Consider the following 55,917-nt stretch of genomic DNA (forward strand, 5'->3'; position numbering starts at 1 on the left):
AGACCGCCACATCAGGCGCGATTAGCTCAGCGGGAGAGCACTACCTTGACACGGTAGGGGTCACTGGTTCAATCCCAGTATCGCGCACAGTAACGGCCGGGGCCGCGATCCGTGAGGGTCGCGGCCCCGGCCTCTTTCGTGCCCGGTGACGGCGGGAGAAGAGAAGAGCCGCGTACGGTCGCCCTCACCGACGTCCGTACGCGGCATCTCCGCCTGCCGAGGTGCTCTGCGGACCGCTCCTCGCCCGTCCGCGTGTCATCGCGGCCGCGGCCTCCCCGGCGGCACTGCTCCCCGTCCCCAGGGGACCAGTGCCCGTTCTGGTGTGCTTTCCTCAGCGGCCGATCAGGTTGGCCACGGCTTCGGCCTGGTTGGCCATTTGGTCCCACCCGCCGAACAGCAGCACCAGGACCACGGCACACGGCAGGGCCATGGCCAGCGCCACGGCGGGGTGCCGGGTGGGCTGCTCGGCGGACTGGGGCTGGATGAAGGCCGACCGACGGCGGCGGGGGGTTCCCGTCTGCTGCGATGCCATGGGCCCTGCTCCTGATCCGGTCGAGTTGGCGCGGTGGACGGCTTACCTCGGGGGACGAGCTGCCCGTCCACCGCTGAGCACAACGCTATTGGCCAGGGGGCCTTTCGGGCGTCATGCCGTCGTACTGTTCCTCGGGCATCCCGGAGGATGACGCTCAGACTCAAGGCGTACTACCGGAGGGGGAGACAGGGCTTTCGCCGCCCCCGGGGGAACCCTGAGGGGCAACCCCGAGAGACGATTCGGCACCCCTGTGACCTGCAGCTCAGTGCAAGATCCGACAATCGCACGGTGGCTTGAGGTGTTGCGTATCAGCACACCGCAGCGGGCAGTCCGTAAGCTGTGCCAGACAGGAACTGACGATGCCCCAACCGACGGGGCCTCACCCACAGGCTGATGGGGAACGAGACATGGCGATGATGCGGCTGAGGCGTGAGGACCCCCGCATCGTCGGGCCGTACCGCCTGCACCGGCGACTGGGGGCCGGCGGCATGGGCGTGGTCTACCTCGGCTCCGACCGCCGGGGGCAGCGCGTCGCCCTCAAACTGATCCGCGCCGAGCTCGCCGAGGACCAGGAGTTCCGTACCCGCTTCGCACGCGAGATCGCCGCCGCCTCCCGGATCCGGGGCGGCTGCACCGCCCGGGTCGTCGGCTCCGACATCGAGGCCGACCGGCCCTGGCTCGCCACCGCGTACGTGCCCGGGCCCTCGCTCTACAAGCAGGTCGGCGACGAAGGGCCGCTGAGCTGGCCCGAGGCCGCCCGGATCGGGGCGGCGCTCGCCGACGGCCTGGTCAAGGTGCACGAGGCCGGTGTCGTCCACCGCGACCTCAAGCCGTCCAACATCCTGCTCTCCCCGCGCGGCCCGCGGATCATCGACTTCGGCATCGCCTGGTCGCGCGGCGCCAGCACCCTCACCCACGTCGGCACCGCGGTCGGCTCCCCCGGCTTCCTCGCGCCCGAACAGGTGCGCGGCGCGGCCGTCACCCCGGCCACCGACGTCTTCGCCTTCGGAGCGACACTCGCGTACGCGCTCACCGGGGACACGCCGTTCGGGTCGGGCGCCTCCTCCGAGGTGATGCTGTACCGGGTCGTCCACGAGGAGCCCGACCTGTCGGCCGTCCCCCCGCAGCTCGCCCCGCTGATCCGGGCCTGCCTGGCCAAGGAGCCCGCCGAACGGCCCGGGGCGGCCGCGCTGCACGATCGGCTCAGCGAACTGGCGGCGCGCGGTGCGGCCGCGGCTGCCGCCGGTAGCGGCGGGCGCGGGGCCCGGCGAGGGACCCCGGCCGCTCCGCCCGCCGCCGCGCAGGATCCTGCACACGAGGGTGCCCGGCAGGGTGTCCCGGCGCCCGGGCGCTCGTGCGAACCGGCCGCTCCGGCGCGGGCCAGAGCCGCGGCCGCCGATCGTCCTGGCGGGCAGGCGGCCGGAGCCTCGGCGCGACGCCCGGCAGCACCTCCCCAGCGGCCCGAGGCGACACCGGTGACCCGGCCGCTGCGGGCCCGACCGCAGACCCCGCCGCCGGCCCGGCCCCGACCCCGGGACCGGCAGCACACCCCGGCTCCCGGCGGGCGGCCCGGCGCCGCGCGGCAGCGGCTGCTGCGGCAGCGGCTGGTGGTCTTCGTCACCGTGACGATCGGTGTCGCGCTGGCCATCGCGGTGGCGCAGGGCTGCGAGAACCGCGGCAACCAGGGGATGCGGCCGCCGGTCGGGCAGACGGCGACGGCGAACACCGGAGGCCACGGGGGCGAGCAGGCGGTGCCCGGGACCTCAATGGACGTCGCCCCGCAGACCACGGCGACACCGCCCCCGGCGACGCCGCTTCCGGCAACACCGCTTCCGGCGGCGGCGCGGGGTGGTGCGGGGGACGGCGCGCTGGCGCCCGCGCAGGGGCCCGGGCCGGTGGTGGACTGGCCGAACCGCAGCTACCCCGACGGGGCGGGCAGGGCCTCCGTCGCGCTGAAGGACGGGCACTCGGCCGGGGCGGGGCCGCAGATCGCGCTGAGCACGGTGCTGCCGGCCCGGTACAAGGGCCAGCCGGCCGCGGTCGTCGTGCTGCGGCGGGCAGAGGGGTCGGCGCCGGTCGACCTCGTCCAGCTCTACACCTTCACCGGGGACAACCCGGTCGCCGCCACCTCCCGCACCTCGACGGCCGACCCGCAGGCCACGGCCACCTGGCGCCTGGACGGCAGCGCCGTCGTCCGCGAGGAACGCGTGACCGCCACCGGCGCGGTCACCTCCACCCGCTACACCGTCCGCGCCGACGGCACCCTCGACGAATCCTGGCCCGGCGCCGGCGCCTCCGGCGGCACCGGCCTCACCACCCCACCCCCGCCCCCGGCCGCTGCCCCGGCCCCGCCGACTGCCCCGACGGGCTGAGATAACGGGCGGGGGCGCGAAAAGTCGGTCCCGCCGACTTTCGGTGCCGACCGGCCGGGAGCGCTCGGGGTTGGCGCGGCCCGTTTCCCGCGCGGCCCGTTTCCCGCGCGGCTCCGGGGCACGGAAAGTCGGCTGAACGACTTCGCCAGCAGAGTCGGTGGGCCGAATTTCTGTGCGGCGGGGTAGGGGGTCAGGGCGTGGTGACGGCGTAGAAGGCCACGGCCGCGGCTGCGCCTACGTTGAGGGAGTCGATGCCGTGGGCCATGGGGATGCGGACGGGGTGGTGGGCGGCGGCGATGGCGTCAGGGGTGAGGCCGTCGCCTTCGGCGCCGAGCATGAGGGCGGTTTTGGGGAGGGTGTGGGGGGCGAGGGTGGCGAGATCGACGGCGGTGTCGGCGGGGGTGAGGGCGAGGAGGGTGAAGCCGGCCTCGCGGACGGTGGTGAGGGCGGCCGGCCAGGGGTCGAGGCGGGCGTAGGGGACGGCGAAGACGGCGCCCATGGAGACCTTGACGGCGCGGCGGTAGAGCGGGTCGGCGCAGTCGGGTGAGAGAAGGACGGCGTCCATGCCGAGGGCGGCGGCGCTGCGGAAGATGGCGCCGACCATCATGCGCTCTTCCGGTGCGCCGCTGGCTCCGACGGACGCTCTGCGACAGGCCTCACGTCTGGGACAACTGGACACGCGAAACCCCTGACCGTAGAGCCTGATCTTGGCAGACCGACTTCTGCCAGGGGTTTCGATTAGTTCGTGACGCGGCGTCAGATGCTTGGCCGGACAGCCGGATTCGGAGCATCGATCACAGCATGTAGCTGCTACTGCCCGGAAAGACACACTGAGCCCGTTGCAGCTTTGTGACCGCACAGCGGCGACGGGACGGGCACTGGCGCCCGGCAGCCCCGGATGCCCCGTGTGCCGACCGGAGTCTGGCCTGGCAGCGACGGGCTGCGATTGTGCACGTCAGGGGATCTGAGCCTCGATGTGGGCGAGTTGGGCGGCGAGGATCTCTTCGAACGCGGCGCGCCGGTCTGCGCCGAGGGGGCGGACGTCGCGGGCGAAGTGGGACAGTGCGGGGAAGCGTTCGGGGTCGGCGCCGAGCACGGCGACGCGGAACTGCTCCATGCCTTGTTCGTATTCCTCAGGGGTGATGGTGCTGATGCCGGCCTCGGAGGAGATCAGCGCGGCGAGGAGGATCACGATGCGGTGGTAGCGCGCCGGTATCTGTTGGTCGGGCAGGCCGGAGGTGCGCAGGGCCTGCAGCACCTCCTCCATGACCAACCGGGATCCGGTGCCACCAGAGCCATAGCGTCCCCAGACTGCGGCGAGTTGGGGCTGCTCGCCGAAGGCCTCGCGCAGGCGCAGGGCCAGGGCGGTGATGCGCTGCTTCCAGTCGCCCTCGGGGCGGTGGCTGTCCACGGCGGCCAGCAGGACCCGGTCGGCGACCGCGCGCAGCAGTTCGGTCTTGTTGCGGAAGTGCCGGTAGAGGCTGGAGGAGTCGGTCCCGAGCGCGGCGGCGAGTTTGCGCACGCTGAACGACTCGGCGTCGCTCGTGCGCAGCAGCGTTACTGCCGTGTCCAGGATCTCCTCGGTCGACCATCGCCTGCGGCCAGTCATCTCGCCCCTCTCGTCCGAACTCAGCCTAACCTATGCACTTGCCAATGCACGCACCGCGCGCATAATGAGTGCAGCCCGCTGATCGACCGCAACGACACACCCGGCAGCCGGCCGGGAGGGGAGAAGGACACATGAGCGAGAGCACCATCGCGAGACGGCCGCCGGAGCCGGACTTCGAGGCGATCACGACCGAGGAACTGATCGCCTACTGCGACGCGGAGAACCGCTTTCGGGCCTCCAGCGCGGCCCGGGCGATCCTTGGAGAGCCGGACGCCGGCGCCGCGATCGTCTGGCGGGAGATCGCGCTGCCCGGTCGCGACCTACCGATCCGCGTCTACCGGCCGGCCCTGACGAGAGACGACGCCGCAGCCCGAACCGACCTGCCACTCGTGGTCCATGTCCACGGAGGAGGCTTCGTGGGCACGGCGGTGCAGTGCGACTGGACCAACAGCCACCTCGCCGCCCACCTGCCCGCGCTCGTCGTCTCGGTCGAGCACCGCCTCCTCGCCCCCGGCAGCCCGCTCACGAACGCCGCCGACGACGGCTGGGACGTGCTCCAGCACATGGTGCGGCACGCCGCGCAGTGGGGCATCGACCCGGCGCGCACGGCCGTCTTCGGCGAGAGCTGCGGCGCGCTGATCAGCGCCCTGACGGCCATCCGGGCCAGGAAGGCCGGCCTGGACCTCAAGGCGCAGGTGCTGGTCAACCCCGCGGCCGACGTGACCGAGACGATGTTCGACTACCCCTCGATCGCCGAGTACGCATACAGCCCGACCCGGGCCCTGCCGCAGCTGCGGCTCATCCAGCGGCTCGCCGTCCCGCAGGGAGCCGACGCCGGCAAATTCTCGCCGCTGTACGTGCACGACCTGAGCGCACTGGCCCCGGCACTCGTGGTAGTGCCCACCCAGGACGCCGTCGCTGATCACGGCCGCCGCTACGCCGAGCGGCTGCGCGCAGCCGGGACGCCCGTGCGGCTTTCCGAATACCCGGGCGCGAAGCACGCGTTCCTCACCTTGCCCGGTGTCGAACCACAGGCCGAGGTCGCCCAGGCGGAGATCCTCGCATTCCTCCGCGCGGCCCTGGCAGAGTGACGGAGAAACGATGCACATCACCCTTGGATCCGACGGCCCAGCGGTCTCCCGACTCGGCCTCGGCTGCATGAGCATGACTGGCACCTACGGCACCGCCTACCCGCACGAGGCCGCGGCCACCCTGCTCGAAGCCCTCGACTCCGGCGTCACCATGTTCGACACCGGCGACTTCTACGGCGACGGAGCAAACGAAGAACTCCTCGGCCAGACCCTCGCGCCGCACCGCGACCGCGCCGTGCTGGCCACCAAGACCGGAGTCCGCCGCACCCCCGAAGGCCTGACCCCCACCGGATCCCCCAACGACCTGCGGCGTGCCTGCGAAGCCTCGCTGCGCCGGCTGCGCACCGACCACATCGACCTGTACTACCTCGCCCGCATCGACCCCGCCGTCCCCGTCGAGGAGTCCGTCGGCGCCCTGGCCGACCTGGTCGCCCAAGGCAAGGTGTGCCACATCGGCCTGTCCGAAGTCTCGGCCGCCACCCTCCGCCGCGCCCACGCCATCCACCCGATCAGCGCCGTCCAAACCGAGTACTCGCTGTGGGAACGCCACGTAGAGGACGACATCCTGCCCACGATCCGTGGTCTCGGCGCCACCCTGATCGCCTACAGCCCTCTCGGCCGCGGCCTGCTCACCGGGGCCGTCCGCGCCACCACGCGCTACGAACCCGGCGACTTCCGCGCCACCGCGCCCCGCTACAAGGGCGACGACCTCAAGGCCAACCTGGCCATCGTCGACGCCATCACCCACCTCGCCACCGCCAAGCACGCCACCCCCGCCCAGATCGCCCTCGCCTGGCTCCTCACCCGCGGCAACGACGTCATCCCCATCCCTGGCAGCTCCCGCCGCCCCCACCTGCGCGACAACCTGGCCGCCCTCGACCTGCGCCTGGCCCCCACCGACCTCGACGCCATCGACGCCGCCGTCCCCGACGCCGGGGCCCAAGGGGCCCGATACAGCGATCACGGCACCGCCCTGATCGACCAATGACGAAAGGCGCCCTGATGACGAAACCACCCCATGCACGGGGGCCGCTCGGAACAAGGACACGACCATGATCGACGTGAGCTCCAAGCCCTACGAAATATCCATCGGCGTGCCGAGCGTGCAGGACTACCGAATGCTGCGCACAAGCGCCGGGCTACTCGACAAGGAGCCCGAGGCCGCCGCGATCGGTCTGGACAACACCTGGCACGGAGTGGTCGTCACCCACGCCGGGCAGCCCGTGGGCATGGGCCGGATCGTCGGCGACGGCGGCTGCCACCTGCAGTTCGTCGACAAATGCGTCCTACCCGAACACCAGGGCCGCGGGTTGGGCCACCTCATCATGCGGGCACTTTCCGACGAACTGGACCGCCGGGCGCCTGCCAGCGCCTGGGTTTCGCTCATCGCCGACGGTGACGCCCACCACCTGTACCGCAAGTTCGGGTTCGCCGACACCGCCCCTGACGGCATCGGCATGTACCGTACGCCGCGCCCTGCGATCGACTGACGGGCAGGGCCGCTCCGTCGACTGTGAAGACCGCCGACGGCATCGACTACGCGCGAATCGGACCGTGCACGGCGTGTGCAAGCGTGCCAATACCCCTGCAAGGAGACCTTCGCCGCGCTCCGAGAGTCAGCCTGAGCCCGACGCGCATCGGCGCGATCGCGAAAGCGGCCCTCGTCCTGCTCCATCTCGAACACGATCGACCGCTGCCCGGCGGATACACGAAACAACCGTCACCTTGCCCGGAAAGGCTCAGTCTCGCCAACGCCTCCGAGTTGCCTGATCAGACGGCTCGGGCCCGGTCGACGTTCCAGCAGTTCCCGAAGGCGGGCAGCTGCCTGCTCGCCTTCGTGGCCGAAGAGGAAGCGCCGGGCCCTGCGCCACGGCACTGCAGTACTGGTGATCCGCCGGGCTGGAGAAGGACGAGGAGGCCCAGGAGTTGCCCTGAGTGATCTACCGGACCAGCTCACGTCGCGGGCGGGTCGCGTAGAAGGCCACCGCCGAGGCCGCTGCGACGTTGAGCGAGTCGACACCGGCATCCATCGGGATGCGGACATGCTCGTCGACCGAAGCGAGTGTCGTGGCGGCGAGGCCGGTGCCCTCCGTGCCGAAAACCAGGGCGAGCTTCTCGTCGTTCCGCGAAGCGAGTTCATCGAGGGTGATCGCCTGGTCGCTCAGGCACAGTGCCGTGACCGTGAAGCCTGCGGAACGCAGGATCTCGATGTCCTTCGGCCAAGCCTCCAGACGAGTCCATGGCACCTGGAAGACGGCGCCCATCGACACCTTCACGGACCGGCGGTAGAGGGGATCGGCACAGCGCGGGGTGAGCAGTACGGCGTCGACGCCGAGGGCCGCGGCGTTCCTGAAGGCGGCCCCCATGTTGGCGTGGTCGACGATGTCCTCGAAGACCGCGACGCGCTGAACCGCGCGTTCTTGTAGACCCAAGGGCAACACCGCGCCGAGGTTGGTGTGGTCGACCAGGCCTTCCAGCACGGCGACCCGGCGGGCCCCGGCGAGCAGGTCGGCGGCGTCCGGGAGGGGCTTGCGCTCCATCGAGGCGAGTGCGCCGCGGTGGACGTGATAGCCGGTGACGGCTTCGGCGAGCGCGGGCTCGACCACGTGGACGGGGGCGTCGGCCTCGGCGATGACGTCGGCCATCACGTCCAACCACTTGGCGGTGAGCAGCATCGACCGCATCCGGTAGCCGGCCGCGAGGGCGCGGCGGATGACCTTCTCCCCCTCGGCGATGAACAGGCCCTCGGCGGGTTCGCGGCGGCGGCGCAGTTCGACGTCGGTGAGGCCGGTGTAGTCGGCGAGGCGGGGGTCGGCGGGGTCGGTGATGGTGCTGGGTTCGGACACCCTGCGATCTTGCCAAGCCGGGGCGGGGAAGGCCAAACGGCCGAAGGGACGGGGTGGTCCCGGGCTACACGGGGTGTAAATATGACCGTATGGCCCGAAATCCGGGCCGATCCTGGGCTCCGTCGGCCTCTGGTGCCACTGGCGACGCCGGCTCCTTCGGTGGGCGCCCACACGGTCGGCAGCAGCTGCCCCGCGCGAAGCGGTCGAAACCGGTACGACACCGGTCTGTGGCCGGGCAGGTGTTCGCACTGCAGGTCCTGATCGTGCTGCTGCTGGTGGCAGGGGCCGTGGTGGCGCTGGTGGTGCAGTCCCAGACCGACGCCGACCACGAGGCCCGCGACCGGTCGGTGGCGGTCGCGCAGGCCTTCGCCCACTCGCCGGACATCGTGGACGCGCTGCGCTCCCCCGACCCGACCGCGATCCTGCAGCCGAAGGCGCAGGCCGCGCGGATCTCCTCGGGCGTGGACTTCATCGTGGTGATGAACGACCAGGGCATCCGCTACACCCACCCCGACCCGGCCCGGATCGGCCAGAAGTTCGTCGGCACCTACGAGCCCGCGTTGCACGGCCAGGTGGTGACCGAGCATCTGACCGGCACGCTCGGCCCACTGGTCCAGTCGGTGGTCCCGGTGTACGCGCCGGGCGGCTCGGTGGTCGGGCTGGTCTCGGCGGGCGTCACGTTGAGCAACGTCTCCACCGCGATCGAGCGCCAGCTGCCGGTGGTGCTGGGCTCGGCGGCCGGCGCGATCGGGCTGGCCACCCTGGGCACGGCGCTGATCAGCCGACGGCTGCGGCGGCAGACGCACGGGCTGGGCCCGGCCGAGATGACCCGGATGTACGAGCACCACGCGGCGGTGCTGCACGCGGTGCGCGAGGGCGTGATGATCGTCGGCGGGGACGGGCAGCTGCTGCTCTGCAACGACGAGGCGCGTCGGCTGCTGGACCTGCCGCCGGACGCCGAGGGCCGCCCGGTGACCGGTCTGGGCCTGGAACCCGCCCCGCTGGAGCTGCTGATCGCCAACCGCCCGGTGACCGACGAGGTGGTGATGGCCGGGGAGCGGCTGCTCGCGGTGAACGTACGGCTGACCGACCAGGCCGGCGGCCCGGCCGGCTGCGTCGCCACGCTGCGCGACTCCACCGAGCTGCTGGCACTGACCGGTCGGGCCGAGGGCGCGCAGCGGCGGCTGCGGCTGCTGTTCGACGCCGGGATGACGGTCGGCAGTTCGCTGGACGTGACCCGGACCGCGGAGGAGCTGGCGCAGGTCGCGGTGCCCCGGTTCGCGGACTTCGTCACGGTGGACCTCGCCGAGCAGGTGCCGGCCGGCGAGGAGCCGCCGCCGGGCGCCTCGCTGGGCCGGATGCGGCGCACCGCCGTCGCCGGAATCAGCAGCGAAGCGCCGTTCTACCCGGTGGGCACCCTGCTGGACGTGGTGCCCACCACCCCGCTGGCCGGGGCGCTGCACAGCGGGGAGCCCAGCCTGGAACCGCGGCTGGCCGAGGCGCACGGCTGGCGGGAGCAGGACCCGGAGCGCTCGGAGCAGGCGTTGGCGTACGGGGTGCACTCGCTGGTGCGGGTGCCGCTGCGGGCGCGCGGGGTGCTGCTGGGGGTGGCCCGGTTCTGGCGGTCGGAGCGGCCGGAGCCGTTCGAGCCGGAGGACCTGGCGCTGGCCGAGGAGCTGGTGTCGAACGCGGCGGTGTGCATCGACAACGCCCGGCGCTACACCCGTGAGCACGCGATGGCGGTGACCCTGCAGCACAGCCTGCTGCCCCGCAATCTGCCGGTGCAGAACGCGCTGGAGGTGGCGCACCGCTACCTGCCGGCCCAGGCCGGGGTGGGCGGGGACTGGTTCGACGTGATCCCACTGCCGGGCATGCGGGTGGCGCTGGTGGTCGGCGACGTGGTCGGCCACGGACTGCACGCGGCGGCGACGATGGGGCGGCTGCGCACCGCGATCCACAACTTCTCGACCCTGGACCTGCCGCCGGACGAGCTGCTCGGGCACCTGGACGAGCTGGTGACCCGGATCGACCAGGACGAGGCGGCGTTCAGCGAGGGCTCGGGGCTGGCCGGGGCGACCTGCCTGTACGCGATCTACGACCCGGTGTCCCGGCGCTGCGCGCTGGCCAGCGCCGGGCATCCACCGCCGGCCGTGGTGGACCCGCAGGGCGGCGTGGTGTTCCCGGAGCTGCCGACCGGGCCGCCGCTGGGACTGGCGGTGCTGCCGTTCGAGACCGTCGAGCTGGACCTCGCCGACGGCAGCCGACTGGTGCTCTACACCGACGGTCTGGTGGAGGACCGCGAGCGGGACATCGACGAGGGGCTGGCGCTGCTGCGGACCGCGCTCAGCGGGCCGCCGCGCACGCCTGAGCAGACCTGCTCGGACGTGCTGGGGGCGATGCTGCCGGCGCACCCGCAGGACGACATCGCGCTGCTGGTGGCGCGGACCAGGGTGCTGACCCCGGACCAGGTGGCGCAGTGGGACGTGCCCGCCGACCCGGCGGCGGTGCGGACGGTCCGGGCGCAGGTGGCGGCTCGGCTGTCGGACTGGGGGCTGGACGAGGCCGCGTTCGTCACCGAGCTGATCCTCAGCGAGCTGGTGACCAACGCGATCCGGTACGGCTCCGGGCCGATCAGGGTGCGGCTGCTGCGCGGCCGGGCGCTGATCTGCGAGGTGTCGGACGGCAGCAGCACCTCGCCGCACCTGCGGTACGCGGCGACCGAGGACGAGGGCGGGCGCGGACTGTTCCTGGTCGCGCAGTTCGCGGACCGCTGGGGGACGCGCTACACCACGACCGGGAAGGTCATCTGGACGGAACAGTCGCTGGAGTAGGAAGTCGGACCGGCGACTCTTCGCCAGCAGGGTCGACCGGCCGACTTCCCACTCCGCGCACCGCCCGCAAGCGTCCCTAGCGCTGGAAGGCGGCGGCCAGGACGTTCACCACGTCGCCGATGACGATCACCGCCGGGGGCTTGACCCCCTCGGCCTCGACAACCGCGGCGACGGTGCTCAGGGTGGCGTCCACCCGGCGCTGGGCGGCGGTGGTGCCCTCCTGGACGATCGCGACCGGGGTGTCGGCCTGGCGGCCGTGCTCGACCAGCTTGGCGGCGATCGCGCCGATCTTGTCCACCGCCATCAGCAGCACCAGGGTGCCGCTCATCCCCGCGACGGCCTCCCAGTTGGTGACCGAGCGCGGGTCGTCCGGGCCGACGTGGCCGGAGATCACGGTGAACTCCTGGGTCAGCCCGCGGTGGGTGACTGGGATGCCGGCCGTCTCCGGCACGCTGATCGAGCTGGAGATCCCGGGCACCACGGTGACCGGGATGCCCGCCTCGGCGCAGGCCAGCAGTTCCTCGCCGCCGCGGCCGAAGACGTACGGGTCACCGCCCTTGAGCCGGACCACGAACTTCCCGGCCCTGGCGTGCTCGATCAGCGCCCGGTTGATCGCATCCTGGGCCATCTGGCGGCCGTACGGGATCTTCGAGGCGTCGATCACCTCGACGTCCTCGGGCAGTTCGGCGAGCAGCTCGCGCGGGGCGAGGCGGTCGGCGACCACCACGTCGGCGTCGGCGAGCAGTCGGCGGCCGCGCACGGTGATCAGGTCCGGGTCGCCCGGGCCGCCGCCGACCAGGGCGACGCCCGCGCCGTGCGAGCGGTACTGGCGGGAGGCCAGCGAGCCGTCCCGCAGGCCGCCGACGATGGCGTCGCGCAGGGCGGCGGAGTGCCGCGGGTCGCCGGTGAGGACCGCGACGGTGGCGCCCGCGTCGCGGCCGCTGGCCGGGGTCCAGGCGGTGGCGGCGGAGGCGTCGTCGCTGCGGGAGCAGAACACCCGCTCCCGCTCGGCCTCGGCGCTGACCACCGCGTTGACTGCCGGGTCGTCGGTGGCGACCAGGGCATACCAGGCCCCGGCCAGGTCGCCGTCCTGGTACGGGCGGGCGTGCCAGGTCAGCTCGCCCGCGTCGGCCATGGCCTGGACGGCCGGGGTGGTGGCCGGGGATATCAGGTGCAGTTCCGCGCCGGAGGCGATCAGGGCCGGCAGCCGCCGCTGCGCGACCTGGCCGCCGCCGACCACGACGACGCGGCGGCCGGCCAGCAGCAGGCCGACCGGGTACGGGGTGCGGCCCTCGGTGCTGGGGTGCGGGGTGGGCGCGGTCATCGGCGGTGCTCCTGATCGGGGGTGAGGGTGTCGTGAACGGTACGGCGGTACGCCGCTCCGCGGGCCGGCGCGCCCTCGGGCCGGTCCGCGGAGTGGTGACGGGGTGCGTCAGGCCTTCTCGGTGACCCCGGCGGAGTCGAAGGTGGCTACATCGTGCATCGCGCGGGCCGCACTCTGCACCAGCGGCAGGGCCAGCAGGGCACCGGTGCCCTCGCCGAGCCGCAGGTCGAGGTCGATCAGCGGACGCAGGCCCAGCTTCGCCAGCGCGGCCTGGTGGCCGGGCTCGGCGGAGCGGTGGCCGGCGATGCAGGCGGCCAGTACCTCGGGGGCGATCGCCTTGGCGACCAGTGCCGCCGAACCGGCGATGACGCCGTCCAGCACCACCGGGGTGCGCAGCGAGGCGGCACCCAGCAGGAAGCCGGCGATGGCCGCGTGCTCCAGGCCGCCGACGGCGGCGAGGACGCCGATCGGGTCGTTCGGGTCGGGCTGGTGCAGGGCCAGCGCGGCGCGGATGACCTCGATCTTGTGCGCGTGGGTGTCGTCGTCGATGCCGGTGCCGCGGCCGGTGACCTCGGCCGGGTCCAGGCCGGTGAACACCGAGATCAGGGCGGCCGAGGCGGTGGTGTTGGCGATGCCCATGTCGCCGGTGACCAGCGCCTTGTTGCCCGCCGCGACCAGGTCGCGGGCGGTCTCGATGCCGACCTCGATCGCCTTCAGGGCCTCCTCGCGGGTCATCGCCGGGCCCTGGGTCATGTCGCCGGTGCCGGGACGGACCTTGCGCGGCAGCAGGCCGGTGGCGCGGCCCTGCTGGACGGCGTCCGGCAGCTCGGCGGCCACGCCGACGTCCACCACGCAGACCTCGGTGCCGATCTGCTTGGCGAAGGAGTTGATCACCGCTCCCCCGGCCAGGAAGTTGCCGACCATCTGGGCGGTCACCTCCTGCGGCCAGGGGCTGACGCCCTGGGCGTGCACTCCGTGGTCGCCCGCGAAGATCGCCACGCAGGCGGGCTCCGGGATCGGCGGCGGGCACTTGCGGGACAGGCCGCACAGCTGGGCAGAGATGATCTCCAGCATGCCGAGCGAGCCGGCCGGCTTGGTCATCCGCTTCTGCAGGTCCCAGGCCTCGCCGAGCGCCTTGGCGTCCAGCGGGCGGATGCCGCGCAGGGTGTCGGCCAGCAGGCTCTGCGGCTCCTCGCCGGGCAGCGCGCGGTTGCCGTACTGCTCCTCGTGGACCACCCAGGACAGCGGGCGCTTCTTGGCCCAGCCCTGCTGCTCCAGTTCGGGCTCGTCCGGGAACGAGTCGACGAAGCCGACGCACAGGTAGGCGACGACCTCCAGGTGCTCGGGCAGGCCGAGCTCGCGGACCAGCTCCTCGTCGTCGAAGAAGCTCACCCAGCCGACGCCCAGGCCCTCGGCGCGGGCGGCCAGCCAGAGGTTCTCGACGGCCAGGGCGGCCGAGTACGGGGCCATCTGCGGCTGGGTGTGCCGGCCCAGGGTGTGCCGGCCGCCGCGGGTGCGGTCGGCGGTGACCACGATGTTGACCGGGGTGTCGAGGATGGCCTCGATCTTGATCTCGCGGAACTGCTTGGCGCGGCCCTTGGGCAGCGAGTCCGCGTACGCCTCGCGCTGGCGCTCGGCCAGGGCGTGCATCCGCCGGCGGGTCTTGGCCGAGCGGATCACCACGAAGTCCCAGGGCTGCGAGTAGCCGACGCTGGGAGCGGTGTGGGCGGCCTCCAGGACGCGGATCAGCACCTCGTGCGGGATCGGGTCCGGGCGGAAGCCGTTGCGGATGTCGCGGCGCTCGCGGATCACCTGGTGCACGGCGTCGCGGCCGGCCTCGTCGTAACCGGGGGCGGCCGGGCCGCGCGGCTCGGCGGGCTCGGCGGCCGGGGCCACCTCCTGGGCGGCTTCGGGCGTGACGGCTCCGACGGGCTGCTCGGGCTGCTCCGCCGTCGGCTCGGCCTGCGGCTGCTCGGCGGCCGGGGCGTCGGCGGCGGGCTGCTCCTCGGCGGCGGGGGCCTCGGCGGGCTGCTCCGCGGTCGGCCCGGCGGCCGGGGCCACCTCCTGGGCGGCCTCGGGCGTGACGGCTCCGACAGGCTGCTCGGGCTGCTCGGCAGTCGGCCCGGCCTGCGGCTGCTCGGCGGCCGGGGCCTCGGCGGGCTGCGCGTCCGCCTGCTCGGCGACCGGCTGCTCGGCGGACTCCGCGGCCTCGGCGGCAGGCTGCTGCTCGGCGGACTCCGGCGCGACGGGTTCGGCGGCCGGCGGGGCCTGCGCCTCGACGGGCTGCTCGACGGCCTGCTCAGCGGCGGCCTGCTCGACAGCGGGCTCAGCGGCGGCCTCGACGGCCTGCTCCGCCTGCTCGGCGACCGGCCCGGCCGGGGCCTCGGCGGGCTGCCCGGCCTGGGCGGCCTCCGGCTGCGGCTGCTCGCCCTCGGCGGCGGGCTGCTCGGCCGGCTGCCCGGTGGTCTGCTCGACGGGCTGGCCGGAGGGCATCTCACCGGTGCCGACGGCGGTCTCGGCGACCGGCTCGGCGACGGCCTGCGGCGCGGCCTCGGCGCCCTGCTCGGCCTCCTGGGCCGCCTGGGCTTCCTGCACCACCTCGACGGCCTGCGGTGCGTCGGCGGCCGCTATGGGAGCGGGCTGCTGCTGCGCCGCCTCCCCGGCCACCGGGGCCTGCTGGACGGCCTCGACCTTGGGCAGGCCGTGCGGGGTCGGCGCGGCGAGGAAGGCGGAGATCCGGCGCGGCTGACCCGCCGGGGCGGCGGCCTCCGCCTGCTCGGCGGTCGCGACGGCCTCGACGCCACCCTCGGCGGCAACGCCCTCAACGGCAACGGTCCCAACGACAACAGCCTCGACGGCGGCGCTCTCGACGGCGATCGCCTCAGCGGCGGCGGCCTCGACGAGGACGGTCTCGACGGCGGCGGACTCGACGGCGGCGGACTCGACTGCGACGGCCTCGGCCACCGGCTGGGCGACGCCCTCCGCCGGAACCGGCTCGACCACGACGGCCTGGGCCTGTGCGGCCTCCGGGGTCGCCACCACCTGGGCGGCCTCGGGCGCCGGTACGGCCTGGGCGGCCTCGGGAGACCCGACGACCTCGACCACCTCGATCGCCCCGACCGTCTCGACGGTCATCAGGCCCTCGATCGGCTGCCCGGCCAGCGGCACCTGCTGGAAGCCCTGGCCCTGCGGCGCCTGCTGAAACTCCGGCACGCCCTCGACCGTGGAAGCCGTCGGAGGCATCGGCGCGGCGGGCGCCAGCGGCACGGCCTGCGGCACGCCCTGCGGCGGGACACCCGGAACCGGCGCGACGGCCTCGCCCATCGGCGGGCGGCCGACGACCGGGATGCCGTGCGCGGGCGTGCCGCCCTGCGACGGGCCGCGGTCGGCCAGCGAACGGACCGGCACCTGGCCGGTCATCAGCGACGGGTCCGGAATCGGCGGGCCGGCGTGCAGCGGGCGGCGCGGCGGCTGAGCCTGCGTCACGGACTGCTGGGCCTGCGGCTGCGCCGGGCCGGCCTGGACGGGCTGCTGCTGGGCGTGCTCGGCGCCGAGCACCGGCGGGTCCACCGGCGGCCAGGACGGCTCGACCGGGGTGCCGTCCGGCTGCGGCGCGAACGGCGCCTGCTCAGCGCCCCAGGAGCCCTGCGGACCGGGCATCAGCAGCACGTCGTCCTCGTCGTCCAGCCCGTCCGGCTGGTCGACGAAGTGGAAGGCCGGGCGCGCGGCGCCCTGGTCGACGGTCCAGCCCTCGCCCGGGACGGCCGGGGACGGCATGCCGGGCACGGTGTAGTCGGGCTGGGCCTGCGGCGGGATGACGGCCGCGCCGAAAGGCACCGCGCCGGGCGGGCCGCCGACCGGGGCCGCCGGGTCGGGGATCACTCCGCCGTCCGTCGCGACGCCCTGCAGGGGTGCAACGCCCGCGACGCCCTCCGGTCCGCCGAGCGGGTCGGGCCCGGCGTGCAGGTGCTCCGGCAGTCCCTCACCCGGGACGTGGCCGCCATCGGTCATTGTCAAAGCTCCTTCCAGGCCGCTGCCGCGCCCCTTGGCGACGCGATCACCGACCGCAGCGCCCATCCGCACGGGCCGGGCCTGCACCGACCCGCCCCTCAACCACACGCGGCCGCCGCGCCGAAGCGCTGCGGCCAAAGTCCTTCCGGCGCGCTGCGGCACCCCGGCCCGGGCCCCGCCCGTGAGGACGGCGCACCATCTGAAACAACGACAACCCGGAGCAACCGGCACGACCGCACCGGACCCTACGGCATTCTCCAGGTCCGGCACACGGCCCGTCGAATTGCCCACACTCCGAGCGGAACCGGGTTGCACCACGTCAAGAAGGTGACAAACCGACCGAATCAGGCGGGTCGCCGACGGCTGCAGCCGCCTGGGACGCCACACTACCGGCCCGGCGCGGTGACCTCTCGAATCACTGTCCGGATGCGACCTGGATCACCGCCGAGCCCGCGCGGCGGTCCCGGCACTCACCCGAGGCCTTCACACGATCTGCTCACCCCAGAGCAGCAGCGTGCCGCCCGCGCCCGCCCCGAGCTCCAGGCCGCCGCCCTCCCCCGCGGGCCGCAGCGGGGTGGACTGCAGCAGCGCCCCGTCCGCCCGGTAGCCCGCCTCGGCGATGGCCCGGCGGACCTCCTCCGCCTCGGCGAAGGTGCGGGCCAGCGCGACGAAGCGCTCGGGCCTGCGAGCCAGCACGGCGCGCACCACGTCGAGGCCGCCGGACTCCACCACCGCGGCGTCCGGCTCCGGCAGCCCGCCCAGCACCTCGGGGCCCCGGCCGTGCACCGTCTCCACTTCCACGCCGTACCGGCGGGCGTTGACGGTGAGCCGGGCGCAGGCCGAGCGGGAGGCCTCCACCGCGACCACGGCGGCGCCGAACCGGGCCGCCTCCACCGCGAGGGCACCGCTGCCGGCGCCGACCGACCAGACCAGGTCTCCGGGACGTGCACCCAGACGGGCCAGCACCAGCGCGCGGACGTGCGCGGGGAGCGCTCCCGACGCGCCCGTTTCGTCCTCCGTGCGCCCGGCGCCCGCGTAGGCGTCGGCGGGGAGCGCCCAGCCGCGTTCCGCGCCGGGGTAGCCGACCGGGCGCCCCGCCAGCCAGCCGGCCGCCTCGTCCACCGCCCCGGGCCGAGCGGTGCCGCCGATCACCAGCACCACATTGGGGTCGCGCCAGACGTGGTCGGCGATCCGGTCGGAGGTCAGGACGGCGACGTCCTCCTCCGGGGTACCGAGGGCCTCGCAGACCACGAAGGTCCGGTGCACCCCGCGCAGCATCAGGGCGAGTTCGCTCGGGCCCGCGCCCGGCGCGGTGAGCACCGCGACCTTGGGGTGGGCCCGGCAGATGTTGGCCGCGCGGCGCAGCCGGCCGCCGTGGGCGCTGACCACCTGGGCGTCCTCCCAGGGCATCCCGGCCCGGGCGAAGGCGGCGGCGACGGAGGAGACGGCGGGCAGGACTTCGAGTTCGAGGCCGTACTCGGGGCGGCGCAGGGTGCGCACCACGCCGAAGAAGCCCGGGTCTCCCTCGGCGACCACGACGGCGGCGCCGCGGTGCTCGGCGATCCGTTTGGCGGCCTGCTGGATGTTGCCGAGGGTGATCCGCTCGGCGGCGTCCGGCACCGGGAGGGCGCCCAGTTGGTAGGGGGCGCCGGCTACCAGGGTCGCTGCGGCGAGGGCCGCACCGGCGGCCTCGGTCAGCGGCGTTCCGTCCCACCCGATGACCGTGATCCGGTCAGCCATCTGCGGCCGTTCTCCCTCGACTCGATGCGCGGCTCGTCGCGCCGACTGTGCGGCGCCGGTGCAGAGGCTACCGGGTGTGATCCCTTGGGGGCCGACATCTCGTACACATGTCCGTGCCGATCGGGTGGCCGGGTGCTGTCACGGCGGCGACGGGTGGCGGATCAGTCGCGCAGCACGTAGCGGTGGTCGCCGTGCCAGCCGTCCCGGCGCAGTTCGGGCGACTCCAGGTCCTCCGGGAGCAGGCTCCACAGGATCAGGTCACTGCGGCTCTCTCCCCCGGCCCGGCGGCTGGGAGGTGCCCCCACCACTCCCTCGTCGGACTCGCCGCGCACTATCCAGGCGCTGCGCAGCACGCCCTCGCTGATGCCGCCGATCTTCTGGGCGACCTGCTGGGCGGCGGTGTTCCCGGCGGCGGTGCGCATCTCCAGGCGCAGGAAGCCGCGGTCCTCGAACAGCCACTGGGCGACGCCGAGGACGGCCTCCGGGGCGTAGCCCTCGCCGCGCGCCCAGACGGCGGTGACGTAGGAGATCTCGGTGCTGCGCAGCCGCCAGTCGGTGTTGCGCAGCTCGACCAGGCCGACCAGGCGCTGGGTCAGGTGCTCGGTGACGGCGAAGACGATGCCGCGGCCGTCCGCCCGGTGGACGGGGGCGAGGGTGCGGGCGAGCTCGGCCGCGTACTGCTCGGTGAAGGGGTGCGGGAGATCCGTCCAGGCCAGGACGAGGTCGTCGGCCATCATGGTGGCCAGGCCGGGGGCGTCGTCCTCCGCAAGGGGACGCAGCAGCAGCCGTTCGGTGCTGATGGCGGTCTCGGGGAAGCTCGCTGCCATGCCGTCTCTCCTCGCCGGGTCGTGAACACAACACCGTACGCCTCCGTCGCGCCCCGGGTACCACGCGGTGCGCCGCCGCACGACGGTACGTCAGAACCCGGTCTCCCGTGGTGTCCCTGGTGCATACTGCCCGACCGGACCCCCGCCGAGGTGCGGCGGGGGCCCGGTCGGGCGTGACGGGGTATGACCGTACGACGATCAGAAGGCCGGGATGACCGAGCCCTGGAAGGTGTCGTTGATGTACTTCTTGACCTCGTCGGAGTGCAGCAGCTCGGCGAGCTTCTTGACCCGCGGGTCGTTCTCCTTGCCCTTCTTGACGGCGAGGATGTTGGCGTACGGGTTGCCCTCGGCCTTCTCCAGCACCAGCGCGTCGGTGGCCGGCTTCAGGCCGGAGTCGATCGCGTAGTTGCCGTTGATGACGGCGGCGTCGAGGTCGGAGACCGAGCGGGGCAGCTGGGCGGCCTCCAGCTCCTTCCACTTGAAGTTCTTCGGGTTGCCGGTCACGTCGGCCGGGGTGGCGGTGGTGCCGGCGCCGTCCTTGAGGGTGATCAGCTTGTTGTCGGCGAGCAGCTTGAGCGCGCGGCCCTCGTTGGTGGCGTCGTTGGGCAGGCCGATGGTGGCGCCGTCCGGCAGGTCGGTGATCGCCTTGACCTTCTTGGAGTAGAGGCCCAGCGGCTCCAGGTGCACGGTCTCGACCGAGACGATGTCGGTGCCGTGCTTCTTGTTGAAGTCCTCCAGGTACGGGACGTGCTGGAAGTAGTTGGCGTCGGCCGAACCGTCCTGCACCGCCGTGTTGGGGGTCACGTAGTCGGTGACCTCCTTGATGTCGAGCTTGAGGCCCGCCTTCTCCGCGAGGTTGTCCTTGACGTACTTGAGGATCTGCCCGTGCGGGGTGGGGCTGGCGACGACCTTCAGCGGCGCGTTCGGGTCCGAGGAGGAGGACCCGGAGCTGCCGCAGGCGGCCAGCGAGAGGGCGAGGCCGGCGGTGGCGAGGACACTGGTGAACTTCAGGGCGTTGCGCACGAAAAGTGCCTTTCTGCGTGTTCCGGGGAGCCGCGTCCGGGGTCGGACGAGGGAGGTCTAGGAGGCGACGAGGTCCTTGTCGGGAGTCGTCGGGGTGCGGCCGAGCAGCCGGGTCCGGCCGCCGGTGCGGCCGCGGTGGGCGAGGCGCTGGACGGCGAAGTCGCCGATCAGCTGGACGGCGGTGACGAGGATCACCAGCTCGGCCACGATGACCCACATGAAGGCCGTCTCGAAGCGCTGGTAGCCGTAGTTGACGGCGAGGGTGCCGAGGCCGCCGCCGCCGACCGTGCCGGCCATCGCGGAGTAGCTGATCAGGGTGATGACCGTGGTGGTGACCGAGGCCACGATGCCGGGCAGCGCCTCGGGCAGTAGCGTCTTGCGCACGATCGTCCAGGTGCTGCCGCCCATCGACTGGACCGCCTCGATCAGGCCGCGGTCGACCTCACGGACGGAGGTCTCGACCAGACGGGCGAAGAACGGGATGGCGCCGATGGTGAGCGGCACGGTCGCGGCCTGCCAGCCGATGGAGGTGCCGACCAGCCAGCGGGTGAAGGAGATCAGCGCGATCATCAGGATGATGAACGGCACCGAGCGGGCGATGTTCACCACGAAGCCGATGGCCTTGTTGACGGCCCGGTTGGCGAGCAGGCCGCCCTTGTCGGTGAGCACCAGCAGCACGCCCAGCGGCAGGCCGAGCAGCACGGTGACCGCCGCGGACACCCCGACCATCTGGAAGGTCTCCTGTGTGGCGGGCCCCATCAGGGCCCACATCTGGTCCCAGGTCATGCCACCGCTCCGTTCCCCGTACCGATCACGTCCACCTGCAGGCCCTGCTCGCGCAGGTAACCGATCGGCACCACGTTGTCCTGGTGGCCGCCGGACAGCTCGACCCGCATCCGGCCGACCATCCGGCCGGCGATGGTCTCGACGGCGGCACCGAGGATGTTGATGTCGATCTGGTAGGTGCGGGCGAGCTGAGAGACGAACGGTTGGGCCGAGGTGTCGCCCTGGAAGGTGATCTCCAGCACGGTGGAGCCGGGCTGCCCGGTGCCGAACTCGCTGAGCGGGAACAGCTCGCGGGCCAGCTCCGAGCCGGGCTCGGCCAGCAGGTCGGTGAGCTCACCGGACTCGATCACCCGGCCGCCGCGCATCAGGGCGGCGGAGTCGCAGACGCTCTTGATGACGTCCATCTCGTGGGTGATCAGCAGGACCGTCAGGCCCAGCTGCTGGTTGAGGTCGCGCAGCAGCTTGAGGATCGAGCGGGTGGTCTCCGGGTCGAGCGCCGAGGTGGCCTCGTCGGAGAGCAGCACCTTGGGGTCGCCGGCCAGGGCGCGGGCGATGCCGACGCGCTGCTTCTGGCCGCCGGACAGCTGGTTGGGGTAGCTGCGGGCCAAGGCGGCGAGGCCGACCAGGTCGAGCAGTTCGGCGGCCTTGCGGCGACGCTGGGTGCGGTCCAGGCCGATGATCTCCAGCGGGAGTTCGACGTTCTGCTGGACCGTCCGCGAGGACAGCAGGTTGAAGTGCTGGAAGACCATGCCGATCCGGCGGCGCGCCTCGCGCAGCTCCCGGCCGGCCCGGTTCTCGCCGCCGGACAGCGCGGTCAGCTCGACCCCGTCCACGGTGACGGTGCCGGAGGTCGGGCGCTCCAGCATGTTCACGCAGCGGATGAGGGTGGACTTGCCGGCACCGCTGGTGCCGACGACTCCGTAGACCTCGCCCGGGCGGACGTGCAGGTCGACGCCGGCGAGGGCGGTCACCTCGCGGCCTCGGGAGCGGTAGACCTTCGTGAGGTCCGTGGTGGTGATCACAGCTGCTTCCGTGGGTCGGGGCGGGCGGCGGTGTCGACCGCCCGACCGGGCTTGCGGTCGGGCGGTGTCCTACGACGCCTCGCCAGGGGGATCCGGACCTGACACCCCTTGATCGTGGCCGCTGGACGGCCGGGCCGCGCGACGGCGTGGCCCTTACGAGTCAGCGGCGGCCGCGGGTGGGCGGGCACGCCGGAGGGAGGGGTTCCGGGAGGAAGGCGCGCTCGCACGGACGGGAGCGGCGCCGGAGTCTCGCTTCGGGGCGCGAGGGGGAGGCACCCTCAGCGGGGTGCCCGGGGGCGGTGGCCCTCAGCAGTGACACATTCGACGGCACATGGCACGCTCACCTGCCGGCAGCGTGCCGGTGGGGGTCCAGTTCGTCGTCGCAGTCATGTGAGCCAGTAAAACAGATCAGCCGAATTGCGCCCAATTATTTCGCACAGCTGTCCGCATTACGGACACTTGCGGCCGTGACCAGCGGAGATGCGACTCGGCGCCGCCACCTTCCTGTCCGGATGGTGGCGGCGCCGAGGGCGGCCCGTACGGGCGGGGGCTCAGGCGGTCGCGGCGAGCGGGGTCGCGACGGGCTTCTCCAGGTGCACGAAGCTCAGCCGGCTGCTGACCTGCTCGACGGCGGTCTGCCGATAGCCCTGGCGGGCGTACAGGCGCAGGTTGCCGAGGCTGCGGTGACCGGTGAACAGACGGTAGGCGGTCACCGGACGGCCGTCGTCGGCGAGGCTGCGCTCCAGGGCGTCCAGAAGCCGCCCGCCCAGGCCGTGCCGTTGCATCCGGGGGTGGACCACCAGGCGCCCTATCCGGCCGATGCCCTCGGCGTCGACGTGGCCGCGGACGGCGCCCACCACCTCGTCGCCCAACCGGGCGACCAGGACGTGCTGCTCGGCCAGCTCGGCGCGCAGGCTCTCCAGGGTCTGCGTCAGGGGCTCGATCGCCCAGTCGCCGTACAGCTCCGCCTCGGGCTGGTAGCCCAGGTACTGGAGCTTGAGGATCTGCTCGGCATCCTCGGCCGCCGCGGCCGAGATGATCACGCTCATGCCCATGTGGAGGGGCCTCCCCAAGTCGTCGTGCCCGGCGCGCAGAGGGTGGCGCGCTCACGCTCAGTATCCGAGGGATCGCGCCACCGTCAAGATTGACGTTCGCCAGCGCTCTACCCGGGTGTCAGCTTCCCTCAATCTTCGGAGGGCCAGACAGTGGCGAGCGTCACGCCGGGGGTGGGGCAGGGGCGGGCGGGTGCGCGGACAGCGGCGTTGCGGGATGGCGGTGCGGGGAGCCACCGCGATCACTCAGAGGTAGCGCTCCGCATGGAGCAGCAGCCGCAGGCAGGCCAGGCAGCGGGAGCGGGTGGGCCCGATGGAGCCGCGGGGCATGCCGAGGCGTTCGGAGAGTTCGCGGTAGGTCGGCGGTGGGTCCTCGGCGAGGGCGGCGACCAGCTGGGGGCAGCGGCCGGGCAGGGCGGCGACGGTCTCGCGGACCACGCGGCGGCGGCGTTCGGCGAGGAAGACGTCCTCAGCGGAGGGGACGGACGGAAGGGCTGTGCACACACCGTGCATGACGTGCCCGGGCGGGCGCGGTTACGCCCGGACCGGGGCACGCACGCGGGAGGGGCGCGCCGGTCGGACCGCCGCGCCCCTCCCCCGCTGACCGACGGTCAGCCCTTCACCCACTCCTGCTGCCGCGCCAGGTCCGCCTTCACCTCGGCGAGCTGGACCGCGACGGCCGAGGGGGCGGTGCCGCCGCGCCCGTTGCGGGCGGCGATGGCGCCGTGGACGCTGAGCACCGAGCGGACCTCGGGGGTCAGGTGCTCGGAGATCGAGGCGAACTGCTCGTCGGTCAGGTCGGACAGCTCGATGCCCTGGGCCTCGCAGACCTTGACGCAGGCTCCGGCCACCTCGTGCGCGACCCGGAACGGCACGCCCTGCTTGACCAGCCACTCGGCGATGTCGGTGGCGAGCGAGAAGCCTGCCGGGGCCAGCTCCTCCAGCCGCTCCCGGTGCACGGTGAGGGTGGCCATCATCCCGGTGAACGCGGGCAGCAGCACCTCCAGGGTGTCGCAGGAGTCGAAGACCGGCTCCTTGTCCTCCTGGAGGTCCCGGTTGTAGGCGAGCGGCAGCGCCTTGAGGGTGGCCAGCAGGCCGGTCAGGTTGCCGATCAGTCGGCCGGACTTGCCGCGGGCCAGCTCGGCGATGTCCGGGTTCTTCTTCTGCGGCATGATCGAGGAGCCGGTGGAGAAGGCGTCGTGCAGCGTGATGAAGCCGAACTCCTTGGTGTTCCAGATGATCACCTCCTCCGCGATCCGGGAGAGGTTGACGCCGATCATCGCGGTCACGAAGGCGAACTCGGCGACGAAGTCGCGCGAGGCGGTGCCGTCGATCGAGTTGCCGACCGAGCCGCCCTCGAAGCCGAGGTCGGCGGCGACGGCCTGCGGGTCGAGCCCGAGCGAGGAGCCGGCCAGCGCGCCGGAGCCGTACGGGGAGACGGCGGTGCGGGCGTCCCACTGGCGCAGCCGCTCGGCGTCCCGGCCGAGGGCCTGCACGTGTGCGAGGACGTGGTGGGCGAAGAGGACGGGCTGGGCGTGCTGCAGGTGGGTGCGGCCCGGCATCGCGGTGTCGGGGTGCGCCTCGGCGAGGCCGACCAGGGCGTGCTGGAGGTCGAGCAGCAGGCCGCCGATGGTCTTGGCGTGGTCCCGCAGGTACATCCGGAACAGGGTGGCGATCTGGTCGTTGCGCGAGCGCCCGGCCCGCAGCTTGCCCCCGAGGTCGGCGCCGAGGCGCTCCAGCAGGCCGCGCTCCAGGGCGGTGTGGACGTCCTCGTCGGCGACGGTGCCGGTGAAGGTGCCGGCCCGGACGTCGGTGAGCAGCTGGTCGAGGCCGGTCAGCATGGCGGCGAGCTCCGACTCGGAGAGCAGCCCGGCCTTGTGCAGCACCCGGGCGTGGGCCTTGGAGCCGGCGATGTCGTACGGGGCGAGGCGCCAGTCGAAGTGGACCGAGGCGGAGAGCCTGGCCAGCGCCTCGGACGGGCCGTCGGCGAAGCGCGCGCCCCAGAGGCGGACGTCGGAGGACTGCTGGGCGGTCATCGCGGTGGCTCCTTACACGGCTGCGGCGGTGCACACATGTGCGGTAGGTGGCATAAGTATGCACGATGCCGCATGAAACACAAAACCCCGGCCGGAGCTGGTCCGATGACCGGGGTTTCGGGGTGTCGAGGTGTTACTGCGCCTTGGCCTGGGCGAGCTGCATGAGGTGGTCGGCGAGCGCCTGGCCGCCGGACGGGTCCCGGCTGATCAACAACACGGTGTCGTCGCCGGCGATGGTGCCGATGATCTCGAACACCTCGGCCTGGTCGATCGCCGAGGCCAGGAACTGCGCGGCCCCGGGCGGGGTGCGCAGCACGACCAGGTTGCCGGAGGCGGTCGCCGAGACCATCAGCTCGCCGGCCAGCCGGGCCATCCGGCCCTCGGTGGCCGACTCCCCCATCGGCGCACGCGGCGTACGGTCGCCGCCCTCGGCCGGGACGGCGTAGATCAGCGCGCCGTCCCGGTTGCGGATCTTGACCGCGCCCAGCTCGTCCAGGTCCCGCGAGAGGGTGGCCTGGGTGACCACGAGTCCGTCGTCGGCGAGCAGCTTGGCGAGCTGGCTCTGCGATCGCACGGGCTGGCGGGTGAGCAGGTCCACGATCCGCCGGTGGCGCGCGGTGCGGGTCTGCGGGACCTGCGGCGTCGGGCCGGCGGCGGAGGGGCCGGAGCGGGAATCGGTCATGTGATTATTCTCCCGGACGACGGTCAACTCGCATCGGCCGGGGCGCTCTCGCGCACCGAACGGAGGATGCCCGGCAGCGCGGCCAGGAAGGCGTCCGCCTCCTGCTCGGTCAGCACCAGCGGCGGCGCCAGCCGTACCGCGTCCGGGACGGCCGCGTTGACCAGGAAGCCCGCCTCCTGCGCGGCGGCCTGGACCTTGGCCGAGACCGGCCGGGTGAGCACGATGCCGATCAGCAGTCCGGCCCCGCGCACGTGCGAGACCAGCGGGTCGCCGATCGCCTCGACGCCGTGCCGCAGCCGCTCGCCGATCTTGCGGACGTGCTCCAGCAGGCCCTGGGACTCGATCGTGTCCAGCACCGCGAGCCCGGCCGCGGCGGCCACCGGGTTGCCGCCGAAGGTGGTGCCGTGCTGGCCCGGGGTGAGCAGCTCGGCCGCCTCGCCGAAGGCCAGCACCGCGCCCATCGGCAGGCCGCCGCCGAGCGCCTTGGCCAGGGTGACCACGTCCGGCTCGATGCCCTCCTCGGCCTGGTGGGCGAACCAGTGGCCGGTGCGGCCGATGCCGGTCTGGATCTCGTCCAGGACGAGCAGGGTGCCGGTGGCCCGGGTGATCTCGCGGGCGGCCTTGAGGTAGCCCCCGGGCAGCGGGATGGCGCCGTTCTCGCCCTGGATCGGCTCCAGGAAGACGGCGGCGGTCTCGGTGGTGACGGCCGCGCGCAGCGCCTCGACGTCGCCGAACGGGACGTGGGTGACGTCGCCGGGCAGCGGGCGGAACGGGTCCTGCTTGGCGGGCTGGCCGGTGAGCGCGAGGGCGCCCATGGTCCGGCCGTGGAAGCCGCCCTGGAGGGCGACCAGATGGGTGCGGCCGGTGCGCCGGCTGATCTTGAAGGCCGCCTCGTTGGCCTCGGCACCGGAGTTGCAGAAGAACACCCGGCCGCCCTCCCGGCCGTCCAGCTCCAGCAGCCGCTCGGCGAGGGCGATGGTCGGCTCGGCCATGAACAGGTTGGAGACGTGGCCGAGGGTGGCGATCTGCCTGCTGACCGCCTCGATCACGGCCGGGTGGGCGGTGCCGAGGGCGTTGACGGCGATGCCGCCGAGCAGGTCGGTGTACTCCTTGCCGTCGGCGTCCCAGAGCTTGACCCCCGCGCCGCGCACCAGCGGGATGCGGGGGGTGCCGTAGTTGTCGGTGAACGTGTGCTGCCACCGGTCGGTGAGCTGCTCGTTGTGCGTCATGCCAGTCCCCCGGTCACGGTCGGCTCGTCGTCCGGCACGACCATCGTGCCGATGCCCTCGTCGGTGAAGATCTCCAGCAGCAGGCTGTGCGGGACCCGGCCGTCCAGCACGCGGGCGGTGCCCACGCCGGAGCGGACGGCGCGCAGGCAGCCCTCCATCTTGGGGAGCATGCCGCTGGCCAGGCCCGGCAGCAGCTCCTCCAGCTCGCCCGCGTTGAGCTGGCTGATCACGTCGTCGGAGTGCGGCCAGTCCTTGTAGAGGCCCTCGACGTCGGTGAGCACCACCAGCATCTCGGCGCCGAGCGCGACCGCGAGGGCGGAGGCGGCGGTGTCCGCGTTGATGTTGTAGACGTGGCCGTCGGCGCCGCGGGCGATCGAGGAGATGACCGGGATCCGGCCGTCGGCGATCAGCGCCTTCACCGCGCCGGCCTCGATGTTGACGATGTCTCCGACCAGGCCGATGTCGACCTGCGTGCCGTCCACCACCGCGTAGCGCTTGACCGCGGTCATCGTGTGGGCGTCCTCGCCGGTCATGCCGACGGCGAACGGGCCGTGCTCGTTGAGCAGGCCGACCAGCTCCCGCTGCACCTGGCCGGCCAGCACCATGCGGACCACGTCCATGGTCTCGGGGGTGGTCACGCGCAGGCCGTTGGTGAAGCTGGACTCCAGCCCGAGCTTGTCGAGTTGGGCGCTGATCTGCGGGCCGCCGCCGTGCACCACGACGGGGTGGAGTCCGGCGTAGCGGAGGAAGACGACGTCCTGGGCGAAGGCCGCCTTGAGGCTGTGGTCCACCATGGCGTTGCCGCCGAACTTGATCACGACGGTCTTGCCGTGGAAGCGCTCCAGCCACGGCAGCGCCTCGATCAGCGTCATGGCCTTGGGCAACGCGTTGTTGTTGCGGGCCTGTTCGCCCTTGGGTGCGATCTGCACGGGTCTCGGTTCCTCGTCCGATCAGGTGTCAGCTGGAGTAGGCGCTGTTCTCGTGGACGTAGTCGGCCGTGAGGTCGTTGGTCCACAGCGAGGCGCTCGCCGTACCGGCGTTGAGGTTCGCGGTGATGACGACCTCGCGGCCCTTCATGTCCACCAGGTCGCGGTCCTCGCCCACGCCACCGTCCTTGCAGACCCAGACACCGTTGATGGCCACGTCGAGCCGGTTCGGGTCGAAGGCGGCGGAGGTGGTGCCGATCGCGGCCAACACCCGGCCCCAGTTGGGGTCCTCGCCGTGGACGGCGCACTTGAGCAGGTTGTTGCGGCTGATCGTCCGGGCGACGTCGACGGCCTCGTCCTCGGTGGCGGCGCCGGTGACGTCGATGCGGATGTCCTTGCTGGCGCCCTCGGCGTCGCCGATCAGCTGGCGGGCCAGGTCGGCGCTGACCGTGCGGACGGCCTCGGCGAACTCGGCCTGGTCCGGGGTGATGCCGGTGGCGCCGGAGGCGAGCAGCAGCACGGTGTCGTTGGTCGACATGCAGCCGTCGGAGTCGATCCGGTCGAAGGTGGTGCGGGTGGCGCCGCGCAGCGCGGCGTCCAGGGCGGCGCCGTCCAGGTCGGCGTCGGTGGTGAGGACGACCAGCATGGTGGCCAGGCTCGGGGCGAGCATGCCCGCGCCCTTGGCCATGCCGCCGACCGTCCAGCCGGCCGGGCTGGTGACCTGGGCGGTCTTGTGCACGGTGTCGGTGGTCTTGATGGCGATCGCGGCGGCCTCGCCGCCGGTCTCGCTGAGCTCCGCGGCGGCCAGGGTGACGCCGGGCAGCAGGACGTCCATCGGGAGGCGCACGCCGATCAGGCCGGTGGAGGCGACGGCGACCTCGCCTGCGCTGAGACCCAGCTCCTCGGCGACCTTCTCCGCGGTGGCGTGGGTGTCCTGGAAGCCGAGCGGGCCGGTGCAGGCGTTGGCGCCACCGGAGTTGAGGACGACGGCGCAGACCCGGCCGCCCTTGAGGACCTGCTCGGACCAGAGCACCGGCGCGGCCTTGACCCGGTTGGCGGTGAAGACGCCCGCCGCGGCGAGCGAGGGGCCGTCGTTGACCACCAGCGCGAGGTCCGGGGTGCCGGAGGCCTTGATGCCCGCGGTGACCCCGGCGGCCCGGAAGCCCTTGGCGGCGGTCACGCCGATGTTCTGAGTGGTCACGGTGCGACTCCGTTCACTGGAAGGCCCAGCTCCTCGGGCAGTCCGAGGGCGATGTTCATGCTCTGTACCGCGCCGCCCGCGGTGCCCTTGACCAGGTTGTCGATCGCGCTGATCGCGATGATCCGCCCGGCGGTCGGGTCCAGGGCGACCTGGACCAGGGCGGTGTTGGCGCCGTAGACGCTGCTGGTCTGCGGCCACTGCCCCTCGGGCAGCAGGTGGACGAACGGCTCGTCCGCGAACGCCTCGGTGTAGGCGGCGCGCAGGCTCTCGGCGCTCACGCCCGGCTTGGCCTTGGCCGAGCAGGTGGCGAGGATGCCGCGCGGCATCGGGACGAGGGTGGGGGTGAAGGAGACGGTGACCGGCTCTCCCGCCAGCGGGGTGAGGTTCTGCACCATCTCCGGGGTGTGCCGGTGCACGCCGCCGACGCCGTACGGGCTGACGCTGCCCATGACCTCGCTGCCCAGCAGGTGGGGCTTGGCGGCCTTGCCGGCGCCGGAGGTGCCGGAGGCGGCGACCACGACGGCCTCCGACTCGGCGAGCCGGGCCGCGTAGGCGGGGAAGAGCGCCAGGGAGACGGCCGTCGGGTAGCAGCCGGGTACCGCGATCCGGTTGCTGCCCTTCAACGCGGCGCGGTGGCCGGGGAGTTCGGGCATGCCGTAGGGCCAGGTGCCGGCGTGCGCGGAGCCGTAGAACTGCTCCCAGTCGGCGGCGGCCTTGAGCCGGAAGTCGGCGCCGCAGTCGACCACCAGGACGTTCTGGCCGAGCGCCTCGGCGACGGCGGCGGACTGGCCGTGCGGCAGCGCCAGGAACACCACGTCGTGGTCGGCCAGCACCTCGGGGGTGGTGGGTTCGAGGACGCGGTCGGCCAGCGGGATCAGGTGCGGCTGCAGCGCGCCCAGTCGGGTGCCCGCGTTCGAGCCGCCGGTCAGGGCCCCGATCTCCACCTCCGGGTGGCCGAGCAGCAGGCGCAGCACCTCGCCGCCCGCATACCCGCTCGCGCCGGCGACGGCGACTCGCAATGCCATGGCGTTCCTCCTTAGTCGTGGCATGAATATACGCTGGAGGGAAAATTCATGCAAGACTCGGCGGAGCCTGGGGCCGGCGGGACGGGTTCGGGGGTCGAAGTGATCATCGCGGACCGGCCCGGGGTGGAGGCGGCCGCGCCGGGCGAACGGGGGGAACCGCTGATCGACGCCGCCCTCGGGGAGGCCCCTCACCGACCGGGGCCGGGCGGTCACCGAGGCGCAGCGGCGCGGCCGGGGCATCGTCGGGCCGCGCCGCCGACCGCGACCACGCGTTACCGCTTGACCGCGCGCAGCACCACGAACTTCGGGTTCCCGGCGACGAGTTGGCAGTTGCCGAAGAGCTTGCGCAGCTTGACGTGGTAGCCGAGGTGGCGGTTGCCGACCACCCAGAGCTCGCCGCCGGGCCTGAGCGCCCGCCGGGAGCCGGTGAACATCCGCCAGGCGGTGGCGTCGGTGGTGGCCTGGTGGGAGTGGAACGGCGGGTTGTTGAGCACCAGGTCCACCGAGCCGGGGGCGAACAGCTCCGGGGCGAGCGCGTCGGCGGCGAGGAACTCGGCCGGGGCGTCCGGGCCCAGGTTGGTGCGGAAGGTCTCCTCGGCCGAGGCCACCGCCTGGTGGGACTCGTCCACGAACACCAGCTCCGCGCCCGGCCCGGCCAGCGCGGCGGCCGTACCGACCACGCCGTTGCCGCAGCCGAGGTCGACCACCCGGTCCCCGGCGGCGGGGGTCGGCAGGTGGGCCAGGAAGAAGCGGGTGCCGATGTCGAGCCGCTCGGCGCAGAAGGTGCCGGCGTGGTTGACCACCGTGCGGCCGGAGGCGGGGCCGACGTCCGGCGGCAGCGCGTAGCGGTGCGGCCACGGACTGGCGCCGGGGTCGAGCGCCGGGTCGGGGATGCAGAAGATCAGCCGGGCCTTGCGGACCGCGAGCGAGGTGCGGGTCGGGCCGAGGATCTTCTCGAAGAGCTGCAGGGTCGAGGTGTGGATCTCGGTGACCATGCCGGTGCCGACCACGACCGTGCCGGGGTGGATCGCCGGGGCGAGCCGGTGCAGCTGGTCCTCCAGCAGGGCCAGGCTCTTGGGGACGCGCACCAGCAGCACGTCGATCCGCTCCGGCGGGGTGTCCCGGGTGGTCAGCAACCGGGCCTCGTCGACGGCGGCGCCGGCCCGGGCGAGGTTCTCCCGGGTGGCCTGCCCGCCGAGGTGGGAATCGGTGATCTGGACCGGTTCGTACGGCGCGAGCGCGGTGGTCAGCGCGCCCCAGCGGTCGCCGAGGACGGCGATCCGGCGGCCGGCCAGCTCGGTCGGGGTGCCGGCGGCGCTGTCCGCCTCGCCCGCGAGGTGGCGCAGCAGGTACTCGTCGGCGGCGTCCCAGGCCCGCAGCCGCTCGCGCGGGTCCGCCGGGAAACGGGTGAGGTCGAGGGTGCCCCACGGGGTGGCCAGCGGAGTGGCCAGCGGGGTCGCGGCGGGCGCGGTCTGCGGATTCATCGTGCTCTCAGGCTATCGGACGCCTGGCGGGGAACAGTTTTTATGGGATCCGAGCGGACGGATACTGGAAGAGCCCGGCCGAGAGAGGTGAGGGCGATGGACTGGAAGCTCGAGGTCGTGGTGGTCCCGGTGGCGGACGTGGACCGCGCGAAGGTCTTCTACGAGGAGCAGGCCGGCTTCACGGTCGACCACGACACCCGGCTGCGGGACGGTGTCCGGGTGGTCCAGCTGACTCCTCCGGGATCGTTCTGCTCGATCGTGGTGGGGACGGGGGTGATCGATTCGGCGCCCGGCTCGGTGAAGGGCCTCCAACTGGTGGTGCCGGACATCGAGAAGGCGCACGCGGAACTCGCGGCGCGCGGCGTGGCGGTCAGCCCGGTCCAGCACTTCGTGGCGGGCTCGCGGGTGGACGGGCACGGCGAGGCCTGGAACAACTTCGTGTTCTTCAACGACCCGGACGGCAACGGCTGGGCCGTCCAGGAGACACCTTCGGCCGCTTAGGCCTCGGGCGGGCCTTGGTAGGCCTTGGGTAGGCTCGTGGGATGGCTGAACACGAGGGAAGCGTGCGGGTGGACGCCTGGATCTGGTCGGTCCGGCTGGCCAAGACGCGGTCGCTGGCGGCCGCCGCCTGCAAGGCCGGGCACATTCGGGTGAACGGCGAGCGGGCCAAGCCGGCCCAGACCCTCAAGCCCGGGGACGAGGTGCGGGTCCGCGAGGACGGGTACGAGCGGGTCGTCGTGGTGCGGAAGCTGATCCGCAAGCGGGTCGGCGCCTCGGTCGCGGCGGAGTGCCTGATCGACAACAGCCCGCCGCGACCGCCGCGCGAGCTCGTCGCGCCGGTCTTCGAGCGCGACCGCGGCGCCGGCCGCCCGACCAAGCGGGAGCGCCGCGAGCTGGACGGCCTGCGCGGACGGTAGCGGACGGCAGGCGCGCTATGCCGCCGTGTCGGTGAGCACCCGGGCCAGGAAGGCGTCGAGGTTGAGCACCGTACGGGCGACCTGGTCCTCCAGCGGCATCGACTCGTCGGGCCGGGTGACCAGGGTGGACTTCTTCAGCCCGCGCACGTAGAGCGAACAGGCCAGGTCGGCGCAGACGTACGTGCCGACGGTGTTGCCCTCGCGGCCCGCCGCCCCGGCCCGGCGGGCCGCCAGCAGCGCGACGCCGGACCCGGCGTGCGCGGTGATGCACAGCGAGCACACATTGGTCTTGGTCAGGCTGCGGCGGACCATCGGCGAGCGCAGCGTCACCCCGACCAGCTCTCCGCCGTACGGCGCCACCAGGTATGCCCGGTCGGGCGCGCCCTGGTCCCGCCAACCGAGGAAGTCCAGGCTCTCCCACGGCAGTTCGGCCAGGCCCCGGGGCAGGTTGAGCCGACGGGCCTCGCCCTTGGAGCAGTTGACGAAGGACGCGCGGATCTCGGAGTCGCTCAGGGGTTCCATGCCGCGGAAGCTAACACCGCGCGTCGGGCCCTGTCGCTTCCTTTTCTCCCGGTACGCACCGGATCGGCCGACCGCGGTGAGGGATCGTCGGCGCCCCGCCGTGGTCCGCGACGGCCGGTCCCGGCGCAGGAGGGAGGCGCCGGGACCGCGGCACATCAGGGCTTGAAGGCGACGCCGGCGTAGGCGGAGACGTCCTGCCAGCCGTCGGGGAGGTCGGTGGTGCGGACGTGGCCGGCGGTGGGGCGCCAGAGCGGGAGCTGGACGAGGCCGGGTCCGACGAACTCGAAGTCGCCGAAGAAGGGTTCGACGCCGGAGCGCGGGCGCAGGACGAGCGGGGCGCTGGCGCTCCGGTAGATCCGGGCGCCCTCGGCGGCGCTCTCGCGGGAGGCGAAGTCGGGGCTGCCGTGGGAGAGGATCAGCGCGCTGCCCGGGGCGAGCGCGTCGCGCAGGGTGCGCACGATCCGCTGCGCGCCCTCCTCGTCGCGGATGAAGTGCAGGACGGCGACCAGCATCAGCGCGACCGGCTGGGAGAGGTCGACGGCGGCGGCCAGCGCGGGGTGGCCGAGGATGGCCTCCGGGTCGCGCAGGTCTGCCTCGATGACGGAGGTGTGCCCGGCCGGGTGGCCCGCCAGCAGGGCCCGGGCGTGGGTGGCGACGATCGGGTCGTTGTCCACGTACACCACCCGGGCGTCCGGGGCGACCCGCTGGGCGACCTCGCTGGTGGAGCCGACGGCCGGGATGCCGGTGCCGATGTCGACGAACTGGCGGATCCCCCGACCCGCGACGAACTCGACGGCCCGGCCGAGGAACTGCCGGTTGGTGCGGGCCAGCAGCGGCAGTGCCGGGTAGGCGGCTATCGCGGCCTGGGCGGCCTTGCGGTCCGCCTCGAAGTTGTCCTTGCCGCCCAGGTAGTAGTCGTACATCCGCGCCGTGTGCGGTATGCCGGTGTCCAGTTCGCTCGGCGGCTGCCAGTCCTCGGCTCTGGCCCACTCCCAGTCGGTGCTCGTGCCGTGACTGACGGCCGCGGCGTCCTCGTGCGTCATCTTCCGCCCCCAATGCGAACTGCCGGAATGTGCCTACCGCCCCGTAACACGCGGCGCGCCGTGATCGTATCCAACGACACACCGTGGAAACAGCGGGAGTTCAGGTTTACGCAACACCCGTAGAACGGAGTGTGTGCACGTCAAGGAACGGGTGGACACCCGTGGCGGATCGCCGGGCGGAGCCGTCCTCTCTATGCTGGCTGCCGATGACTGCCGACCGCCGCACCGTACTGCGCACCGCCGCCCAGCTGGCCGCCCTGACCGCCGCCGGCGGGCTCCTCACCGGTTGCGCCGGCGGTACGCCCCGCCGGGCCGACACCGGGACGCTCGCCGCGCACCCCGGCGCCGTCGACCCGCAGCAAACCACCGACCCGGCCTGGACCGGCGGCGAGGGCCCGGAGTCCCCCGCCCCGACCACCCCGGCCGCCCCGGCCGAACCGCAGCCCACCGGCCAGCCGACCGCGGCCGCCGCCCAGAGCTCCGCCCCGCCGACCCCGCCCGCGCTGACGCCGCTCGCGGCCGGCACGCCGTACGAGGTGGTGTACGGGCCGCGCACCGGCAAGAACGTGGCCCTCACCTTCCACGGCAGCGGCGATCCCAAGCTCGCCACCGCGCTGCTGGAGGCCGCCGAGCAGCGCGGCGCCAAGCTGACCGTGATGGTGGTCGGCAGCTGGCTGGACCAGCAGCCGCAGATGGCCCGGCGGATCCTGGACGGCGGGCACGAGCTGGGCAACCACACCCAGAACCACCTGAACATCTCGGCGATGACCCCGGACCAGGCCCGCGCCGAGATCGCCCAGTGCGCCGACCGGCTGCAGAGGCTGACCGGCTCGATCGGCCGCTGGTTCCGCCCCTCCGCCGCCCAGTACGCCACCCAGATGGTGCGCGAGCAGGCCAAGGCCGTCGGCTACGAGCACGTGCTGTCCTTCGACGTCGACCCGCGCGACTACAACGACCCGTCCGCCGCCGAACTCCAGCGCCGGGTGCTGGGCGCGGTGCGCGGCGGCTCGGTGGTGGCCCTGCACATGGGCCACCAGTGCACCGTCGACGCGCTGCCGGCGATACTGGACGGCCTGGCCAAGGCGGGGCTCAAGCCCGTCACCGCCAGCCAGCTCTGCGCCTGACGGACGGCAGGGGTCAGGCCATCGGGTCGCCGTCCTTGTACGGGCGCAGCCGCAGCGTGCGGGCGTCCATCTCGCGGATCTCCTCGGCCCGCTCGACCAGTTCCGGCAGGTCGTCGCGCCCGGCGTGGATGAACCGCCCGTGCAACGGGTCGAAGCGGCCCCGGGCGGCGTCCACGGTGACCGCGACCATGTACGGGATCGAGCCCCAGGCCTTCATGTCCTGGAACATCGGCATCGCGGCGGTCATGTCGGTGGCCACCGCGCCGGGGCTGATGTCCAGGACCACGATGTCGTGCTGGGCCAGCGAGTCCGCCATGTTGTCGGAGAGCTGGAGCAGCGCGCCCTTGGAGGTGGCGTACGCGGTGTAGTTGCCGTCCGGGCGCAGCGCGAAGCCGGAGTTGAGGTTGACCACCCGCCCGCGGCGGCGGGACACCATGCCGGGCAGCACGCAGCGCAGCAGGTTGTAGGGGCCGCGCAGGTTGGTCTCGATCACCTGCCACCACTGGTTGGGATCGGTCTCCCAGATCGGCACCTCGGCGCGGTCGACCAGGCCGGCGTTGTTGATCAGCAGGTCGATCGGTCCGAGGTCGCGCTCGACCAGCCGGACGGCCTCGCGCACCGAGCCGGGGCGGCAGACGTCGGCGGTGACCGCGACGCCCCGGGAGCCGCGTTTGAAGCACTCCTTGAGGGTCTCGGTCAGCGTGTCGTGGGTGCGGCCCACCAGGCCGACGGCCATGCCCTCGGCGGCCAGGCCGATGGCGATCTCCCGGCCGATTCCCCGGCCCGCCCCGGTGATCAGGGCGACCTGTCCTGCGAGTGATCCCATCGGCACCGCGTGCTCCTTTTCCGTCCCCGGCCCCCGTCCGCGGCGTTTTGCCGGACCTGCGGCATTCTGTCGGCCGCCGGGCGGCGGCGGCCCCGGGCACACGCGCGAGCGGCGCGGCCTCACTCGTTCGGAGGATGTGTGAATGCTGGCACTGTGCCGGGGAGGGGGTGACCTACTGACCGGTACGGAGTAGTAACGTCGTCGGGGCGGTGACCGGTGCACCCATTCCGGTACACCGACCCGTTGACCAGCAGCTCGCTGGGCCACCAGTTCGCTGGGCGACCCCCAGCACCACCGAAGGGCAACTGAGTGAGTGACATCGCGCGCGTCGGAGTAGTCGGCTGCGGCCTGATGGGGTCGGGCATCGCCGAGGTCTTCGCCCGGGCCGGGCTGGACGTCCTGGTGTCGGAGGCCAGCGGTGAGGCGCTGGAGTTCGGCCGCACCCGGCTGACCAACTCCCTGGAGACGGCGGTCAAGCGCGGCAAGCTGACCCCCGAGCAGCGGGACGAGGCGCTGTCCCGGCTGTCCTTCACCGTCGAGCTGTCCGACTTCGCGGACCGCGACCTGGTGGTCGAGGCCGTCGCCGAGCGCGAGGACATCAAGGTCAAGATCTTCGAGACCCTGGACCGGGTGATCGAGCGCCGTGACGCGATCCTGGCGTCCAACACCTCGTCGATCCCGATCGTGAAGCTGGCCGCCGCCACCTCCCGCCCGGAGCAGGTGATCGGCCTGCACTTCTTCAACCCGGCGCCGGTGCAGAAGCTGGTCGAGGTCATCCCGACCCTGACCACCTCGGCGACCACTACCGAGCGGGTCGAGGCCTTCGCGTCCCAGGTGCTCGGCAAGGAGCCGATCCGCGCCCGCGACCGGGCCGGCTTCGTGGTCAACGCGCTGCTCGTCCCGTACCTGCTCTCCGCGGTGCGGATGTTCGAGTCGGGCGTGGCCACCGCCTCCGACATCGACAAGGGCATGGAGGCCGGCTGCGCCCACCCGATGGGCCCGCTGCGGCTGTGCGACCTGATCGGCCTGGACACCATCGTCTCGATCGCCGAGTCGATGTACGACGAGTACAAGGAGCCGCTGTACGCCGCTCCGCCGCTGCTGTCCCGGATGGTCGACGCGGGCCTGCTGGGCCGCAAGTCCGGCCGCGGCTTCTACGACTACACGGCGAGCGCCTGAGCCCCGGCGCAGCAGGGCGCGCCCGCACCGGAGGTCCGGTGCGGGCGCGCCCTTTCACGTGCCTGACGGCTTCACGTGTCTGACGGCCCCGGCTACTTGACCCCGGCCTCCGCGCAGGCCTGCGCGTACTGCTGGGTGCAGATGTCGGACGCCTTGTAGAGCCCGCCGCCGACGACCGTGGCCTCCACCTTCGGCTTGGTCACCACGATCGGGGTGAGCAGCAGCGAGGGGATGTGCAGCCCGCCGCTGTCGGTGACCGAGGTCGCGGTGGTGCTGATGTCCAGGCCCTCGGCCAGCTGGACGGCGATGCTGCCCGCCGCGTCCGTCTCGGGCTTGTACGGCTTGTAGATGGTGTACGCCTGCTCGCCCGTGAGCACCCGGCGGATCGCGTCGATGGAGGCGTCCTGACCGCCCACCGGCACGTTCTTGATGCCCGCGGCCTTCAGTGCGTCGATGACGGCGGCGGCCATGCCGTCGTTCGCGGCGTAGACGGCCTGGATGCCGTCCTTCCCGAGGCTCTGGATGGCCTCGTTCATCTTCGCCGTGGCCACCTCCGGCTTCCACTCGCCGGACTGCTCGTAGGCGATCTTCTTGACCCTGCCGTCCAGCGCCTGGTGCGCGCCCGCCTGGAACTGCGCCGCGTTGGGGTCGGACTCGGCGCCGTTGATCATCACGACGTTGGCCGAGGAGGCCTTCGAGCCGAGCGCGTCGAGCAGGGACTGGCCCTGGAGCTGACCGGTCTGCTGGTTGTCGAAGGAGACGTACGCGGCGACCTTGCCCTGGGCCAGCCGGTCGTAGGCGACGACCTTCACGCCCTTGGCGTTGGCGGCGTCGACCCACGGGGCGGTGAGCTTGGCGTCGACCGGGTCGAGCAGGATGACCTTCACGCCCTTGGCGAGCAGGTCGTCGAACTGCTTCTTCTGGACGGTCGCGTCGCCGCCCGCGTTGGCGTAGCTGACCGTGCACTTCGTGCAGAGGCCGGTCACCGTCTGTGTGATCAGCGGCTTGTCGAACGCGTCGTAGCGGGTCGAGGAGGCGCTCTCCGGAAGTAGCAGACCGATGCCCTCGCTGCCTCCGCCGGCCGCCGGCGTCTGGGGCGCCGCGGTCTGGCCGCAGGCCGCGAGGGTGAGTGCGAGCGACGCGGCGGCCGTGCCCGTGGCCGCGAGACGCATGGGTCTGATCATGATCGGTGGTGCCTCCTGTACTGCGCCGCGACGCCGCGGCAGGGGACGGAGTCAAGCGCCACCGGGCGAATGCGTCAATACGGGGAGGAGGCTTCGTTATCCCCCTGCTCGATTCGTTACGGGATGAACAGGACTTTCACACTTTCGAAGATCGAATTCGGGGGAATATTGATAATTCAGAGGACTTATTAATTGCGAAAGAGGGCGCGGTGGACCGGGGGATCCGCCCCGGCCCACCGGAGTCTCAACCGGCGATCGAATAGCTGTCGCCGTAGACCTTCCAGCGCAGCGGTGGGTTGAGGTCGAAGTTCCCCGCGTCGAGGAAGACCATCTGCTCGGTGTCGACCCGACTGGTATCGGAGTGGGCCTCCTCCTTCTTCATGACCACCTTGCGCGCCTCCAGGAAGGCCTTGATGTAGGTGGCCTCGTCTCCACCCTGGGCGGGGGTCCTGGCCTTTTTCATGGCCGCGGCGCGAATGCCGCCGAAACTGTCGGAGTTGTTTCCGGGGCCGTGCATGACAATGGCGTCGTAGTAGGCGAACTGGCCGAGCGCACGCAGCCCGTCCGCCTTGGCCTGACCGACGGCGGGGTTGAAGTACACCCGGTCGCGCTCGTCGTTCTGAGCCTGTTGGAAGACCGGATCCTTGGCGGCGGCGGCCCAGTCCTTGACGAACGGGGCACCGAGACCGGCGTGCGAGTCGCTGCCGTTGACCTTCTTCAGCGCGGGCAGGTACTTGGCGAGGACGTTGCCGGGCTTGAGGTCGGTGTAGTGCTTCACCAGGTCCAGCATGTCCCCGGTCCCGGAACAGAAGCCGATGATGCCGGCGGTGTAGCCGCGGCCGTCACCGATGTCCTCGATGTACTTGTACTGGGCTTTCCAGTCCAGCGACGAGTTCTCCGCGCTGGACACCAGCTGCATGGCGATGTCCTTCTTGTGCGGGTCGTCCAGGCCGACGCCCTTGATCCGGACGGAGGCCGCGGCGGCGGGCGCGGCCTGGGAGGCCGAGGTGGCCGCGACCGTGAGGGGCGCGGCCACCAGGGCGGCGGCGAGGGCCGTGCGGAGGGCACGACGGGGCTGAGGACGCATGGGCTGCTCCGGTTCCTCGTTCGGTTAGGAAACCTTCCTAACGAGAAGCAAACGCCCTGGAGCCCCGCCCCCGCAAGGGTTTTGACGGTCCCACTTCAAACTAATGTGAACGGCCCAGGTCAGGCGGCCCGGTGCCGCACCCACCAGACCGCCACCGCGCACAGCGCCACGGCGAGCAGGGTCGTCCAGCCGAGTTCGATGAACTGGAACGGCCAGAAGCGGTTCGCCGGCTGGTACACCTCATGCACGGTGTAGCCGCCGTCGCGCACCAGAGACCGGAGGTGGGCGTAGTCACCGCCGAGGCCGTAGAAGTCGTCCGTGGAGATCCGGTTGCCGGCCGGGTCCGAGAACCAGACGCTCAGCACCCAGCGGTCGTCCAGCGCCATCGACGTCAGGGAGTGCGTCGGCATCTCCAGCGGATTCATGTAGTGCGAGCGCAGCGCCTCGGCGACGAACGGCAGCGCGACCGAGGCCGCCAGGCCGCTGCCCACCGCTAGCACCGTGCGGCGCAGCACCGCGCCGGCCAGCGCCGCGACCCCGAAGGCCACCAGCACCCGGCCCACCAGGGCGGGCCACGTCTCCGCGAACAGCTCGGGGGTGAACGCTCCGCTCTGGAGCTCCAACGGCGCGCTCCACCAGCGCAGCAGCAGCCCGAACAGCGCCGCCACGACGGCCAGCACCGCGCCGCCCAGGACCAGGCCGCCCGTCGTCCACCTCCCCCGCCACCTGGACCCGGCCGCCGGCCAGCACCACCAGGTAGTCGCAGCTCTGCTCCAGCTCGTTGACGGCGTGCGAGGAGAACACCACCGAGAGGCCGTCCTCGGCCACCGCGGTCAGCAGCACCGACATGAAGTCGTGCCGGGCGAGCGGGTCGAGCGCGGCCAACGGCTCGTCCAGGAGCAGGAGTTCGGGCCGCTTGGCGAGGGCCAGGGCGAGCGAGACCTGGGCCTGCTGGCCGCCGGAGAGCCGGCCGTACTTGCGGTCCAGCGGGATGCCGAGGCCGTCCAGGTGGTCGCGTGCCCGGGCGGCGTCCCAGCGCCGGTTGAGGTGACGGCCCATCGCCAGCAGGTCGCGCACGCGCAGGCCCGGGTAGAGCGCGGCGTTCTGGGCGACGAAACCGATCCGGTCCAAGGCCCGTGGCGAGCCCGGGAGTTGGTCGCCGAGGACGGTCATCGCACCCTCGCCGGGCAGGGTCAGGCCGGCGGCCAGGCTGAGCGGCGTGGTCTTGCCGGCGCCGTTCGGGCCGACCAGGGCCACCACGTGCCCGGCGGGGACGGTGAGATGGCAGTCCCGCAGGGCCCAGGAGCGGCGGTAGCGCTTGCCGATCCCGCCGCAGTCGATCACCGTGTCCGCCGCCATCAGGCCACCACCCCGTCGCGCCCCTCACGCAGGTCGCGCAGCGCGTCCTCGAACACCGCGACCATCCCCTCCTCGTCCAACCCGGCGACCCGCGCCGAGCGCATCCAGTCCAGCAACCCCCGCCGCAGCGCGGCCCGTTCACGCAGGGGCACCACCCCGGCGGGCAGTCCCCGCACGAAAGTCCCCTGGCCGCGGCGGCCGACCGCCAGACCGCGGTGTTCCAGCTCCCGGTAGGCCTTGAGCACGGTGTTGGGGTTGATCGCCAGGCCGGCGACCACCTCTCGCACCCGGGGCAGCCGGTCCCCCTCAGCCAACCAGCCCATCCGCAACGCCTGTTCGACCTGCTGCACGAGTTGCAGGTAGGTCGGGACGCCGGAGGCCGGGTCCAGGCGGAACTCGATCGGGGAGGGCTGGTCAGCACCTTTATCTAGTTCCATAGTTAATGAGTTAAGGAGGTGCGGTGACGGGCCGTCAACCCAAGAGAACGCAAAAAGGCCCCGCCCGGACCAGGTGGTCCGGGCGGGGCCCCTCACGCCCTACGGCGTGCCCGCGCTCAGGCGCCGCGCAGCACCGCGCCGGTGCGGGTGACGGCCTCGGCGACGGCGGCCTCACGGGCGGCGGTGGCCTCGTCGGCGGTCAGGGTGCGGTCGGCGGCGCGGAAGCGCAGCGCGTAGGCCAGCGACTTCTTGCCCTCGCCGACCTGCTCGCCGGTGAACACGTCGAACAGCCGGATGGCTTCCAGCAGTTCACCCGCGCCCGCGCGCAGCGCGGCCTCGACCTCGGCGGCCGGGACGGCGGTGTCGACGATCAGCGCGACGTCCTGGGTGGCCACCGGGAAGCCGGAGACCGCCGGGCCGTTGACGCGCTCGGCGCCGTCCGCCGTCAGCAGGTCGATGTCGACCTCCGCGGCCGCGGTACGGGCCGGCAGCCCGAGCGCCTTGACCACGCGCGGGTGCAGCTCACCCGCGTAGCCGACCACCCGGTCGGTGCCGGCGACGACCAGCTCGGCGCAGCGGCCCGGGTGCCAGGGCGCCTGCTGCCCCTGGCGGACGGTCAGCTCGACGCCGGCCGCACGGGCCACCGTACGGGCCGCCTCGACGGCGTCCGCCCAGGAGGCCTGGTCGCCCTTGCCCCACCAGCCGGACGGCAGCCGCTCGCCCGCGAGGGCGACGGCGACCCGACGCGGCTGGTCCGGCAGCGCGGCGTCCAGCGCGGCCAGCTCCTCGTCGCTGGGCCGGTGGTCGACGGCCGGGCGCGGGGCGACGGTCAGCTCGTCCTTGGGCAGGAAGACGGTGCCGGTCTCGAAGACCGCCAGGTCGGTGTTGCCCCGGCCGACGTTGCGGCGCAGCGCGCCGAGCAGGCCCGGCAGCAGCGTGGTGCGCAGCGCCGGCTCCTCGTCGTTGAGCGGGTTGACCAGCTTCACCGTGCGGCGGCGCCGGTCGTCCGACTCCAGGCCGAGCGCCTCGAAGGCGGCCTCGCCGAGGAACGGGTAGTTGTTGACCTCGACGTAGCCGGCCGCGGCCAGCGCCACGCCGATCCGGCGGTGGGTCCGCTGAGCCTCGGTCAGGCCCTTGCCCGGCGGCACGTTGGGCATCCGGGCGGGGACGTTGTCGTAGCCCTCCAGCCGGATGACCTCCTCCGCGAGGTCGTACGGGTCGGTGAGGTCGGGCCGCCAGGTCGGCGGGGTGACCTCCAGGGTGTCGGCGCCCGCGACGGAGCAGCCGATCTCCTGCAGGCGCCGGGTGACGGTCTCGCGGCCGTACTCGGTGCCGGCGACCTTGTCGGGCAGGTCGGCGGGGATCAGGATGGTGCGCACCGGGTGCGGGCCGGCGATGTCGGTGACCCCGGCCTCGGCGGTGCCGCCGGCGATCAGCACGAGCAGGTCGACGGCGCGCTGGGCGGCGGCGCGGGCCGCCTCCGGGTCGACGCCGCGCTCGAAGCGCTTGGACGCCTCGGAGGGCAGCTTGTGCCGCTTGGCGGCACGGGCGATGACGACCGGGGCGAAGTGCGCCGCCTCGATGATCACCTCGGTGGTGCCCGGGCCGGCGGCCGGGTCGAGGATCTCGGTCGAGGCGCCGCCCATGACACCGGCCAGGCCGATCGGGCCGCTGTTGTCGCAGATCAGCAGGTCCTCGACGGACAGCTTGCGCCGCACGCCGTCGAGGGTGGTGAGGGTCTCGCCCGGCTCGGCCCGGCGGACCGTGATCGGGCCGTCCACGCGCTGCTTGTCGTAGGCGTGCAGCGGCTGGCCGACCTCCAGCATCACGTAGTTGGTGATGTCGACGGTCAGCGAGATCGGCCGGATGCCCGCCTTCTGCAGGCGGCGCTGCAGCCAGATCGGGGACTTGGCGTTCGGGTCGACGCCGACGACCGTACGGGCCACGAAGCGGTCGCAGCCGGCCGGGTCGTTGACCTTGACCAGGTAGCCGAAGGAGTTGGCCGGCGGCACGTCGAGCAGCGCCGGGTCGGCCAGCGGCAGCCCGTACGCGGCGGCGGCCTCACGGGCCACGCCGCGCATGGACAGGCAGTAGCCGCGGTCCGGGGTGACGGCGATGTCGAGCACCTCGTCGACCAGCTGGAGCAGTTCGATGGCGTCGGTGCCGGGCTCGTACTCCGGCGGGAGCACGATGATGCCGCTGTGGTCGTCGCCCATGCCCAGCTCGCGGGCGGAGCAGATCATGCCGGCCGAGGTGTGGCCGTAGGTCTTGCGGGCCGCGATCGGGAACGGGCCGGGCAGAACGGCGCCCGGGAGCACGACCACGACCTTGTCGCCGACGGCGAAGTTGGTCGCGCCGCAGACGATCTCCTGCGGCTCGCCGGTGCCGTTGGCGTCGCCGACGTTCACGTAGCAGTGCCGGATCGGCTTCTTGAAGCCGGACAGCTCCTCGATGGAGAGCACCTCGCCGACCACCAGCGGGCCCTTGAGGTCGCCGCCGAGCTGCTCGACGGTCTCGACCTCCAGGCCGGCCCGGACCAGGCGCTCGGCCACGTCACGGCCGGTCTCGCCGGCCGGCAGATCGACGTACTCGCGCAGCCAGGAAAGCGGGACGCGCATCAGATCTCCATCCCGAACGGGAGGGTGAAACGCACGTCACCCTCGACCATGTCGCGCATGTCGGCGACGTTGTGACGATTCATCAGGATCCGCTCCAGGCCCAGGCCGAAGGCGAACCCGCTGTAGCGGTTCGGGTCCACGCCGCAGGCGACCAGCACCCGCGGGTTGACCACGCCGCAGCCGCCGAGCTCGATCCAGCCCTCGGAGGAGCAGGTGCGGCACGGGCGGTCCGGGTTGCCGACGCTCTCGCCGCGGCACACGAAGCACTGCAGGTCGATCTCGGCGCTCGGCTCGGTGAACGGGAAGTACGAGGGGCGCCAGCGCAGCTCCAGGCCGCCGCCGATCAGCTTCTCGACCAGCACCTCGATGGTGCCCTTGAGGTCGGCGAAGGTGATGCCCTCGTCGACGGCGAGACCCTCGACCTGGCGGAACACCGGGGTGTGGGTGGCGTCCAGCTCGTCGGTCCGGTAGACCCGGCCCGGGCAGACCACGTAGATGGGGGGCTCGCGGTCGAGCATGGTGCGGGCCTGGACCGGGGAGGTCTGGGTGCGCAGCACCACGCCGGAGTCGGCGGAGCCGTCCGGGGCCTGGACGAAGAAGGTGTCCTGCATCGAGCGGGCCGGGTGGTCCGGGCCCAGGTTGAGGGCGTCGAAGTTCAGCCACTCGGCCTCGACCTCGGGGCCCTCGGCGACCTGGTAGCCCATCGCGACGAAGGTGTCCTCGATGCGCTCGGCCATCGTGGTCAGCGGGTGCCGGGCGCCGCGCGGGACGCGGTCGTACGGCAGCGTGACGTCCACCGCCTCCTCGACCAGCACGCGGGCGTCCCGCTCCGCCTCCAGCTCGGCCTGCCGCTTGGCGAGCGCCTGGTTGACGGCGCCGCGGGCCTGGCCGATCAGCTTGCCGGCGGCGGCCTTGGCGTGCGGCGGAAGGGCGCCGATCTCGCGGTTGGCGAGCGCGAGCGCGGAGCGGTCGCCGGTGTGGGCGACCTTGGCCTGCTTCAGCTCGTCCAGGGTGCCGGCGGCGGCGAAGGCGGCGATCGCCTCGTTCCGCGCCTGCTCCACCACCTCGGGCTTGAGGGCCTCGACCTCGACGGGGTCGTACGACTTGTTGGGTGCCGACATCTCTATCTTTCCCGTGCTCCTGCTCGTCCGTGCTCAGGTGTGTGGGGCTCGCCTTCGCGTCACGCCCGGCGGGGCCGGGGCGCGGGCAGCCGATCTCCGTGCGAACGGGGAGGGGCGTCCGCGGCACAGCCGCACAGGGCGTTGCGCAACGCCAAAGGTCGAGTGTAGTCGCAGCGCGTAGCGCGGCTGCCGTCAAGCCCGTCCGGACCCCGACTACAGCATGCTCTGCTGGTCGTTCATGCTCTTTCAGAGCATGAAGTCAGGCACCCCGGCGGGCAGGATAAATCGGAACCTGGCCCCGCCGCCGGGCGCGCGGTCGACCCGGATCGAGCCGCCGTGGGCCTCCACGATGCCCTTGACGATATAGAGCCCGAGGCCGGTGCCACCGCGCTTGGAGCCCCGCCAGAAGCGGGTGAAGACGCGCGGCATCGACTCCTCGGGGATGCCGCTTCCTTCGTCGCTCACGGTGACCGCGGTGCCTTCCACGATGCGGGGCGGGGTGCCGGAGCGCTCCCAGACGGGCGCCTCGACGACCTCCTTGGCCGGTGCCACCTCGATCGTGACAGTTCCCTCGCCGTGGCGCACCGCGTTTTCCAGCAGGTTGGCCAGCACCTGGTCGACCTTGTCCGGGTCCGCCCACAGCACCGTCAGCGGCTCGCTGATCCGGATGTCGAAGCGCTCCTCCGGGATGCCGGTGGCGACCTTGCGCTCGACGTGCCGACGCACCGCCGCCGCCAGGTCGACCACCTGTTTGCGCAGCTCCAGCCGTCCGGCGTCGATCCGGGAGATGTCCAGCAGCTCGGCGATCAGCCGGGTGACCCGGTCGGCGTCCGCGTCCACGGTCTCCAGCATCAGCCGCTTCTGCCCGTCGGTGAACCGCTCCCACTTGGCCAGCAGCGTGGCCGTGAAGCCCTTCACGCTGGTCAGCGGGGAGCGCAGCTCGTGCGCGACGGTGGCGATCAGCTCGGCGTGGCTGCGCTCGGTGCGACGCCGGGCCTCGGTGCCGCGCAGGGCGATCACCAGACGCTCCAGCGGCCCGCCGGGCCCGGTGCGGACGTAGCGCGCGGAGACCAGCACCTCACGGCCGCCGGGCAGCAGCAGGTTGCGCTCGGGCTGGCCGGTGCGGATGGCCAGGCCGCCGTACGGATCGGTCAGCTGCCACCAGCGGCGGCCGTCCAGGTCCTCCAGCGGCAGGACGTCCTCCAGCGCGCTGCCGAGCGCGGCCGCCGGGAGCACGCCGGTGAGCCGGGCCGCGGCCCGGTTGAAGCAGACCACCCGGCCCAGCGCGTCGGCGACCACCAGGCCGTCCGGCAGGTCGTCCGGGTCGAGCTCGGGCCCGCTGCCGACCATGGGTTGCCTCCCCGATTACCCACCGTGCCGTTCCCCCCACCGAGGCAGACCCTAGCGCCTCGCAGGCCCCGACAGTAGGGCTTGCAGCGTGGTGATCCCGGCGCACCCGGGCGCGTGTCAGCCGTTCGAGCGGCAGCCACCGGGCGAACGCTGCGCCCGGGCCGAGGCGTACAGGCAGACGGCCGCGGCGGTGGCCAGGTTGAGGCTCTCGGCGTGCCCGTGGATCGGGACGCGCACGACCTCGTCGGTGAGCGCACGGGTCTCCTCCGGGAGTCCCCACGCCTCGTTGCCGAACACCCACGCGCCGGGCGCGCCCAGGGTGCCCTCGTCGAGCTCCTGGTCCAGGTCGCGCTCCCCCGCGCCGTCCGCGGCGAGCACCCGGATCCCGGCCTCGCGCAGCCTCCCGACCGCCTCCTCGACCGGCACCCCGACCGCCACCGGCAGGTGGAACAGACTGCCGACGGAGGCCCGGACGGCCTTCGGGTTGTAGAGGTCCACCGAGGCATCGGTGAGCACCACGGCGTCCGCGCCGGCCGCGTCGGCGGTGCGCAGCACGGTGCCGGCGTTCCCGGGGTCGCGCACGTGGGCGAGGATCGCCACCAGCTTCGGCCGGGCCTTGAGCACCTCGGCGAACGGGGTGTCGATGAAGCGGCAGAGCGCCACGATGCCCTGCGGGGTCACCGTGTCGCAGATGTCGGCGATCACCTCGTCGGTGGCGGTCAGCACCGGCAGCCCCTCGGCCAGGGCGGCCTCGACGATGTCCGCGTGCCGCTCGGCGGCCTCCAGGCCCACGTACACCTCGACCACCGCGTGCTCGGCCGTCCCCGGCAGCTTGCCGAAGGCGACGGCCTCCCGGACGGCCTGCGGGCCCTCGGCCAGGAAGCGGCGCTCCTTGGTGCGCTGGTTCCGCTTGGCCAGCCGGCGGGCGGCGACGACGCGCGGCGAGCGCAGGGAGGTGAGCAGGGGGGTGTCGGTGCTCGGCATGGTCTCGTTCTCTGAAGGCGCTGACTCTGGAGGTGCTGACTCTGGAGGTGCTGGGGGGCGGAACGCAGAACCGGACCCGCAGGAGAGCCTGCGGGTCCGGTCAGAGCTCAACCGATCTCGGAAGATCAGGCGGCGTCCGCGGCAGCCTTCGGGGCGTTCACGTCGGCCGGCAGCGCCTTCTGGGCGACCTCGACCAGGGAGGCGAACGCACCCGGGTCGTTGACGGCCAGGTCGGCCAGCATCTTGCGGTCGATCTCGACGCTGGCGGCCTTCAGGCCCTGCACGAAGCGGTTGTAGGTGATGCCGTTGGCACGGGCCGCAGCGTTGATGCGCTGGATCCACAGCTGACGGAAGTCGCCCTTGCGCTTCTTGCGGTCGTTGAAGTTGTAGACCAGCGAGTGGGTGACCTGCTCCTTGGCCTTGCGGTACAGGCGCGAGCGCTGGCCACGGTAGCCGCTGGCGCGCTCCAGGATGACCCGGCGCTTCTTGTGGGCGTTGACTGCCCGCTTGACGCGTGCCACTTGATTACTCCTTGGGTTGGACCACGGACTGCTTCACGTGGTCCGTCATTCGAATGGGTCGGGAAGGATCAGCTGCCCCGCACCGGCTCGCGCCGGGCGGGAGGGCGATCACTTGCCGAGAAGCTTCTTGATCTTCTTGGCGTCAGCGGGGGCCATCTCGATCGTCCCGGCCAGCTTGCGGGTCAGCGTCGAGGGCTTGTGCTCCAGGAGGTGGCGGCGGCCGGCGCGCTCGCGCAGCACCTTGCCAGAGCCACTGATCTTGAAGCGCTTGCTGGCGCCACTGTGCGTCTTCTGCTTCGGCATTTCGCCGTATCTCCTCGTCGGTCCCGTTCACGCCCGCGCAACCTGTGCCGCGCGGGCGTGAACTGGATGGATCTGCGGTGACCGGGCGGGACGCCCTGTCACCCTGGGGGCCGGTCTCCCGGACTGCCCCGAGCCGGTGTCGGCTCAGGCGCCCTGGGAGGCGGCCGGCTGCTCGACCGGAGCCTCGGCCTCGGTGGCCGGCGCCTCGACCGGGGCGTCCTGCGCCTCGGTCACGGCGTCGTCGGCCACCAGGTCCTCGGCCACCGCGTCGTCGTCCGCGGGGGCGGCGTCGGAGCCGGGGGTCCGGCCCAGCCGCTCGGCCTTGCGGGCGTCCGCGAGGGCGCGGGCCTCGGCCATCGCCTCGGTCTTCTTCTTGTGCGGGCCAAGAACCATGATCATGTTCCGGCCGTCCTGCTTCGGCGAGGACTCGACGAAGCCCAGCTCCTGGACGTCGTCGGCGAGCCGCTGCAGCAGACGGAAGCCCAGCTCGGGGCGGGACTGCTCACGACCACGGAACATGATCGTGATCTTGACCTTGTCACCCTGCTTGAGGAACCGGACGACGTGACCCTTCTTGGTGTCGTAGTCGTGCGGATCGATCTTCGGCCGGAGCTTCATCTCCTTGATGACCGTGTGCGCCTGGTTCTTGCGCGCCTCACGGGCCTTCATGGCCGACTCGTACTTGAACTTGCCGTAGTCCATGAGCTTGCACACCGGCGGCCGGGCGGTCGCCGCGACCTCGACCAGGTCGAGGTCGTACTCCTGCGCGAGCTCCAGCGCCTTGGCAAGCGGCACGATGCCGACCTGCTCGCCGCTGGGACCGACGAGTCGCACCTCCGGGACGCGAATCCGGTCGTTGATGCGGGGCTCGGTGCTGATGGGGCCTCCTCGGTTGCACCTTCTGCGATGCGGCCGTCGGACGGCGGTCGCACGTAGTGGACTCGACCACTGGGCGGGGCTTCATTCGTGCTGCGCTGCCCGGCACCTCTCGGCACCGCGTGCACCGCGACACGAAAAAAGCCCCGCTCGGTACAAGCGGGGCTCCACACAACCGGGGGCGGCGCCCGGTGAGGGGCGCTGCGGCGACTCGGCGCCGTGGCGCCCGTCGCGGACCGGACCCGTCGACCGCGAGGCCGATCAGGTGGGAGACTTTCGCGGTTGCCCTCTCGGGCCTCCTTGCAGTGGAGCCTCCACTTGCTGGCCAGGTACCCGTGAGGGATCCCGGCCGGTCAGTCTCGAAGCATACAGCGCCGGGGAGTCGAACGCTATTCCGCCCCGGCGCACTGCCCTTCTCCGCGCGTCACACGCCCCTTGTACGCTCCACGTGTACCCACCCGGCACGAAGGAACGAGCCACCCTTGAGCAGCGAGCCCACCCAGAACCCCGGCGCGGACGACGACGCGATCGGCTTCGACGACCTCACCCGCGACATCGCCGAGGTCCCAGCCGTCGAGGTGATCACCACCGTCGCGGTGCACCTGATGAGCGCGGCCGCGGTCAAGTGCGGACTCGCCGAGGGCGGCGAGAAGGACAAGGACCTGGACGAGGCCCGCAAGCTGATCACCGCGCTCGCCGGGCTGGTCACCGCCGGCGCCCCCGAGATCAGCAACTTCCACGCGGCCCCGCTGCGGGACGGCCTGCGCTCGCTGCAGCTGGCCTTCCGCGAGGCCTCGCTCGTGCCGGACGCGCCGGGCACGGGGCCGGGCGAGAAGTTCACCGGGCCGGTCTACAGCTGAGATCGATCGACGAGGGCCACCTACCGAATTCGGTAGGTGGCCCTTCGATCTTGACTACCGCCGGTACAGCGGCTCCCCCGGCAGCTGCGCGCTCGCCGGGAGCACCGCGAGGTCGAGCCCCCGGTCCAGCCGCACCCGCAGCACCGGGTCCCCGGCCACCGCCCGGCCGACCCGCTGCGCGGCCTCCTGCAGCCCCGCCTGGTTCAGCGCCGGGTCGAACACCACCGCGAGCACCCCGTCCGAGTCCTCCGACGGCGCCAGCAGAGCGCTGACCACCTGCGGCTCGGCCGCCAGCAGCGCCCGGACCGCCTCGCGCACCTCCGGGTCCGTCACCGGCGGCAGGTACGGACGGTTCTCCGCCAGCGCCCGCAGCCGGGCGCCGGTCAGCAGGAAGGGCACCGGCCCGGCCGGGTCGACCAGCAGGGTGTCGGCGCGCTCGGAAAAGGCGACCGTCGCGGCCTGCGGGGCCGCCGTCGGCGCCGGGCGGGCGTCGGCCCGCCAGCGGGCGAGCGTCTCCAGTGACGTGAAGGCCGGCAGCGCGCGGCGCCCGTCCGGGGCCTCCAGCACCGGGACGGCCATGTCGCTGCTCTTGTCGTGCTTGTGTCCGTGCTCGTCCACCTCGACCTCGCCGAGGAGGGCGACGATCGGGACCATCAGCCGGGTCGGGGTCAGCGCCGCCAGCACCTCGGGCTCGGCCGTACGGTCCTGCGACCAGCGGGCGAGGGCCGCGGCCAGTGCCGGGTCCGCCGTGCCGTCGTCGTCGGAGAAGCCGGGATTCGGGATGCTCTTGCCGACGAACGCCGGGCTGGAGAAGTCTTTGCGGTCCACCCGGCCGACCCTATGCCACCGCGGGCCACCGCCCGCATTTCCCCGCACGCGCCCCCTACCCACCGGTAGCGCCCTGTGGCACCCTGCGCGCATGGTCATCCTCGATGCACCCGCCCCCGTCTCCGACCGTCACCGGTACGACCGGGCCACCGCCCACCTGGACGGGCCGGTGGCCGTGGTGGACCTCGCCGCCTTCGACGCCAACGCCGCCGACCTGGTGCGCCGGGCCGGCGGGAAGCCGATCCGGGTGGCCAGCAAGTCGCTGCGCTGCCGGGCGCTGCTGGACCGGGCGCTGGCCGTGGACGGCTTCCTCGGGGTGATGAGCTTCACCCTGGGCGAGTCGCTCTGGCTGGCCCGTACCGGCGTGCGCGACGTCCTGCTCGCCTACCCCTCGACCGACCGGGACGGCTACGCCGCGCTGACCGCCGATCCGGAGCTGGCCGGCGGGATCACCGTCGTCCTGGACGACCCGGCCCAGCTGGACCTGATCGACAAGGCGCGCTCCGGCGACGCGGAGGTGCGGGTCTGCCTGGAGCTGGACACCGCGCTGCACCTGCTCGGCGGGCGGGTCCGGGTGGGCGCCCGGCGCTCGCCGCTGCGCACCCCGGAGGAGCTGGGCGCCTTCGCCGAAGCCGTCCAGCGCCGCCCGGGCTTCCGGGTGGTCGGCCTGATGGCGTACGAGGGGCACATCGCCGGGGTGGGCGACCGGGTGCCGGGGCGGCCGGTGCGCTCGCAGCTGATCCGGCTGATGCAGGGCCGGGCCCGGGCCGAGCTGGCCGAGCGGCGCGCGGCGGCGGTCCGGCGGCTGTGCCAGGTGGCCGAGCTGGAGTTCGTCAACGGCGGCGGCACCGGCAGCGTGGAGTCCACCGCGGCCGAGCCGGCCGTCACCGAGGTCGCGGCCGGGTCCGGGCTGTACCAGCCGCAGCTGTTCGACAACTACCGCGTGTTCCGGGGCCGTCCGGCCGCCCTGTTCGGCCAGCCGGTGGTGCGCCGCCCCGGGGTCGGGGTGGTGACGGTGCTCGGCGGCGGCTACCCGGCCTCCGGCGCGGCCGGACCGGACCGCTCGCCGGTGCCGTACCTGCCGCCGGGGCTGCGCTACGACCCGATGGAGGGCGCCGGCGAGGTGCAGACCCCGCTGCTCGGCTCGGCCGCGGACGACCTGCTGATCGGCGACCGGGTCTGGTTCCGGCACGCCAAGGCGGGCGAACTGTGCGAGCGCTTCGCGCAGTTGCACCTGATCGAGGGCGACCGGATCGTCCGCACCGTACCGACCTACCGGGGTGAGGGGAAGGCCTTCCTCTGACGGGCCGTCGGCCGGTGGCCTACCGTGGGGACGACACTGCGGCAGTGATGAGGGAGTGGCATGGAAGCCGAGATCGCGGAGCTTGCGACGAGGGGCGCGACCGCACTGGTCGGCCTGATGGTCACCGAGGCCTGGGCGCGGGTCAAGCCGCGCTTCGCAGCCCTGTTCGGACGGGACCGGGAAGAGGAGGTGACGCAGGAGCTGGACGAGATCCAGGGCGAGATCGCCGAGGCCCCGGAGACCCGCGACGCCCAAGTTCCCCAGTGGCAGCGGCGACTGCGCCTGGTACTGCAGAACAACCCGGAAGCAGCCACCCAACTCCGGCAGATCCTCGATGAGTTCTCGCCGAAGTCGACGGAGCAGCCGTCCACCGTGATCCACAACGAGCTCAAGGACATGACCGTCCACGGCTCCGTCATCCAGGTCGGCCAGGGCAAGGTCGCCCAGGCCGACACGATCAACGGCAACCTGAACTTCTGACCTTTCCCGAGCCTTGAGCGGGCCCGATGGAACACCTGACCCGGGTGTCCCATCGGGCCTTTGTGCTACTCCGGGGCCTGCAGTCCGTCAACAAGCCTGGTACGCAAGGCTATTGCCATCTGGTCCAGACCAATCCTACGCTCTGGCCGGGGGCCCGCGATCCGGGCCGGGCGGCCCCCGAACGGGCAGGCGTGTCCGCTCTCCCCCACACCCGCCCGGAACGACGGTCAAGGAGTCCCCACCCCATGTCCATCAAGCGAAGTGCCCTGTCCGTCGGCGTGGTCGGCGCCGCGGTGCTCGTGGTGGCCGCGACCACCGCCGGTACCGCCAGCGCCCACGGCACGATGACCAACCCCGTCAGCCGGGTCGGCGCCTGCTACGCCGAGGGCCCGGAACACCCGGTGTCGCAGGTCTGCAAGGACCTCGTCGCGGCGAGCGGCACCCAGCCGCTGTACGACTGGAACGAGGTCAACATCGCCAACGCCGCCGGGAACCACCAGGCGCTGATCCCGGACGGCAGGCTCTGCTCGGCCAACCGCGACAAGTACGCGGCGCTGGACTGGCCGCGCACCGACTGGCCGGCCACCCCGGTCAGCGCGGGCAGCTTCACCTTCCGGTTCCGCACCACGGCGCCGCACGTCGGCACCCAGACCGTCTACCTCACCAAGCCGGGCTACGACCCGACCAAGCCGCTGAAGTGGTCGGACCTCGACCCGACCCCGGTGGCCCAGGTGCAGGTCGACCGCACCGCCGTCAACGGGTACTACACCTACTCGGGCACCCTGCCGCAGCGCACCGGCCGCCAGCTGCTGTACATGATCTGGCAGCGCAGCGACAGCCCGGAGGCGTTCTACAGCTGCTCCGACGTCGACTTCGGCACGCCCACCACCGCGGGCGCCCCGGCCGTCTCCTCGCTCGCCGCCCCGGCCGCGCCCAGCGACGCGCAGATCGCCGCCGACGCCCCCAGGTCCACGGTCGCCCACCACGGCCACGGCGGGGACCCGAACGCCCCCGCCGGCCAGCCGATCCCGGCCACCGCCGCGGCCGTGGCCGGCACCTCGGCCACCGGTCCGCTGCTGCTGGCCGGTGCCGCCGCGCTCGGCGTGGGCTGGGCGGGCATGGTGCTCCGGCGCCGTCGTGTCGAGGCTGTTCGACGCGACTCCTGACGCCGGACGCGGAGCCGGGCCGGCCCACCCCCGTCCGGTCCGGTTCCGCGGCGCCGTCGAGGTGTCGGGTTGAACGGCGGCGGCCCACCCGGGAGGGATTCCTCCCGGGTGGGCCGCCGCGGTGTGAGGAGCGGGGGACTCAGGTGGTCTCGGTCCCCGAGCCGTCGGGGGTCCCCGAGCCGTCGGGGCTGCCCGCGCTGCCCGAGCTGCCGGAGCCGCCGCCCGGCATCCCCGGCATCCCAGGGAGGCCGGGGACGGGCGGGAGCTTGCCCTTGAAGTCGGCGATGCCCTTGACGATGGTGTCCATCACGGCGACGTCCGGCGCCTTGTCGGCGATGTCGAAGCCGAAGTGCACCGCGACCAGCGCCTTGCCGTCGGTGGACGGGAAGACCACGGTCTGCACGTAGCCGTTGTTGCCCTTGGCCGCGTCCACCTTCCAGCGGACCAGGTAGCCGTCCTGCCCGTTGACCTTCACGGCCTCGGACTTGAGCTCCTGGTGCCCGGTGCTGTCCCCGTACGAATCCTTGGCGGCCTTCTCGATGTCCGCCTTGGCCGCCGCCTGGACGTCCGTGCCGCCGCCGTCGATCCGGCCGGTGGTCACCCCGCCGAGGGAGCACCTGGCGGTGCCGTCCGCGCAGGTGTACGAGCCGACGGTGATCTCGGCGTAGCCGTCATCGGTCTGGCCGGCCTGCCAGCCTGAGGGGACCGGCAGGGTGAGCTTGTTCACCAGGTCGATCGCCTTTCCGGCGCCCGGCTTGGACTTCCCGCTGCCGTTTCCGCCGCCGCCACCACCGCTGCCACCGCTGCCACCGCTGCCACCGGTGCCGCCGCCGAGGCCCGGGAGGCCGCCGAACGGCCCCGCGTCGCCGTTCGGCGCGGGCAGCTGCCGGGCGCTGCGCTGGGTGCGGTCCTTGTCGTGGCCGTCCATCGCGAGGTAGGTGATCCCCGAGCCGGCGCCCAGCCCGAGCAGGGCCGCGACGGCGGTCGCCGCCACCAGCTTGGAGGGCTTGCGCCAGGCCTTGCGCGGCGGCTTGACGGGCTCGCCGTGGGAGCCGTACGCGGCGCCCAAGGGCGGCGGCTCCGGGTAGCGGACCGTCGGACCGCTGTCCAGGACCTCACCCTCCAGCACCGTGGGCTGCTCCGCCGCTCCCGGCCCCGGAGCCGCGGCGGCCGGGCGCGCCGGCTGCGGGGCGTCCGAGGGCGCGGGCCGGGTGTCGGCCGTCCAGCCCTGCCCGTCCCACCAGCGCTGCGGTCTCGGCTGGCTGGTGGTGTCCTTCGGATCCGGGTACCACCCGGCTGGAATCTGCTCGCTCACACCACAGAATCTAAAGGCAGCCGGATAAACGCGAAATCAGCGCAGCCGCGAATTGGCGCGGTTTTCGATGAGATTACGGTGAGAAGCCGCCGACGGCCCGCCGGCGTGTTCCTACCGGGGCGTCACGTACGCCCCGGAGATGCCGCCGTCCACCAGGAACTCGCTCGCGGTGATGAACGAGGAGTCGTCGCTGGCCAGGAAGGCCACCGCGGCGGCGATCTCCTCGGCCCGGGCGAAGCGGCCGAGCGGGATGTGCACCAGCCGGCGGGCCGCCCGCTCCGGGTCCTCGGCGAACAGCTCGCGCAGCAGCGGGGTGTCCACCGGCCCGGGCGACAGCGCGTTCACCCGGATCCCCTCCCGGGCGAACTGGACGCCCAGCTCGCGGGACATCGCCAGCACCCCGCCCTTGGAAGCGGTGTACGAGATCTGCGAGGTGGCCGCCCCCATCCGGGCCACGAAGCTGGCGGTGTTGATGATCGAGCCCCGCCCGTGCCGGCGCATGTACGGCAGCGCGGCCTTGCAGCACAGGTAGACCGAGGTCAGGTTGACCTCCTGGACCTTGCGCCAGGCGTCCAGGCCGGTGGTCAGGATGGAGTCGTCCTCCGGCGGCGAGATGCCCGCGTTGTTGAAGGCGACGTCCACGCTGCCGTACGTCTCGTACGCCTCGTCGAACAGCGCCTCGACCATGTACGGGTCGGTGACGTCGGTGTGCACGAACAGCCCGCCGACCTCCTTGGCGGCCGCCCGGCCGGTCTCCTCGTCCAGGTCCGCGCAGACCACCTTGGCGCCCTCGGAGGCGAGCCGGCGGGCGGCGGCCAGGCCGATCCCGCTGCCCGCCCCGGTGACCACGGCGGTGCGGCCGACC

Annotated in this window: 48 protein-coding genes, 1 tRNA gene and 3 pseudogenes (1 of these 52 only partly in view); 14 read left to right on the top strand and 38 right to left on the bottom strand. The window is 72.8% G+C overall.

The window, feature by feature from the left end; genetic code table 11:
• The first annotated feature begins 15 nt into the window (after nt 1–15).
• Nucleotides 16–87, top strand: a tRNA-Val gene (locus ACZ3UD_RS16255).
• Nucleotides 88–331: 244 nt separating this feature from the next.
• Here ACZ3UD_RS16255 and ACZ3UD_RS16260 read toward each other — a convergent pair.
• Nucleotides 332–532, bottom strand: a complete 201-nt coding sequence (locus ACZ3UD_RS16260; RefSeq protein ID WP_380612067.1) for a hypothetical protein — start codon at nt 530–532, stop codon at nt 332–334.
• Between the two features lie 407 nt (nt 533–939).
• Between ACZ3UD_RS16260 and ACZ3UD_RS16265 the strand changes: the two are divergent.
• Nucleotides 940–2,172, top strand: a pseudogene (locus tag ACZ3UD_RS16265) (serine/threonine-protein kinase); the annotation flags it as partial.
• A 922-nt stretch (nt 2,173–3,094) separates the two neighbouring features.
• Here the strand turns inward: ACZ3UD_RS16265 and ACZ3UD_RS16270 are convergent.
• Together ACZ3UD_RS16270 and ACZ3UD_RS16275 are read right to left on the bottom strand one after the other, a co-directional pair.
• Nucleotides 3,095–3,505: pseudogene (locus ACZ3UD_RS16270) on the bottom strand (TrmH family RNA methyltransferase); the annotation flags it as partial.
• A gap of 354 nt (nt 3,506–3,859) precedes the next feature.
• Nucleotides 3,860–4,513 (bottom strand): TetR/AcrR family transcriptional regulator, encoded by a 654-nt coding sequence (locus ACZ3UD_RS16275; protein WP_465587074.1) that lies wholly within the window; start codon nt 4,511–4,513, stop codon nt 3,860–3,862.
• Nucleotides 4,514–4,644: 131 nt separating this feature from the next.
• Between ACZ3UD_RS16275 and ACZ3UD_RS16280 the strand changes: the two genes are divergently transcribed.
• The 3 genes from ACZ3UD_RS16280 (at nt 4,645) to ACZ3UD_RS16290 (ending at nt 7,094) form a co-directional block, all read left to right on the top strand.
• Entirely contained in the window at nt 4,645–5,604 is a 960-nt protein-coding gene (locus ACZ3UD_RS16280; RefSeq protein WP_465587077.1) for an alpha/beta hydrolase, read from the top strand.
• 10 nt (nt 5,605–5,614) lie between these two features.
• A complete protein-coding gene (locus tag ACZ3UD_RS16285) occupies nt 5,615–6,592 on the top strand; it encodes an aldo/keto reductase (protein WP_465587080.1) in 978 nt (325 codons plus the stop codon).
• Between the two features lie 64 nt (nt 6,593–6,656).
• Nucleotides 6,657–7,094 (top strand): GNAT family N-acetyltransferase, encoded by a 438-nt coding sequence (locus ACZ3UD_RS16290; protein WP_465587083.1) that lies wholly within the window; start codon nt 6,657–6,659, stop codon nt 7,092–7,094.
• 450 nt (nt 7,095–7,544) lie between these two features.
• Here ACZ3UD_RS16290 and ACZ3UD_RS16295 read toward each other — a convergent pair whose 3' ends face one another.
• Nucleotides 7,545–8,450 carry a TrmH family RNA methyltransferase gene (locus ACZ3UD_RS16295; protein ID WP_465587086.1) on the bottom strand — a complete coding sequence of 302 codons (906 nt, stop codon included), beginning with the start codon at nt 8,448–8,450 and terminating at the stop codon, nt 7,545–7,547.
• A gap of 89 nt (nt 8,451–8,539) precedes the next feature.
• On the opposite strand from ACZ3UD_RS16295, the gene ACZ3UD_RS16300 reads away from it, so the two are divergent.
• Nucleotides 8,540–11,281, top strand: coding sequence for a SpoIIE family protein phosphatase (locus tag ACZ3UD_RS16300; protein ID WP_465587088.1), 2,742 nt, complete (start codon nt 8,540–8,542; stop codon nt 11,279–11,281).
• Between the two features lie 76 nt (nt 11,282–11,357).
• Here ACZ3UD_RS16300 and cobA read toward each other — a convergent pair whose 3' ends face one another.
• From cobA to ACZ3UD_RS16380, 16 genes are all read right to left on the bottom strand, one after another.
• Nucleotides 11,358–12,605: a uroporphyrinogen-III C-methyltransferase gene (cobA, locus tag ACZ3UD_RS16305; RefSeq protein ID WP_465587091.1), complete on the bottom strand. Its 1,248-nt coding sequence runs from the start codon at nt 12,603–12,605 to the stop codon at nt 11,358–11,360.
• 108 nt (nt 12,606–12,713) lie between these two features.
• Nucleotides 12,714–16,616 carry a nicotinate-nucleotide--dimethylbenzimidazole phosphoribosyltransferase gene (cobT, locus tag ACZ3UD_RS16310; protein ID WP_465587093.1) on the bottom strand — a complete coding sequence of 1,301 codons (3,903 nt, stop codon included), beginning with the start codon at nt 16,614–16,616 and terminating at the stop codon, nt 12,714–12,716.
• A gap of 483 nt (nt 16,617–17,099) precedes the next feature.
• The gene (gene cbiE, locus ACZ3UD_RS16315) at nt 17,100–18,356 is read right to left on the bottom strand and encodes a precorrin-6y C5,15-methyltransferase (decarboxylating) subunit CbiE (protein ID WP_465587096.1); all 1,257 of its coding nucleotides are present in this window, start codon (nt 18,354–18,356) and stop codon (nt 17,100–17,102) included.
• A gap of 161 nt (nt 18,357–18,517) precedes the next feature.
• Nucleotides 18,518–19,183 (bottom strand): GNAT family N-acetyltransferase, encoded by a 666-nt coding sequence (locus ACZ3UD_RS16320; RefSeq protein WP_465587099.1) that lies wholly within the window; start codon nt 19,181–19,183, stop codon nt 18,518–18,520.
• A 198-nt stretch (nt 19,184–19,381) separates the two neighbouring features.
• A complete protein-coding gene (locus ACZ3UD_RS16325) occupies nt 19,382–20,206 on the bottom strand; it encodes a MetQ/NlpA family ABC transporter substrate-binding protein (protein WP_465587102.1) in 825 nt (274 codons plus the stop codon).
• Between the two features lie 57 nt (nt 20,207–20,263).
• Complete coding sequence (locus ACZ3UD_RS16330; RefSeq protein ID WP_387627886.1) at nt 20,264–20,992, bottom strand: methionine ABC transporter permease; 729 nt, start codon at nt 20,990–20,992, stop codon at nt 20,264–20,266.
• Nucleotides 20,989–22,014 (bottom strand): methionine ABC transporter ATP-binding protein, encoded by a 1,026-nt coding sequence (locus tag ACZ3UD_RS16335; protein ID WP_465587106.1) that lies wholly within the window; start codon nt 22,012–22,014, stop codon nt 20,989–20,991. Before ACZ3UD_RS16335 ends, ACZ3UD_RS16330 begins: the two co-directional genes overlap by 4 nt.
• 551 nt (nt 22,015–22,565) lie before the next feature.
• Nucleotides 22,566–23,069 (bottom strand): GNAT family N-acetyltransferase, encoded by a 504-nt coding sequence (locus tag ACZ3UD_RS16340; protein WP_465587108.1) that lies wholly within the window; start codon nt 23,067–23,069, stop codon nt 22,566–22,568.
• Between the two features lie 243 nt (nt 23,070–23,312).
• The gene (locus ACZ3UD_RS16345) at nt 23,313–23,570 is read right to left on the bottom strand and encodes a hypothetical protein (RefSeq protein WP_465587110.1); all 258 of its coding nucleotides are present in this window, start codon (nt 23,568–23,570) and stop codon (nt 23,313–23,315) included.
• A gap of 107 nt (nt 23,571–23,677) precedes the next feature.
• A complete protein-coding gene (gene argH / locus ACZ3UD_RS16350) occupies nt 23,678–25,102 on the bottom strand; it encodes an argininosuccinate lyase (RefSeq protein WP_465587113.1) in 1,425 nt (474 codons plus the stop codon).
• Between the two features lie 133 nt (nt 25,103–25,235).
• Nucleotides 25,236–25,784, bottom strand: a complete 549-nt coding sequence (locus ACZ3UD_RS16355; protein WP_380612048.1) for an arginine repressor — start codon at nt 25,782–25,784, stop codon at nt 25,236–25,238.
• Between the two features lie 23 nt (nt 25,785–25,807).
• The gene (locus tag ACZ3UD_RS16360) at nt 25,808–27,013 is read right to left on the bottom strand and encodes an acetylornithine transaminase (protein ID WP_465587116.1); all 1,206 of its coding nucleotides are present in this window, start codon (nt 27,011–27,013) and stop codon (nt 25,808–25,810) included.
• On the bottom strand, nt 27,010–27,885 hold the full coding sequence (gene argB / locus ACZ3UD_RS16365; RefSeq protein WP_465587505.1) for an acetylglutamate kinase: 876 nt from the start codon (nt 27,883–27,885) through the stop codon (nt 27,010–27,012). Before argB ends, ACZ3UD_RS16360 begins: the two co-directional genes overlap by 4 nt.
• A gap of 85 nt (nt 27,886–27,970) precedes the next feature.
• Nucleotides 27,971–29,125, bottom strand: coding sequence for a bifunctional glutamate N-acetyltransferase/amino-acid acetyltransferase ArgJ (gene argJ / locus ACZ3UD_RS16370; RefSeq protein ID WP_465587507.1), 1,155 nt, complete (start codon nt 29,123–29,125; stop codon nt 27,971–27,973).
• Between the two features lie 11 nt (nt 29,126–29,136).
• Nucleotides 29,137–30,165 (bottom strand): N-acetyl-gamma-glutamyl-phosphate reductase, encoded by a 1,029-nt coding sequence (gene argC, locus ACZ3UD_RS16375; protein ID WP_465587118.1) that lies wholly within the window; start codon nt 30,163–30,165, stop codon nt 29,137–29,139.
• A 272-nt stretch (nt 30,166–30,437) separates the two neighbouring features.
• A complete protein-coding gene (locus ACZ3UD_RS16380) occupies nt 30,438–31,649 on the bottom strand; it encodes a methyltransferase (protein ID WP_465587121.1) in 1,212 nt (403 codons plus the stop codon).
• Nucleotides 31,650–31,745: 96 nt separating this feature from the next.
• On the opposite strand from ACZ3UD_RS16380, the gene ACZ3UD_RS16385 reads away from it, so the two are divergent.
• On the top strand, nt 31,746–32,150 hold the full coding sequence (locus ACZ3UD_RS16385) for a VOC family protein (RefSeq protein WP_465587124.1): 405 nt from the start codon (nt 31,746–31,748) through the stop codon (nt 32,148–32,150).
• A gap of 41 nt (nt 32,151–32,191) precedes the next feature.
• Nucleotides 32,192–32,566 carry an RNA-binding S4 domain-containing protein gene (locus tag ACZ3UD_RS16390; RefSeq protein ID WP_465587126.1) on the top strand — a complete coding sequence of 125 codons (375 nt, stop codon included), beginning with the start codon at nt 32,192–32,194 and terminating at the stop codon, nt 32,564–32,566.
• A 15-nt stretch (nt 32,567–32,581) separates the two neighbouring features.
• On the opposite strand, the gene ACZ3UD_RS16395 is transcribed toward ACZ3UD_RS16390, so the two are convergent.
• Both ACZ3UD_RS16395 and ACZ3UD_RS16400 read right to left on the bottom strand, forming a co-directional pair.
• On the bottom strand, nt 32,582–33,088 hold the full coding sequence (locus tag ACZ3UD_RS16395; RefSeq protein WP_387627904.1) for an FBP domain-containing protein: 507 nt from the start codon (nt 33,086–33,088) through the stop codon (nt 32,582–32,584).
• Between the two features lie 155 nt (nt 33,089–33,243).
• Entirely contained in the window at nt 33,244–34,131 is an 888-nt protein-coding gene (locus ACZ3UD_RS16400) for an SAM-dependent methyltransferase (protein WP_465587130.1), read from the bottom strand.
• Between the two features lie 206 nt (nt 34,132–34,337).
• On the opposite strand from ACZ3UD_RS16400, the gene ACZ3UD_RS16405 reads away from it, so the two are divergent.
• The gene (locus tag ACZ3UD_RS16405; RefSeq protein WP_465587132.1) at nt 34,338–35,255 is read left to right on the top strand and encodes a polysaccharide deacetylase family protein; all 918 of its coding nucleotides are present in this window, start codon (nt 34,338–34,340) and stop codon (nt 35,253–35,255) included.
• 13 nt (nt 35,256–35,268) lie between these two features.
• On the opposite strand, the gene ACZ3UD_RS16410 is transcribed toward ACZ3UD_RS16405, so the two are convergent.
• The gene (locus ACZ3UD_RS16410; RefSeq protein WP_465587134.1) at nt 35,269–36,081 is read right to left on the bottom strand and encodes an SDR family NAD(P)-dependent oxidoreductase; all 813 of its coding nucleotides are present in this window, start codon (nt 36,079–36,081) and stop codon (nt 35,269–35,271) included.
• A gap of 309 nt (nt 36,082–36,390) precedes the next feature.
• Here ACZ3UD_RS16410 and ACZ3UD_RS16415 point away from each other — a divergent pair, with 309 nt between their 5' ends.
• Entirely contained in the window at nt 36,391–37,260 is an 870-nt protein-coding gene (locus ACZ3UD_RS16415; RefSeq protein ID WP_465587137.1) for a 3-hydroxybutyryl-CoA dehydrogenase, read from the top strand.
• Between the two features lie 92 nt (nt 37,261–37,352).
• Here the strand turns inward: ACZ3UD_RS16415 and ACZ3UD_RS16420 are convergent, their stop codons facing one another.
• From ACZ3UD_RS16420 to infC, 12 genes and pseudogenes are all read right to left on the bottom strand, one after another.
• The gene (locus tag ACZ3UD_RS16420) at nt 37,353–38,432 is read right to left on the bottom strand and encodes a sugar ABC transporter substrate-binding protein (protein WP_465587140.1); all 1,080 of its coding nucleotides are present in this window, start codon (nt 38,430–38,432) and stop codon (nt 37,353–37,355) included.
• 256 nt (nt 38,433–38,688) lie between these two features.
• On the bottom strand, nt 38,689–39,531 hold the full coding sequence (locus tag ACZ3UD_RS16425) for a chitosanase (RefSeq protein WP_465587143.1): 843 nt from the start codon (nt 39,529–39,531) through the stop codon (nt 38,689–38,691).
• Between the two features lie 119 nt (nt 39,532–39,650).
• Nucleotides 39,651–40,211: a hypothetical protein gene (locus tag ACZ3UD_RS16430; protein ID WP_465587536.1), complete on the bottom strand. Its 561-nt coding sequence runs from the start codon at nt 40,209–40,211 to the stop codon at nt 39,651–39,653.
• A gap of 211 nt (nt 40,212–40,422) precedes the next feature.
• A pseudogene (locus ACZ3UD_RS16435) lies at nt 40,423–40,890 on the bottom strand (ATP-binding cassette domain-containing protein); the annotation flags it as partial.
• A complete protein-coding gene (locus tag ACZ3UD_RS16440; RefSeq protein ID WP_465587145.1) occupies nt 40,890–41,327 on the bottom strand; it encodes a GntR family transcriptional regulator in 438 nt (145 codons plus the stop codon). The pseudogene ACZ3UD_RS16435 and the gene ACZ3UD_RS16440, both read right to left, overlap by 1 nt.
• Before the next feature lie 116 nt (nt 41,328–41,443).
• Entirely contained in the window at nt 41,444–43,945 is a 2,502-nt protein-coding gene (gene pheT, locus ACZ3UD_RS16445; protein ID WP_465587148.1) for a phenylalanine--tRNA ligase subunit beta, read from the bottom strand.
• Nucleotides 43,945–45,066 carry a phenylalanine--tRNA ligase subunit alpha gene (pheS, locus tag ACZ3UD_RS16450; protein WP_465587151.1) on the bottom strand — a complete coding sequence of 374 codons (1,122 nt, stop codon included), beginning with the start codon at nt 45,064–45,066 and terminating at the stop codon, nt 43,945–43,947. The genes pheT and pheS overlap by 1 nt, the downstream gene beginning before the upstream one ends.
• A gap of 246 nt (nt 45,067–45,312) precedes the next feature.
• Complete coding sequence (locus tag ACZ3UD_RS16455; protein ID WP_465587154.1) at nt 45,313–46,416, bottom strand: sensor histidine kinase; 1,104 nt, start codon at nt 46,414–46,416, stop codon at nt 45,313–45,315.
• Between the two features lie 117 nt (nt 46,417–46,533).
• Nucleotides 46,534–47,400 (bottom strand): TrmH family RNA methyltransferase, encoded by an 867-nt coding sequence (locus tag ACZ3UD_RS16460; RefSeq protein ID WP_465587157.1) that lies wholly within the window; start codon nt 47,398–47,400, stop codon nt 46,534–46,536.
• A 125-nt stretch (nt 47,401–47,525) separates the two neighbouring features.
• Complete coding sequence (gene rplT / locus ACZ3UD_RS16465) at nt 47,526–47,921, bottom strand: 50S ribosomal protein L20 (protein WP_030055649.1); 396 nt, start codon at nt 47,919–47,921, stop codon at nt 47,526–47,528.
• Between the two features lie 108 nt (nt 47,922–48,029).
• Nucleotides 48,030–48,224 (bottom strand): 50S ribosomal protein L35, encoded by a 195-nt coding sequence (gene rpmI, locus ACZ3UD_RS16470; protein ID WP_153460093.1) that lies wholly within the window; start codon nt 48,222–48,224, stop codon nt 48,030–48,032.
• Between the two features lie 144 nt (nt 48,225–48,368).
• On the bottom strand, nt 48,369–49,103 hold the full coding sequence (infC, locus tag ACZ3UD_RS16475) for a translation initiation factor IF-3 (RefSeq protein WP_387630709.1): 735 nt from the start codon (nt 49,101–49,103) through the stop codon (nt 48,369–48,371).
• 479 nt (nt 49,104–49,582) lie between these two features.
• Between infC and ACZ3UD_RS16480 the strand changes: the two genes are divergently transcribed.
• Nucleotides 49,583–49,960, top strand: coding sequence for a DUF1844 domain-containing protein (locus tag ACZ3UD_RS16480; protein WP_363427199.1), 378 nt, complete (start codon nt 49,583–49,585; stop codon nt 49,958–49,960).
• A gap of 54 nt (nt 49,961–50,014) precedes the next feature.
• Here ACZ3UD_RS16480 and ACZ3UD_RS16485 read toward each other — a convergent pair whose 3' ends face one another.
• Nucleotides 50,015–50,788, bottom strand: coding sequence for an SseB family protein (locus tag ACZ3UD_RS16485; protein WP_465587161.1), 774 nt, complete (start codon nt 50,786–50,788; stop codon nt 50,015–50,017).
• 91 nt (nt 50,789–50,879) lie between these two features.
• On the opposite strand from ACZ3UD_RS16485, the gene ACZ3UD_RS16490 reads away from it, so the two are divergent.
• From ACZ3UD_RS16490 to ACZ3UD_RS16500, 3 genes are all read left to right on the top strand, one after another.
• Nucleotides 50,880–52,091, top strand: a complete 1,212-nt coding sequence (locus tag ACZ3UD_RS16490; protein WP_465587164.1) for an alanine racemase — start codon at nt 50,880–50,882, stop codon at nt 52,089–52,091.
• 60 nt (nt 52,092–52,151) lie between these two features.
• Nucleotides 52,152–52,571 carry a hypothetical protein gene (locus tag ACZ3UD_RS16495; protein ID WP_465587167.1) on the top strand — a complete coding sequence of 140 codons (420 nt, stop codon included), beginning with the start codon at nt 52,152–52,154 and terminating at the stop codon, nt 52,569–52,571.
• Nucleotides 52,572–52,816: 245 nt separating this feature from the next.
• Nucleotides 52,817–53,737: a lytic polysaccharide monooxygenase auxiliary activity family 9 protein gene (locus ACZ3UD_RS16500; RefSeq protein WP_465587169.1), complete on the top strand. Its 921-nt coding sequence runs from the start codon at nt 52,817–52,819 to the stop codon at nt 53,735–53,737.
• Between the two features lie 139 nt (nt 53,738–53,876).
• Here ACZ3UD_RS16500 and ACZ3UD_RS16505 read toward each other — a convergent pair whose 3' ends face one another.
• Both ACZ3UD_RS16505 and ACZ3UD_RS16510 read right to left on the bottom strand, forming a co-directional pair.
• Nucleotides 53,877–55,052, bottom strand: a complete 1,176-nt coding sequence (locus ACZ3UD_RS16505) for a DUF2510 domain-containing protein (protein ID WP_465587171.1) — start codon at nt 55,050–55,052, stop codon at nt 53,877–53,879.
• Between the two features lie 111 nt (nt 55,053–55,163).
• Nucleotides 55,164–55,917, bottom strand: partial view of a 3-oxoacyl-ACP reductase gene (locus ACZ3UD_RS16510; RefSeq protein WP_465587174.1) — the 3' portion only. The gene runs 32 nt beyond the window's last position; only the last 754 of its 786 coding nucleotides appear in the window; its start codon lies off the right edge, out of view — the gene reads right to left on this strand; the stop codon is at nt 55,164–55,166.

The organism is Kitasatospora sp. NPDC023118, from assembly GCF_055560875.1.

Excerpts from the sequence above, each read along its gene's own strand:
- ACZ3UD_RS16355 (WP_380612048.1), bottom strand. The coding sequence starts at position 25,784 with ATGACCGATTCCCGCTCCGGCCCCTCCGCCGCCGGCCCGACGCCGCAG.
- ACZ3UD_RS16400 (WP_465587130.1), bottom strand. The coding sequence starts at position 34,131 with ATGACGCACGAGGACGCCGCGGCCGTCAGTCACGGCACGAGCACCGAC.
- ACZ3UD_RS16300 (WP_465587088.1), top strand. The coding sequence starts at position 8,540 with ATGGCCCGAAATCCGGGCCGATCCTGGGCTCCGTCGGCCTCTGGTGCC.
- rpmI (WP_153460093.1), bottom strand. The coding sequence starts at position 48,224 with ATGCCGAAGCAGAAGACGCACAGTGGCGCCAGCAAGCGCTTCAAGATC.
- ACZ3UD_RS16360 (WP_465587116.1), bottom strand. The coding sequence starts at position 27,013 with ATGACGCACAACGAGCAGCTCACCGACCGGTGGCAGCACACGTTCACC.
- ACZ3UD_RS16390 (WP_465587126.1), top strand. The coding sequence starts at position 32,192 with ATGGCTGAACACGAGGGAAGCGTGCGGGTGGACGCCTGGATCTGGTCG.
- ACZ3UD_RS16280 (WP_465587077.1), top strand. The coding sequence starts at position 4,645 with ATGAGCGAGAGCACCATCGCGAGACGGCCGCCGGAGCCGGACTTCGAG.
- ACZ3UD_RS16405 (WP_465587132.1), top strand. The coding sequence starts at position 34,338 with ATGACTGCCGACCGCCGCACCGTACTGCGCACCGCCGCCCAGCTGGCC.
- ACZ3UD_RS16330 (WP_387627886.1), bottom strand. The coding sequence starts at position 20,992 with ATGACCTGGGACCAGATGTGGGCCCTGATGGGGCCCGCCACACAGGAG.
- ACZ3UD_RS16495 (WP_465587167.1), top strand. The coding sequence starts at position 52,152 with ATGGAAGCCGAGATCGCGGAGCTTGCGACGAGGGGCGCGACCGCACTG.
- ACZ3UD_RS16420 (WP_465587140.1), bottom strand. The coding sequence starts at position 38,432 with ATGCGTCTCGCGGCCACGGGCACGGCCGCCGCGTCGCTCGCACTCACC.
- ACZ3UD_RS16275 (WP_465587074.1), bottom strand. The coding sequence starts at position 4,513 with ATGACTGGCCGCAGGCGATGGTCGACCGAGGAGATCCTGGACACGGCA.
- ACZ3UD_RS16285 (WP_465587080.1), top strand. The coding sequence starts at position 5,615 with ATGCACATCACCCTTGGATCCGACGGCCCAGCGGTCTCCCGACTCGGC.
- argC (WP_465587118.1), bottom strand. The coding sequence starts at position 30,165 with ATGGCATTGCGAGTCGCCGTCGCCGGCGCGAGCGGGTATGCGGGCGGC.
- ACZ3UD_RS16460 (WP_465587157.1), bottom strand. The coding sequence starts at position 47,400 with ATGCCGAGCACCGACACCCCCCTGCTCACCTCCCTGCGCTCGCCGCGC.
- ACZ3UD_RS16395 (WP_387627904.1), bottom strand. The coding sequence starts at position 33,088 with ATGGAACCCCTGAGCGACTCCGAGATCCGCGCGTCCTTCGTCAACTGC.
- pheS (WP_465587151.1), bottom strand. The coding sequence starts at position 45,066 with ATGTCGGCACCCAACAAGTCGTACGACCCCGTCGAGGTCGAGGCCCTC.
- ACZ3UD_RS16380 (WP_465587121.1), bottom strand. The coding sequence starts at position 31,649 with ATGAATCCGCAGACCGCGCCCGCCGCGACCCCGCTGGCCACTCCGCTG.
- cobA (WP_465587091.1), bottom strand. The coding sequence starts at position 12,605 with ATGACCGCGCCCACCCCGCACCCCAGCACCGAGGGCCGCACCCCGTAC.
- argB (WP_465587505.1), bottom strand. The coding sequence starts at position 27,885 with ATGACGCTGATCGAGGCGCTGCCGTGGCTGGAGCGCTTCCACGGCAAG.
- ACZ3UD_RS16290 (WP_465587083.1), top strand. The coding sequence starts at position 6,657 with ATGATCGACGTGAGCTCCAAGCCCTACGAAATATCCATCGGCGTGCCG.
- ACZ3UD_RS16340 (WP_465587108.1), bottom strand. The coding sequence starts at position 23,069 with ATGGGCATGAGCGTGATCATCTCGGCCGCGGCGGCCGAGGATGCCGAG.
- ACZ3UD_RS16385 (WP_465587124.1), top strand. The coding sequence starts at position 31,746 with ATGGACTGGAAGCTCGAGGTCGTGGTGGTCCCGGTGGCGGACGTGGAC.
- cobT (WP_465587093.1), bottom strand. The coding sequence starts at position 16,616 with ATGACCGATGGCGGCCACGTCCCGGGTGAGGGACTGCCGGAGCACCTG.
- ACZ3UD_RS16320 (WP_465587099.1), bottom strand. The coding sequence starts at position 19,183 with ATGGCAGCGAGCTTCCCCGAGACCGCCATCAGCACCGAACGGCTGCTG.
- ACZ3UD_RS16425 (WP_465587143.1), bottom strand. The coding sequence starts at position 39,531 with ATGCGTCCTCAGCCCCGTCGTGCCCTCCGCACGGCCCTCGCCGCCGCC.
- pheT (WP_465587148.1), bottom strand. The coding sequence starts at position 43,945 with ATGCGCGTCCCGCTTTCCTGGCTGCGCGAGTACGTCGATCTGCCGGCC.
- ACZ3UD_RS16410 (WP_465587134.1), bottom strand. The coding sequence starts at position 36,081 with ATGGGATCACTCGCAGGACAGGTCGCCCTGATCACCGGGGCGGGCCGG.
- ACZ3UD_RS16455 (WP_465587154.1), bottom strand. The coding sequence starts at position 46,416 with ATGGTCGGCAGCGGGCCCGAGCTCGACCCGGACGACCTGCCGGACGGC.
- ACZ3UD_RS16490 (WP_465587164.1), top strand. The coding sequence starts at position 50,880 with ATGGTCATCCTCGATGCACCCGCCCCCGTCTCCGACCGTCACCGGTAC.
- ACZ3UD_RS16500 (WP_465587169.1), top strand. The coding sequence starts at position 52,817 with ATGTCCATCAAGCGAAGTGCCCTGTCCGTCGGCGTGGTCGGCGCCGCG.
- ACZ3UD_RS16440 (WP_465587145.1), bottom strand. The coding sequence starts at position 41,327 with ATGGAACTAGATAAAGGTGCTGACCAGCCCTCCCCGATCGAGTTCCGC.
- ACZ3UD_RS16260 (WP_380612067.1), bottom strand. The coding sequence starts at position 532 with ATGGCATCGCAGCAGACGGGAACCCCCCGCCGCCGTCGGTCGGCCTTC.
- argH (WP_465587113.1), bottom strand. The coding sequence starts at position 25,102 with ATGACCGCCCAGCAGTCCTCCGACGTCCGCCTCTGGGGCGCGCGCTTC.
- cbiE (WP_465587096.1), bottom strand. The coding sequence starts at position 18,356 with ATGGCTGACCGGATCACGGTCATCGGGTGGGACGGAACGCCGCTGACC.